54 protein-coding genes and 1 tRNA gene (2 of these 55 cut by a window edge) are annotated in these 57,671 nt (G+C 62.1%); 29 read left to right on the top strand and 26 right to left on the bottom strand.

Annotation, left to right across the window (positions count from 1 at the left end; genetic code table 11):
* The 3 genes from gltB to pyk all read left to right on the top strand — a co-directional run.
* A protein-coding gene (gene gltB, locus QF047_RS12035) for a glutamate synthase large subunit (RefSeq protein WP_307277290.1) crosses the window boundary here: on the top strand, window positions 1–1,546 show its end. It extends 3,068 nt beyond the left edge of the window; only the last 1,546 of its 4,614 coding nucleotides appear in the window; its start codon lies off the left edge, out of view; the stop codon is at window positions 1,544–1,546.
* Window positions 1,539–2,996, top strand: coding sequence for a glutamate synthase subunit beta (locus QF047_RS12030; protein ID WP_307277288.1), 1,458 nt, complete (start codon window positions 1,539–1,541; stop codon window positions 2,994–2,996). The genes gltB and QF047_RS12030 overlap by 8 nt, the downstream gene beginning before the upstream one ends.
* 64 nt (window positions 2,997–3,060) lie before the next feature.
* Window positions 3,061–4,551 carry a pyruvate kinase gene (gene pyk / locus QF047_RS12025; protein WP_306633155.1) on the top strand — a complete coding sequence of 497 codons (1,491 nt, stop codon included), beginning with the start codon at window positions 3,061–3,063 and terminating at the stop codon, window positions 4,549–4,551.
* A 192-nt stretch (window positions 4,552–4,743) separates the two neighbouring features.
* Here the strand turns inward: pyk and QF047_RS12020 are convergent, their stop codons facing one another.
* Window positions 4,744–5,349 (bottom strand): ANTAR domain-containing response regulator, encoded by a 606-nt coding sequence (locus QF047_RS12020; protein ID WP_120691251.1) that lies wholly within the window; start codon window positions 5,347–5,349, stop codon window positions 4,744–4,746.
* 203 nt (window positions 5,350–5,552) lie between these two features.
* Here QF047_RS12020 and QF047_RS12015 point away from each other — a divergent pair.
* From QF047_RS12015 to QF047_RS11970, 10 genes are all read left to right on the top strand, one after another.
* Window positions 5,553–5,634 (top strand) — tRNA-Leu (locus tag QF047_RS12015).
* A gap of 87 nt (window positions 5,635–5,721) precedes the next feature.
* Window positions 5,722–6,852, top strand: coding sequence for a site-specific integrase (locus QF047_RS12010; protein ID WP_307277283.1), 1,131 nt, complete (start codon window positions 5,722–5,724; stop codon window positions 6,850–6,852).
* 130 nt (window positions 6,853–6,982) lie between these two features.
* The gene (locus QF047_RS12005) at window positions 6,983–7,255 is read left to right on the top strand and encodes a hypothetical protein (protein WP_307277281.1); all 273 of its coding nucleotides are present in this window, start codon (window positions 6,983–6,985) and stop codon (window positions 7,253–7,255) included.
* 180 nt (window positions 7,256–7,435) lie between these two features.
* A complete protein-coding gene (locus QF047_RS12000) occupies window positions 7,436–8,149 on the top strand; it encodes an HNH endonuclease family protein (protein WP_307277279.1) in 714 nt (237 codons plus the stop codon).
* 295 nt (window positions 8,150–8,444) lie between these two features.
* Complete coding sequence (locus tag QF047_RS11995; RefSeq protein WP_307277276.1) at window positions 8,445–8,669, top strand: hypothetical protein; 225 nt, start codon at window positions 8,445–8,447, stop codon at window positions 8,667–8,669.
* 958 nt (window positions 8,670–9,627) lie between these two features.
* Window positions 9,628–10,248, top strand: coding sequence for a hypothetical protein (locus tag QF047_RS11990; RefSeq protein WP_307277274.1), 621 nt, complete (start codon window positions 9,628–9,630; stop codon window positions 10,246–10,248).
* A gap of 589 nt (window positions 10,249–10,837) precedes the next feature.
* Window positions 10,838–11,326: a hypothetical protein gene (locus tag QF047_RS11985; protein ID WP_307277271.1), complete on the top strand. Its 489-nt coding sequence runs from the start codon at window positions 10,838–10,840 to the stop codon at window positions 11,324–11,326.
* Entirely contained in the window at window positions 11,323–12,360 is a 1,038-nt protein-coding gene (locus QF047_RS11980) for a hypothetical protein (RefSeq protein WP_307277268.1), read from the top strand. The genes QF047_RS11985 and QF047_RS11980 overlap by 4 nt, the downstream gene beginning before the upstream one ends.
* A gap of 163 nt (window positions 12,361–12,523) precedes the next feature.
* The gene (locus QF047_RS11975) at window positions 12,524–12,793 is read left to right on the top strand and encodes a hypothetical protein (protein WP_307277265.1); all 270 of its coding nucleotides are present in this window, start codon (window positions 12,524–12,526) and stop codon (window positions 12,791–12,793) included.
* Window positions 12,780–13,955: a S9 family peptidase gene (locus QF047_RS11970; protein WP_307277263.1), complete on the top strand. Its 1,176-nt coding sequence runs from the start codon at window positions 12,780–12,782 to the stop codon at window positions 13,953–13,955. The genes QF047_RS11975 and QF047_RS11970 overlap by 14 nt, the downstream gene beginning before the upstream one ends.
* Here the strand turns inward: QF047_RS11970 and QF047_RS22370 are convergent.
* Window positions 13,847–14,170: a helix-turn-helix domain-containing protein gene (locus QF047_RS22370; protein WP_373427810.1), complete on the bottom strand. Its 324-nt coding sequence runs from the start codon at window positions 14,168–14,170 to the stop codon at window positions 13,847–13,849. The two genes, QF047_RS11970 and QF047_RS22370, sit on opposite strands and share 109 nt — an antisense overlap.
* 205 nt (window positions 14,171–14,375) lie before the next feature.
* Between QF047_RS22370 and QF047_RS11965 the strand changes: the two genes are divergently transcribed.
* Window positions 14,376–14,885, top strand: a complete 510-nt coding sequence (locus QF047_RS11965) for a hypothetical protein (protein ID WP_307277259.1) — start codon at window positions 14,376–14,378, stop codon at window positions 14,883–14,885.
* A gap of 31 nt (window positions 14,886–14,916) precedes the next feature.
* Here the strand turns inward: QF047_RS11965 and QF047_RS11960 are convergent, their stop codons facing one another.
* On the bottom strand, window positions 14,917–15,240 hold the full coding sequence (locus tag QF047_RS11960; protein ID WP_307277257.1) for a helix-turn-helix transcriptional regulator: 324 nt from the start codon (window positions 15,238–15,240) through the stop codon (window positions 14,917–14,919).
* Between the two features lie 186 nt (window positions 15,241–15,426).
* On the opposite strand from QF047_RS11960, the gene QF047_RS11955 reads away from it, so the two are divergent.
* Window positions 15,427–16,326 (top strand): hypothetical protein, encoded by a 900-nt coding sequence (locus tag QF047_RS11955; protein WP_307277255.1) that lies wholly within the window; start codon window positions 15,427–15,429, stop codon window positions 16,324–16,326.
* 976 nt (window positions 16,327–17,302) lie between these two features.
* A complete protein-coding gene (locus QF047_RS11950) occupies window positions 17,303–18,202 on the top strand; it encodes a C40 family peptidase (RefSeq protein ID WP_307277252.1) in 900 nt (299 codons plus the stop codon).
* Window positions 18,203–18,503: 301 nt separating this feature from the next.
* Here QF047_RS11950 and QF047_RS11945 read toward each other — a convergent pair whose 3' ends face one another.
* Complete coding sequence (locus tag QF047_RS11945) at window positions 18,504–20,003, bottom strand: ATP-dependent endonuclease (RefSeq protein WP_307277250.1); 1,500 nt, start codon at window positions 20,001–20,003, stop codon at window positions 18,504–18,506.
* A gap of 138 nt (window positions 20,004–20,141) precedes the next feature.
* Complete coding sequence (locus QF047_RS11940) at window positions 20,142–20,534, bottom strand: hypothetical protein (RefSeq protein WP_307277247.1); 393 nt, start codon at window positions 20,532–20,534, stop codon at window positions 20,142–20,144.
* 126 nt (window positions 20,535–20,660) lie between these two features.
* Here QF047_RS11940 and QF047_RS11935 point away from each other — a divergent pair, with 126 nt between their 5' ends.
* From QF047_RS11935 to QF047_RS11885, 11 genes are all read left to right on the top strand, one after another.
* Entirely contained in the window at window positions 20,661–21,128 is a 468-nt protein-coding gene (locus tag QF047_RS11935; RefSeq protein ID WP_307277245.1) for a hypothetical protein, read from the top strand.
* The gene (locus tag QF047_RS11930) at window positions 21,100–21,723 is read left to right on the top strand and encodes a hypothetical protein (protein WP_307277243.1); all 624 of its coding nucleotides are present in this window, start codon (window positions 21,100–21,102) and stop codon (window positions 21,721–21,723) included. Before QF047_RS11935 ends, QF047_RS11930 begins: the two co-directional genes overlap by 29 nt.
* Window positions 21,724–21,940: 217 nt before the next feature.
* Complete coding sequence (locus tag QF047_RS11925; protein WP_307277240.1) at window positions 21,941–22,525, top strand: hypothetical protein; 585 nt, start codon at window positions 21,941–21,943, stop codon at window positions 22,523–22,525.
* Window positions 22,526–22,875: 350 nt separating this feature from the next.
* A complete protein-coding gene (locus QF047_RS11920) occupies window positions 22,876–23,163 on the top strand; it encodes a hypothetical protein (protein WP_056084497.1) in 288 nt (95 codons plus the stop codon).
* A 120-nt stretch (window positions 23,164–23,283) separates the two neighbouring features.
* Complete coding sequence (locus tag QF047_RS11915) at window positions 23,284–24,534, top strand: type IV secretion system protein (protein WP_307277237.1); 1,251 nt, start codon at window positions 23,284–23,286, stop codon at window positions 24,532–24,534.
* On the top strand, window positions 24,527–26,026 hold the full coding sequence (locus tag QF047_RS11910; RefSeq protein WP_307277233.1) for an SCO6880 family protein: 1,500 nt from the start codon (window positions 24,527–24,529) through the stop codon (window positions 26,024–26,026). Before QF047_RS11915 ends, QF047_RS11910 begins: the two co-directional genes overlap by 8 nt.
* A complete protein-coding gene (locus QF047_RS11905; protein ID WP_307277230.1) occupies window positions 26,023–27,468 on the top strand; it encodes an ATP-binding protein in 1,446 nt (481 codons plus the stop codon). Before QF047_RS11910 ends, QF047_RS11905 begins: the two co-directional genes overlap by 4 nt.
* Window positions 27,469–27,659: 191 nt before the next feature.
* Window positions 27,660–29,288 carry a type IV secretory system conjugative DNA transfer family protein gene (locus QF047_RS11900; RefSeq protein WP_307277228.1) on the top strand — a complete coding sequence of 543 codons (1,629 nt, stop codon included), beginning with the start codon at window positions 27,660–27,662 and terminating at the stop codon, window positions 29,286–29,288.
* A complete protein-coding gene (locus tag QF047_RS11895; protein ID WP_307277225.1) occupies window positions 29,275–29,787 on the top strand; it encodes a hypothetical protein in 513 nt (170 codons plus the stop codon). Before QF047_RS11900 ends, QF047_RS11895 begins: the two co-directional genes overlap by 14 nt.
* 84 nt (window positions 29,788–29,871) lie before the next feature.
* The gene (locus QF047_RS11890; RefSeq protein ID WP_307277223.1) at window positions 29,872–31,032 is read left to right on the top strand and encodes an ArdC-like ssDNA-binding domain-containing protein; all 1,161 of its coding nucleotides are present in this window, start codon (window positions 29,872–29,874) and stop codon (window positions 31,030–31,032) included.
* A gap of 56 nt (window positions 31,033–31,088) precedes the next feature.
* Window positions 31,089–31,580 (top strand): single-stranded DNA-binding protein, encoded by a 492-nt coding sequence (locus tag QF047_RS11885; RefSeq protein ID WP_307277220.1) that lies wholly within the window; start codon window positions 31,089–31,091, stop codon window positions 31,578–31,580.
* 122 nt (window positions 31,581–31,702) lie between these two features.
* Here the strand turns inward: QF047_RS11885 and QF047_RS11880 are convergent, their stop codons facing one another.
* The 11 genes from QF047_RS11880 to QF047_RS11830 all read right to left on the bottom strand — a co-directional run bounded on the left by QF047_RS11880 (window position 31,703) and on the right by QF047_RS11830 (window position 44,451).
* Window positions 31,703–31,846: a hypothetical protein gene (locus QF047_RS11880; protein ID WP_307277218.1), complete on the bottom strand. Its 144-nt coding sequence runs from the start codon at window positions 31,844–31,846 to the stop codon at window positions 31,703–31,705.
* A 95-nt stretch (window positions 31,847–31,941) separates the two neighbouring features.
* A complete protein-coding gene (locus tag QF047_RS11875; RefSeq protein WP_307277214.1) occupies window positions 31,942–32,226 on the bottom strand; it encodes a hypothetical protein in 285 nt (94 codons plus the stop codon).
* Window positions 32,227–32,294: 68 nt separating this feature from the next.
* Entirely contained in the window at window positions 32,295–32,825 is a 531-nt protein-coding gene (locus QF047_RS11870) for a hypothetical protein (RefSeq protein ID WP_307277213.1), read from the bottom strand.
* 20 nt (window positions 32,826–32,845) lie between these two features.
* Complete coding sequence (gene mobF, locus QF047_RS11865) at window positions 32,846–36,451, bottom strand: MobF family relaxase (protein WP_307277210.1); 3,606 nt, start codon at window positions 36,449–36,451, stop codon at window positions 32,846–32,848.
* Window positions 36,409–36,918: a hypothetical protein gene (locus tag QF047_RS11860; RefSeq protein ID WP_307277208.1), complete on the bottom strand. Its 510-nt coding sequence runs from the start codon at window positions 36,916–36,918 to the stop codon at window positions 36,409–36,411. Before QF047_RS11860 ends, mobF begins: the two co-directional genes overlap by 43 nt.
* A 787-nt stretch (window positions 36,919–37,705) precedes the next feature.
* A complete protein-coding gene (locus tag QF047_RS11855; RefSeq protein ID WP_307277207.1) occupies window positions 37,706–39,271 on the bottom strand; it encodes an AMP-binding protein in 1,566 nt (521 codons plus the stop codon).
* 64 nt (window positions 39,272–39,335) lie between these two features.
* A complete protein-coding gene (locus tag QF047_RS11850) occupies window positions 39,336–40,139 on the bottom strand; it encodes an ATP-binding cassette domain-containing protein (protein WP_307277204.1) in 804 nt (267 codons plus the stop codon).
* Window positions 40,136–41,182 (bottom strand): ABC transporter ATP-binding protein, encoded by a 1,047-nt coding sequence (locus QF047_RS11845; RefSeq protein WP_307277201.1) that lies wholly within the window; start codon window positions 41,180–41,182, stop codon window positions 40,136–40,138. Before QF047_RS11845 ends, QF047_RS11850 begins: the two co-directional genes overlap by 4 nt.
* Window positions 41,179–42,057: an ABC transporter permease gene (locus QF047_RS11840; protein ID WP_307277199.1), complete on the bottom strand. Its 879-nt coding sequence runs from the start codon at window positions 42,055–42,057 to the stop codon at window positions 41,179–41,181. The genes QF047_RS11845 and QF047_RS11840 overlap by 4 nt, the downstream gene beginning before the upstream one ends.
* Window positions 42,054–42,995, bottom strand: a complete 942-nt coding sequence (locus tag QF047_RS11835) for an ABC transporter permease (protein ID WP_307277197.1) — start codon at window positions 42,993–42,995, stop codon at window positions 42,054–42,056. Before QF047_RS11835 ends, QF047_RS11840 begins: the two co-directional genes overlap by 4 nt.
* Before the next feature lie 43 nt (window positions 42,996–43,038).
* Window positions 43,039–44,451, bottom strand: a complete 1,413-nt coding sequence (locus QF047_RS11830; RefSeq protein ID WP_307277194.1) for an ABC transporter substrate-binding protein — start codon at window positions 44,449–44,451, stop codon at window positions 43,039–43,041.
* 701 nt (window positions 44,452–45,152) lie between these two features.
* On the opposite strand from QF047_RS11830, the gene QF047_RS11825 reads away from it, so the two are divergent.
* A complete protein-coding gene (locus QF047_RS11825; RefSeq protein WP_307277191.1) occupies window positions 45,153–46,595 on the top strand; it encodes a class I adenylate-forming enzyme family protein in 1,443 nt (480 codons plus the stop codon).
* 532 nt (window positions 46,596–47,127) lie between these two features.
* Here QF047_RS11825 and QF047_RS11820 read toward each other — a convergent pair.
* Entirely contained in the window at window positions 47,128–47,946 is an 819-nt protein-coding gene (locus QF047_RS11820; RefSeq protein WP_307277190.1) for an SDR family oxidoreductase, read from the bottom strand.
* A gap of 100 nt (window positions 47,947–48,046) precedes the next feature.
* On the opposite strand from QF047_RS11820, the gene QF047_RS11815 reads away from it, so the two are divergent.
* Window positions 48,047–48,658, top strand: coding sequence for a TetR family transcriptional regulator (locus tag QF047_RS11815; RefSeq protein ID WP_307277187.1), 612 nt, complete (start codon window positions 48,047–48,049; stop codon window positions 48,656–48,658).
* A gap of 26 nt (window positions 48,659–48,684) precedes the next feature.
* Here the strand turns inward: QF047_RS11815 and QF047_RS11810 are convergent, their stop codons facing one another.
* From QF047_RS11810 to QF047_RS11770, 9 genes are all read right to left on the bottom strand, one after another.
* Window positions 48,685–49,062 carry a hypothetical protein gene (locus QF047_RS11810; RefSeq protein ID WP_307277184.1) on the bottom strand — a complete coding sequence of 126 codons (378 nt, stop codon included), beginning with the start codon at window positions 49,060–49,062 and terminating at the stop codon, window positions 48,685–48,687.
* Window positions 49,063–49,116: 54 nt separating this feature from the next.
* Window positions 49,117–50,595 carry an aldehyde dehydrogenase family protein gene (locus QF047_RS11805; protein ID WP_307277180.1) on the bottom strand — a complete coding sequence of 493 codons (1,479 nt, stop codon included), beginning with the start codon at window positions 50,593–50,595 and terminating at the stop codon, window positions 49,117–49,119.
* Between the two features lie 159 nt (window positions 50,596–50,754).
* Window positions 50,755–52,293: an NAD-dependent succinate-semialdehyde dehydrogenase gene (locus tag QF047_RS11800; protein ID WP_307277177.1), complete on the bottom strand. Its 1,539-nt coding sequence runs from the start codon at window positions 52,291–52,293 to the stop codon at window positions 50,755–50,757.
* A gap of 16 nt (window positions 52,294–52,309) precedes the next feature.
* A complete protein-coding gene (locus tag QF047_RS11795) occupies window positions 52,310–53,365 on the bottom strand; it encodes a hypothetical protein (protein WP_307277175.1) in 1,056 nt (351 codons plus the stop codon).
* The gene (locus QF047_RS11790) at window positions 53,362–53,877 is read right to left on the bottom strand and encodes an HtaA domain-containing protein (protein WP_307277173.1); all 516 of its coding nucleotides are present in this window, start codon (window positions 53,875–53,877) and stop codon (window positions 53,362–53,364) included. The genes QF047_RS11795 and QF047_RS11790 overlap by 4 nt, the downstream gene beginning before the upstream one ends.
* Before the next feature lie 13 nt (window positions 53,878–53,890).
* Entirely contained in the window at window positions 53,891–55,162 is a 1,272-nt protein-coding gene (locus QF047_RS11785) for an NAD(P)/FAD-dependent oxidoreductase (RefSeq protein ID WP_307277171.1), read from the bottom strand.
* A gap of 13 nt (window positions 55,163–55,175) precedes the next feature.
* Entirely contained in the window at window positions 55,176–55,499 is a 324-nt protein-coding gene (locus tag QF047_RS11780; RefSeq protein ID WP_307277169.1) for a 2Fe-2S iron-sulfur cluster-binding protein, read from the bottom strand.
* A 15-nt stretch (window positions 55,500–55,514) separates the two neighbouring features.
* Window positions 55,515–56,774: a cytochrome P450 gene (locus QF047_RS11775; RefSeq protein ID WP_307277167.1), complete on the bottom strand. Its 1,260-nt coding sequence runs from the start codon at window positions 56,772–56,774 to the stop codon at window positions 55,515–55,517.
* A protein-coding gene (locus tag QF047_RS11770) for an alpha/beta fold hydrolase (protein WP_307277164.1) crosses the window boundary here: on the bottom strand, window positions 56,771–57,671 show its 3' portion. 407 nt of this gene lie beyond the right edge of the window; the window shows 901 of its 1,308 coding nt (coding positions 408–1,308); its start codon lies off the right edge, out of view; the stop codon is at window positions 56,771–56,773. Before QF047_RS11770 ends, QF047_RS11775 begins: the two co-directional genes overlap by 4 nt.

Raw genomic sequence — 57,671 nt, 5'->3', positions numbered from 1 at the left:
GATCTACGATGCCAAGCGCGCCAACCCCTCCGCCCGCGTACACGTCAAGCTCGTCTCCGAAGTGGGGATCGGCACCGTGGCGTCGGGTGTGACCAAGGCGAAGGCCGACGTCGTGCTGGTTTCCGGCCACGACGGCGGAACCGGCGCCTCGCCGCTGAACTCGCTCAAACACGCCGGTGTTCCCTGGGAACTCGGCCTGGCCGAGACCCAGCAGACGCTGATGCTCAACGGCCTGCGCGACCGTGTGGTGGTGCAGGTGGACGGCCAGCTCAAGACCGGCCGCGACGTGGTGATCGCCGCGCTGCTCGGCGGCGAGGAATTCGGCTTCGCCACCGCACCGCTGGTGGTGGAAGGCTGCATCATGATGCGCGTCTGCCACCTGGACACCTGCCCCGTGGGCGTTGCCACCCAGAACCCGGAACTCCGGGCACGCTTCAGCGGCAAGCCCGAGTTCGTGGTCAACTTCTTCGAGTTCCTCGCTGAGGAAGTCCGCGAGATCCTGGCCGAGCTGGGCTTCCGCAGCCTGGAAGAGGCCATCGGCCATGCTGAGGTCCTTGACGCCCGGGAGGCTGTCAACCACTGGAAGGCCGACGGGCTGGACCTGGATCCGATCCTGCACGGGCTGGAGTTCGACGACGACGCCCCGCTGCGGAACATGACCGGCCAGAACCACGAGCTGGACAAGCACTTCGACCAGCGGCTCATCACCATGGCAACCGAGGCCCTGACGGACCGCAGCCCGGTGAAGATCTCCGTTGACGTGATCAATACGGACCGTTCCGTGGGCACCATGCTGGGCCATGTGGTCACCAAGACGTTCAGCACGGACGTCCTGGCCACCGACACGATCGATATCACCCTGAACGGCACCGCCGGCCAGTCCCTGGGCGCCTTCCTGCCCGCAGGCATCACCCTGCGGCTGTTCGGCGACTCGAACGACTACGTGGGCAAGGGCCTCTCGGGCGGACGCATCATCGTCCGGCCGGACCGCACCAACGTGTTCAAGGCAGAGACGAACGTCATCGCCGGCAACGTCATCGGCTACGGCGCCACGAGCGGTGAAATGTTCCTGCGCGGCCAGGTGGGCGAACGCTTCCTGGTCCGCAACTCGGGTGCCACCGCCGTCGCCGAAGGTATCGGTGACCATGGCTGCGAGTACATGACCGGTGGCCAGACGCTGATCATCGGTCGTACCGGGCGCAACTTCGGCGCCGGCATGTCCGGCGGCACCGCCTATGTCCTGGACCTGGACACTGCGAAGGTCAACAAGGACGCACTGCAGTCCGGTGAACTCCAGCTCCGCGAGCTGGACGCCGAAGACCGCGACATCGTGCATGGCCTCCTGGTCAAGCATGTTGAAGAAACTGACTCCCAGCTGGCCGCGCGCCTCCTCGAGAACTTCGATGACACCGCTGCCCGCATTACCAAGGTGCTGCCGCGCGATTACGCGGCCGTGCTGCAAACCCGTCTCGACGCCATCGAAGAGGGCCTGGACCCCGACGGCGAAGAAGTGTGGTCTCGAATCCTGGAGGTAACCGGTGGCTGATCCACGCGGATTTTTGAAAGTACGTCAGCGTGAAACCCAGCCGCGCCGTCCCGTTCCCGTCCGCATCATGGACTGGAAGGAAGTGTACGAGGCGCAGGAAAAGGGCACGCTGAAGGCCCAGGCGGGCCGCTGCATGGACTGCGGCGTGCCGTTCTGCCACCAGGGCTGCCCGCTGGGCAACCTCATTCCTGAGTGGAACGACCTCATGTGGCGGGACAAGGGCGAGGAAGCCATCGAGCGCCTTCATGCCACGAACAACTTCCCGGAGTTCACCGGCCGCCTGTGCCCCGCCCCGTGCGAGGCCTCCTGCGTGCTGGGAATCAACCAGCCTGCCGTGACCATCAAGCAGGTCGAAGTCTCCATCATCGACGAAGCCTGGGACAACGGCTGGGTCAGCCCGCTGCCGCCCGCACGCCTGACCGGTAAGACCGTTGCCGTCGTCGGCTCCGGCCCTGCCGGCCTGGCCGTCGCGCAGCAGCTGACCCGCGTGGGCCACACCGTGGCCGTGTACGAGCGTGACGACAAGATCGGCGGCCTGCTGCGGTACGGCATCCCCGACTTCAAGATGGAAAAAGAGCAGGTCGACCGCCGCGTCGAGCAGATGAAGTCGGAAGGCACCCGCTTCCGCACCGGTGTAGCGGTTGGCACGGACGTGACCTGGGAGCAGCTGCGCAGGCGCTACGACGCCATCGTGGTCTGCACGGGTGCCACCGTTCCGCGTGACCTGCCCATCCCGGGGCGCGACCTCCACGGCGTCCACTTCGCCATGGACTACCTCGTTCCGGCCAACCGCGTAGTTGCGGGGGAGACGGTGGAGAACCAGATCAACGCCCAGGGCAAGCACGTGGTGATCCTTGGCGGCGGCGATACCGGAGCCGATTGCCTGGGCACCGCCCACCGCCACGGTGCTGCCTCGGTGACCACCCTGGCCATCGGCAAGCAGCCGCCGGCAGAGCGTGCCAGCCATCAACCCTGGCCGACGTTCCCCACACTGTTCGAAATGGCCAGCGCACACGAGGAAGGCGGCGAGCGGACCTACCTTGCCTCCACCGTTGAATTCGTTGGCGAAAACGGACAGCTCACCGGCGTCAAGGTTGCCGAGACGGAATTCGTTGACGGCAAGCGCCTGCCCAAGGCCGGCACCGAGCGGATCATCCCCGCAGACCTGGTGTTCCTGTCCCTGGGGTTCACCGGTGCAGAACCTGCAGGCATCACAGAGCAGGTCCACGCTGAGTTCGACGGCCGCGGCAACGTGTCCCGCGACGGCTATTACATGACCAACACTGAGGGCGTTTTTGTGGCCGGCGACGCCGGCCGCGGGCAGTCCCTCATTGTGTGGGCCATCGCCGAAGGACGCGCCGCTGCGGCAGCTGTGGACAAGTACCTGATGGGCAGCACCATCCTGCCCGCACCCGTGGCGCCTACCGACCGGGCCATCGCCGTCCTCTAGAGCTGCACCGAGGGTTCACCTCTTCGACAACTTAACCAATGCAAGAGACCAATAGGGTAGGTATATGAGACGCGCAAAAATTGTGGCTACGTTCGGCCCGGCAATTGCCAGCTATGAAAACACCCTCGCGGTGCTGGAAGCCGGTGTTGACGTCGCCCGCATGAACATGAGCCACGGCGACTACACCGTGCATGACAACACCTATGAGAACGTCCGCAAGGCAGCCGCTGATCTTGGCAAGGCCGTGGCGATCATGGCCGACCTGCAGGGACCCAAGATCCGCCTGGGCCGGTTCGTTGACGGCCCGCACGCCCTCGCGGTCGGCGACATCTTCACCATCACCACCGAGGATGTTCCCGGCACCAAGGACATCTGCTCCACCACGCTGAAGAGCCTCACCGAGGACGTCAACGTGGGAGATGCACTGCTGATCGACGACGGCAAGGTGGCCCTGCGAGCCGTCGAGGTCGACGACGTGAAGGTTGTTGCCGAAGTGACTGTCGGCGGCATGGTGTCCAATAACAAGGGCATCAACCTTCCCGGTGTTGCAGTCAACGTCCCCGCGCTGAGCGAAAAGGATGAGGACGACCTCCGCTGGGCCATGCGCCGCGGTGTTGACCTGGTGGCACTGTCCTTCGTTCGCGACGCCTCGGACATCAGGCGCGTCCACGAGATCATGGACGAGGAAGGCCGCCGCGTGCCGGTGATCGCCAAGATCGAAAAGCCGCAGGCCGTGGAGCAGCTGCCCGAGATCATCGACGCATTCGACGCCATCATGGTGGCCCGTGGCGACCTCGGTGTGGAGCTTCCGCTGGAGGAAGTGCCGATCGTGCAGAAGCGCGCCATCGAACTGGCCCGCCGCTGGGCCAAGCCGGTCATCGTGGCAACCCAGGTCCTGGAATCCATGATCGACAACCCGCGCCCCACCCGCGCCGAGGCGTCGGACTGCGCCAACGCAGTGCTTGATGGTGCCGACGCAGTGATGCTCTCCGGTGAGACCAGCGTGGGCAAGTACCCGATCGAGACGGTCAAGGTCATGGCCCGAATCATCGAGTCCACCGAGGTCCACGGCCTGGAGCGCGTTCCTCCGCTGGGCACCAAGCCCAAGACCCGTGGCGGCGCCATCACGCGTGCCGCCGTCGAAATCGCCGACCAGCTGGACGCCAAGTACATTTGTGCGTTCACTCAGTCCGGCGACTCGGCACGCCGCCTGTCCCGCCTGCGCCCCATTAAGCCGGTCTTCGCCTTCACTCCGGTGGAGCAGGTCTGGAACCAGCTGGCGCTGACCTGGGGTATCCAGCCGGTGCTGGTCCAGATGGTGGATCACACGGATGCGATGACCGCGCAGGTGGACCGCAGCCTCATGGAGATGGGACTCGTCCAGGACGGTGACCTGGTGGTTATCGCGGCCGGGTCCCCTCCCGGAAAGGCTGGCTCCACGAACTCCCTGAAGGTGCACAAGGTGGGCGACCTCGCGGACTCCACTTACGCGGGTGAAGTCACCAGCAACAAGGAAAAGCTCGGCCCCTGGCCGGAACGGAAGAAGAAGGCCTAGGCTTTCCGACAACGAATAGGACCCCCGCCGATTGGCGGGGGTCCTATTCGTTGGGGCCGGTGGTTGGCGCCGGTCGGCGGGTGATTGAGCCTGTCGAATCCCGAACCTGTGCCCGACCCGGTGATTGAGGCTTTTAGCCGGTGATTGAGCCTGTCGAAATCCAGGACGGAAATCGACAGACTCAACCAGCCGTTAGTTGACCTGGTTGATGATGGTTTCGGCGACTTCCCGCATGCTCAGCCGGCGGTCCATCGAGGTCTTCTGGATCCAGCGGAAGGCCTCGGGCTCGGTGAGGCCCATCTTGGTGGTGAGCAGGCTCTTGGCGCGCTCCACGAGCTTGCGGGTGGCGAACTGCTCCTGGAGGTCGGAGACTTCGCTTTCGAGTGCCTTGATCTCCTCGTGGCGGGAGAGGGCGATCTCCAGGGCCGGGATGAGGTCCGCGGGGGTGAAGGGCTTCACCACGTAGGCCATGGCGCCGGCGTCGCGGGCCCGCTCCACGAGTTCTTTCTGGCTGAACGCGGTCAGCAGGACCACGGGGGCGATGCGGGCCTTGACGATCTTTTCGGCGGCAGAAATGCCGTCCATGACGGGCATCTTGACGTCCATCAGGACCAGGTCCGGCTTCAGTTCCTCGGCCAGCTGTACGGCCTTTTCACCGTTGTCTGCTTCGCCGATGACGTCATAGCCTTCGCCGCGCAGGATTTCGATGATGTCGAGGCGGATGAGGGTTTCATCTTCGGCCACAACGACGCGGCGCGCCGGCTGGGACGATGGTTTTGACTCCGTCTGTTCAGTCACGGGATCTCCTTGGAAAGGTACGGCGGGGACATCACTATCTTAGGTGCGCCCGGTCCTGTACTTGATCTGCATGGTCGGTTGCGGCGTCAGCGGCGCGATTCTGGAATTCAGCCTATCTGCATGTAGAGTAATTCCGCGTACGTGAAGCGATCGCGTTGCTCACAATCAGCTGTGGGCGTAGCCTTTTGCTTCATGTAATCCGCGCCCGAGTGGCGGAATTGGCAGACGCGCCGCACTCAAAATGCGGTATCGAAAGGTGTGTGGGTTCGAGTCCCACCTCGGGCACAGTATTTCCGCAGGTCAGCGGCCTGTTTCTTCTTTGAGTGTTGACAAAACCGCCCAAAGTGTTGACAGCGGCGTACCGTTTTTCATGTGGCCAGCATTCGCAAACGCATCAAAAAGGACGGTACGGCGTCCTACATGGTGTTGTGGCGGGACCCGAAGAGCCGCGAGCAGCAGGGCATCACTGTTCCTACCCTCGTCGAAGCCGAGACCCTAAAGAGGCTCTTGGACGCCAATGGCCAGTCCTTCGAGATCGCGCAGCATGCCATCCTGTCGAACGAGAAGCGCACACCCAATGTGGCGGAAGTCATCCAGGAACACATTGACCTGTTGATCCGCCCATCGAGCGGAACTACAAAGACGTACCAAACCATGCTGGACCTGCACATCCGGAGCGTCATCGGCCATGTACCGGTGGACAAGCTGGACTACCGTTTGATCGCCCACTGGGTGAAGTCGATGATGGCAAAGGGCAAGGCGCCCAAGACCATCCACAACGTGCACGGGCTGATTTCGGCCGCCATGAATACTGCCGAGATGCTCGGCTACATCGCGCGGAACCCTTGCCGCGGCGTGCAGCTTCCCGGGATTGAAAAGGCCGAGGATGAGGCTATGTTCCTCACCCACGCGGAGTTCAGCCTCATCATGGAGGGGATGGGGGAGCGGTACAAGGCCTTCACCAACTTCCTGGTCATGACCGGTACCCGTTTCGGGGAGGCCACCGCCCTTACTGTCGCTGACGTCGACCTGCTTTCGAAACCGCCCACGGCCCGCATCAACAAGGCCTGGAAACGGGACGGCCAGAACCAGTTCTATATTGGGGCGACGAAAACAGGTGCCGGCAAGCGAACCATAGGGTTGAACCCTGCGCTCGTGGAATTGCTGATCCCGCTGGTGGCGAGCAGGCCAGGGAAGGAACTCGTGTTCACGACGCCAAAGGGCGAGCGCATCATCCACAAGCTCTACTGGCACCACTACTGGGTGCCTGCCGTTCACACCGCCCAGGCAATTGGCCTGACCAAAAACCCCCGCATCCACGACCTCCGCCACACCCACGCGTCCTGGCTGATCCAGGACGGAGTGCCCTTGTTCACCATCTCGCGCCGGCTCGGGCACGCCTCTACACGGACCACAGAGCAGGTGTACGGGCACTTGATGCCGGAGGCGCTCCAGGCCGGTGCTGACGCGACTGAGCGTTCCGTAACGGCTTTCCTGCGGTGACGGTCATGCTACTCAGCATGGCGGAATGTCTGTCCCCGGGTTCGCTTGCCTTACGCGCAGTGCCGGTCATGTCGGTCGGTCTCCCTGCGGCCATGAAAGTGGAAAGTAACGCCTTCCTTTTGGAGATCCAGTGGAGATCGAATTCTTTGAACCCGCCGAAGCTGCCGCGCTCATGCGCTGCACAGAGTCATGGCTCCGCGACGGCGCCACAAGTGGACGCTTCCCCCATGCATGCTGGGGAAAGGGGAAGATCATTTTCACTTCCGAACACATCCTGGAAATCGCAAAGTTGAGTGAGATCCTCCCCGGCAGCACTGTTTCCTCCCTCTCCAGCAGTGGTCCAGTAGTGAAGGAAAGGCTCATCGGTACTCGGTCCAAAGTCAGACTGGCTGCGGCGCATTGAGTAAGCCTGACGTTTCCGTAAGGGCCATGGTTTGAACAGTTGAGGCAACCAGTGGCACCCGAAGCGGAGTTCCGAAGAGTCCTATGGGCGCTGACGTGTGGCAGGCACCACGGACTGGTTACCTGCGGCAGATGGTGGTCGAAGCTAGCGTGGAACAACGTCTCTACAACCAGAAGGACCATGAAGACCACCTGTTCTCGCGCCGAAGTCCTGACCGCCGTCACCGCGATGATGCTGGCCGGGTTATTAGCAGGTTGTGACGCTGTAGCCAACGCCCTTGAAGTCATCGAGGCTGCTCCAGGCGTCGCTGCCGATGCGCCGGCCCCTGCCGGTGACGCCGCCCACGCCCTTGTACAACTGGAGAGCATTCCGGTGAAGGGCCGCGCCCCAAAGACTGGCTACACCCGGGATGAATTTGGACCGGCTTGGGCTGACGTTGACCGCAACGGCTGCGACACCCGCAACGACATTCTCGCCCGCGACATGACCACCGAGACGTTCAAGCCCGGCACCAACAACTGTGTGGTCACCGCCGGCATCCTGGCCGATAAGTACACCGGCACTACGATTACCTTCACGCGCGGCCAGGACACGAGCTCGGACGTGCAGATCGACCACATCGTCGCGCTTAGCGACGCCTGGCAGAAGGGCGCACAGCAGCTCAACGACGACCAGCGCAAGGAACTCGCCAACGACCCCCTGAACCTCATGGCTGCCGATGGCCCCACCAATAGTGCCAAGGGCGATAAGGATGCAGCTACTTGGCTTCCACCGAACAAGGCTTTCCGATGCGAGTACGTCGCCCGCCAAGTTGCCGTCAAAGCTCAGTACGCCCTTTGGGTCACCCAAGCCGAGCATGATGCCATGACAGGGATACTTTCGAGCTGCAAATAGATCACGGTGTCCGTACGTCGTTGACGGGTGGACCGGCCGAATTGTTGTACCTACGTTGGATGAAACGGTTCCGGCAGAAGCAGCTTGTCCTTTCTGTACGCCTCAAAGACCTACTGGCAGTTCCAGGCCGTGGTCTTCCTATCCATCTGTTCTCAGGCTTGGGCGCCCCACCGGCACGCAATCTCAGGCAGCCGAAGAGTGCCTGGCCGCGAAATCCACCGCTTCCCTACCTAATAGGGCTATAGGCCAGACAGGCGCGCCCGAATATGCTTCCCCCAGGGGGTTCATAATCTTCATGGTCATCGTCTTCATTCTCATGTTCTGCGCGGCCGGCTGGATGGGGTTCGCGCTTTTCTTGTCCGGTGATAAAAGTAAGAAGAAAGCCGAGGCAAACGCGCCTGAGATCTTAGACAAAGCATTCGTCGGGGAGGACGTTGTATTCAAGATCAACGATGCCTCGCCTAAGTACGAGACAGTGGTTCTCGGCGCCAAGGCCCCCGGGTACAGGTTGGCCCAATGAAACGAGAGACCCCGCCAGCGGTTCCTCCAAGACGCTGATCTTCGAGAAGATCTGACCGTACGCAGGAGTCTGCTTATCAGTTTTTCCATGCTGCCCGACATACAAGTAAACGATTCAGTTCCTAGGTGGCAGTAGGAGAGCGCGGCGGCACCCTTGACAAGCTAACCCCTTCGAAGACAGGCGCTGCTGGTACCGCGACACGCCGACACAAAAAATTGTTTTGAGCTGATTTTCTGGACACCCTCTGGGGACATACAGGGAAAGCTGCTCGGCCCTCTCAATGTCCGTTTGGCGCACAGAATGTTCCATATGGAGTCCGGCGAGTCCATATAGAACATTTGGACCTATACAGGGCACCTCTTTCCCAGCCAGGCTTTCCCTAATGTTGACGAGATCGCCCAGGGATTGGGGCCGCTTGGCCCCGTTTTCCGGAATGACAAGACGGGTCTCGCCTTACTGGACCGTTGGCCTTTAAACGTAAGCGGCAGGGCCCCCCGAGTCGGCAAACTTTCAGGGGCCCTGCCATTAGGAAACGATCAGCGCGTGCTGGTGCGTTCCGTGCCTAATGCTACCCATCCCTGGCACGGAACGCACTCAGCCGTGCGGGAAGTCTGTGCAAATGGCGAAGCGAAACAGCCCACACCGGCCCTGTCAATGTCGTCACTGCAGGTCCGCCCTGCCAAGGATTCTTCATCCCTGGGCGGCGCTGGCCGCGGCCGTCATCATCGAGCTTGTAAAGGCACTGATGAGGGCCTAGACAAAAGGTGCCCCTCCGGGCCTCCCTGCTGCGGAGGGGCCCCTTCCGGGCTCGCCTGCTTCCCGCTAACAGCCCGTTCTCAGTCCACCTCTCGGTGGCACCAGGACGGCAAGGGCCCCGCGCTTGGGCATCTCTTTCGAACTCCAGTGCCTCCACCGCTTACCCACCGAAATCCGGCGCAACCACTGTCATGATGGACCAATGAGTGCATCCATCAAGGTTCCCTACACAGAATCCCGGACCGGGGAGTGGGAGGGAGTTCGGAACGTATACAAGCCGTCGGTGCCCGGGCCTGACGTTCTCCGGGCCTTGCATTGGTCCCGTCATGCTCTTGGTGAGGCGTATGGCCGCTGCGCCAGCAACCAAAATGATGCACAAAAAACTTGGACGGCAGCCGTTGAAGGTGTCTGGTGGGCACTCGCCTTGGACGAAGAGCTCAAGGAGCAGATGCCAGTGATTTACCCGGAGGCGCGAGCTCAGGACCCGTACGGCCAGACTGTGAGTGGGTTTCGGTGGCTGCGTAACCGGCACGCCCACGAGATTCTCGTGACTGGGCAGGGAGGCCCGAAGAAGGAGTTTTTCGCTAAACCCGGCGATGACTACATGTTCTACATCAGTCCTTCGGACCGCTGGAAGAGACGCGATGATATAGCACCTCGCCGGGAGAAGATCGACGAAACAGCCCAGGAGCGTTACGACAGCTACGTAGCTGGTTGGCCCTTGGATATGACACTATCCAGGGCTTGTACCTGGTTCGACAGGGTTTTCAGTGCGTGTGGTTATCCGCCCGTTGACGAGATGGTCGACAAGACGGTCCTCTAAGCGATGGCATAGGTGAGGCCCCGTGACATTGGGGGTAGCCACGGAGCCTCTTGACGGCTCGCCCAGATGGGGGAAAATGGGCAGCCGCCTCAACAAAGCTACTGGCCGGTCAAGTTCCGTGCAAACCAAACGTTCCCGGAGCTCAGCCGACAGGGATGCCAGCGTGCAGGTGGCGTTCGAGAGAGCGTTCTAACCCATGCAACTCGTCGAAGAAGACAACCTCCCCGACAGTTGATATCGCCTCCACCATAACCTTGTCCCAGGATTGTTCGACTCCGACCGCAACTGCGATTCGAGATTCCTGCGGTGCCTCGGCAAAGCTGAGCAAGTGGAAGCAGCGTGCGATTTGGTCCTCACTCTGCTGCTTATTGGTGCCACGAATCGCTGGACGATTGTCGCACCAGAACCTGGCCAATCAATTGCTGCGGTGACCTGTCTTATTCGTGCAGACTTGAGGCTGACTGCTGGTGCCTATGCTCTGGACATGTCCAGAGCAGAGGCGTTCAATTGAAGCTGTGGCGCCTAACGCGCCGCGGTGGTTGCCGTCTTAGGCAGTCACTCTTGCTGTCCGCTGCGAGGAGGGGGCGGTATGGACCAGCAAAAATCGGAAGAACAGGGGCCAGCTCAGGTTGCGGCCGAGGCATTCGTATCACTGCGGCTACCGAGCCACCTGACGCTGGAGAGGCTCATCGCAATCGTCGCCGCCCGACGACGGCGTCGGATCGAGATTGAAGCAACGACAATCCTTAACGGCACGTCCGTCTGCGGTCTCTGGCTGTCGACGGATACTCGGGAAATCATTCTGCACGCCGTGACTGACTCAGCACTCCATAGGCAGCAGTTCATCCTGCACGAGCTTGGGCACATGATCCTGCGCCACGATGAATTGGGCGTTTCCTCGGACTATGCCGGCAGCCTCTTTCCGAATCTTAACGGAGAGATGGTGTCACGGGCTCTGGCCCGGAGCAGCTTCGTCGACGACCTGGAGGCCGCAGCTGAGACTCTCGCAGATCTTCTTGCCGGCGCTATCCGCGACAGCACCATGGAGCCAAGGTCGTTTGAGCAGGTTTTCGGGTGATTCAAGCAGTCACGGCTGCGGTCATCTGGGGCCTTGTTTTGTGCTTGCTGCCAGGCACGCGCACCAGGAAAGACCACAGCATCTTCGTTGCCGCGGTTGCAATTGCAACCGCGCTCTCCTTGAATGTCGATCCAATTTATCTCGCGGGTGATCGAGCCCTCGGCGGCCACAACCTCCTGGATCTTCTCGCGAATATTTTGATGGTCGTGGGAATCTACTTCCTTTCCCAGGCGATCCTCCGGGCCGCAGAGCTTAACGATGCACCTGTGCGCAGAGACCGTCGCGGCCTCCTAATTTTGGGTCTGGTCTCCGTGGGGCTGGTCCTTGCATTCCTCCGCATCGAAGCACCCGCGTCCTCAACGAGATTCATGCTGGATTACGGCGACCAGCAGGCTGCCGCACTCTATTCCGCCATCCAGTTTGTCTATATCGGGGTGGTAGTCGGCGTCACCGGATACGTGTGCTTTAGATTCCGACGGCGGATGGCCACTTCCTACTTTCGCGTCGCCTTCACCCTTATCGGCATTGGCTGCTTCCTGGCTCTCGTCGTAGTGTTCTCAGTCTTGGGAATGGACCTAGCCCATCTTCTCGGAGACCAGTCGACCATGCAGCAGTTGGCGGCTATCTACGACACCAGTTTTGTCCTGGCGATGTTGTTTCTGTGTGCCGGACTGGCCCTGCCACCAGTAGCGCGCCGGATCGTTCAACGAACGCAACAGAGGACTCAAGCTGGCTTACTCAAAGACCTCTCATCGACTTGGGAGAAAGCGACAGCTACCCGCAAGGATGGACGCCTGGCGACGCCAGCTGGTGTCATCGAGGGCGGAGACCCAGAGACGCGGAGGCTTCATCGGATGCTCGTCGAGATCGAGGATGCTCTCCTGATGGATCCCGCTGCTGCTATGTTGCTGGATGAAGCTGATTTTCGAACATTGACTCGAACCGAGACCTATCTCGCTTCCCATAGGGACACGCAGGGTGCTCGATTGGGCATGGCGCGATGGGGGAGGGGGAAGAACCCAAGTGGCAGATGATGCCGTAGAACCCCCGGAGTCGCCGCAGGCCAGACTCGCTCGCAAGATCAATCTCTTGCTGGATTTGTATGAGTCCCGAGGAACAGGGCCCTTGTCCTACAGGGAAGTCAGTGAAGCGATGTCTCAACATGGCACGCCGTTGTCGCGGTCAAGGTGGGCCTACATGCGCAGCGGTGATAGCTCCCTGGCTATGGACAAGGATCTGCTGCAGAACCTCGCGGCATTCTTCGGCGTGGATCGCCGGTACCTTCTGGACGACTCAACAGAGATACCCGAACTAGTGGAAGCCCAACTCAATCTCCTCAGGTCGATGCGAGAGGCGCGCGTGAAAAATTTCGCAGCAAGGCAATTGCAGGAGTTGCTCCCTGAGACGCTGGTGCGGCTCAGGGAGGTCATTGACGAGCATGTCAGGAGCGAAGATGAAGGCTCCTAAAGTGCTGGGCCCACTAGCCCTTATAGCTGCATGTGCATCTTCAATAGCATTCCTCGGTGCCGCTTACTTTGCGCGCCGGGTGGTGGTGCCGAGCACTACTCGACGGGAGGATCTTTCCATCAGGCAAGTCTTCTCCGGCGAGGATGGATCCCTGAGGATTGAACTACCAGCGACCCCATTAACGAGAGCGCCGGGCCGCTACAGCTTGTGGTTCGGCAACGGCAAGGGCCACGCCTGCATAGGGGCTGTAATTGCCGAGGACACCAGGGCGGAAGCGGTGACTCGTCTCGTGGAGCGAGTCGACTCCGGTGACCTACACGCTGCTACCGCCGGTATCTGGAGCGGGTACACGTACTCCAAACCAGAGCAACTGGGCCTGCCTTTTGAGGACGTGGAGATTCAGGTCGACGGCGGCATGGCGCCTGCATGGAAATTCGCGCCCACGGCTGCCGGTCCGGTGTCTTCGACATGGGCCATCCACGCGCATGGAATGGGTGGAAAACGGGCCGGCGCCCTTCGCGGTGTTCCTGTTGCGAGCAGACTCGGCATCACATCGCTGGTCGTGTCGTTCCGGAACGACGGCGAAGCGCCGCCGTCGAACGATTCCCGGTACTTATTGAGCCAGAATGAATGGTTGGATGTCGAAGCAGCCATTAGGTATGCCGTGGACCATGGCGCCGAGCGGCTCGTATTGTTTGGATGGTCTCTGGGCGGTTCCATGGCTCTGCGTGCAGCAAATCTCTCAGCACACTCTAATCGGATCATCGGCCTGGTGATCGTGGCTCCCGTCCTGGATTGGGCCGAGACGCTGACGTCTAATGGGAGTGCCAGCGGATTGCCTGAAGTTGTCGCCAGGGTTGGGCTGAGATTGTTAGGCTCGGATGCAGGCCGCTGGGTCACAGGCCTCAGCCAATCCATTGACCTCTCCGCGCTGGACTGGGTAACACGCGCTGGTGACCTCAGCACGCCGACCCTCATATTGCATGGGATCAACGACAGATCGACGCCGGTGGCAGTCTCTGAACGATTCGCCGAGCTACGACCCGACCTCGTTCAGTTGGTTCCCTTCGATGTTCCGGGGCATTCTCTCGAGTGGAATGCCGATACCGAGAAGTGGGAGTCGTCCGTTAGGCGCTTCCTGAGGTCGCTGCCCGCCGACTGAAACGTGGCCGCAAGATCCGCAAGTTTCCCCTCGACCTCATCCGGCCGCGCCTCATATGTTCCCGACCCGAGGATGACTACGCCTGCCTCGCATAGAAGGTTGAGGTGTTTGCGAACAGAGGAAGCGGACAGGGCGAGGGCTGCAGCGACCTCACGGCAGGTCGCCGGGCCATGGATGATCAAATAGCGAATAAGGCGGCTTCGCGTCCGGTTCATCAAGATGTTCGCCATGGAGACCACCAGGTGACGAGGGAATCTCTTGTGGCCCGCTGTAGACGGGTCTACAGCAGAACGATACGCTCATTCACATACGGATGGAAGGACGAAGCTCCGCTTATTGCATGTGGACTTGGCCAAGGCAATACTGGGCAACAGTTAGTGACTTGCTGACAATAGTCATGTCTGGCCTGGGAGGTGAATCGTGTCTGGAGACGAGGAAGGTCTCGTAGGCGCGGAACTGTCCCCCCAAGCCGAACTTGCACGCCGCCTCAACCTGCTGCTCGACGTCGTCGTTGCAGAGCGAGGACAACCTGTCACGTTCCGCGAAGTCCAGCAGAAGCTGGCGGAGAAGGGCATTAAGCTTTCCAGAGCCCGCTGGTTCTACATGAAAGACGGCACAGGCAGGCTGGTGAGCGACCCCGCGCTACTAGGCGCCCTGTGCGACATCTTCAATGTGGATCCGGATTATCTGATGGGCAGCGACGCTTCAGATTTGCCCGAGCGCATTGATTCCCAGCTTGAGTTCGTGAAATCTCTCCGCGCTGCGAGGGTGAAGACGTTCGCGGCGCGGACCCTTGGTGACGTGTCGCCCGAGACACTTCGGGCGATCACAGAGTACTTGAATAGGGACATCAGCCGTCGGCCAGAAGGGGAGGGGGCCGAGGCCAGTCCGCAGTTGCGCGCGGATGAGGCGCCGGAGCGTCCCGACTAATCGTCGGGCTCATCTTTCCAACCCGCTGCGGTTACTGTTCCAGCAAGTACTTAAGGTGAGCGTCTAGCAGTTCCTTAATCCGGACAGGGTTCGCCGAATACCGCGGTGACCGTCCGTGTCTACGTCCAGGCTCGACGTCGACCATCACCACACCTGCCTCTTCGAGCGCGGCCAGATGCTTGGCCACACTGGGATCACCAGCGCTGACAGCAGCGACGATATCTCCGCGCGTCGCAGGCCCACTGGCCGTGAGGAATCGAAGAATTTCGTTTCGCGCCCGGTTGCCGAATGTTGCGACGGCAGCCTCGACGTCGGCCGACCAGGCGGCGTCGTGAGGCTGCGTAATTCTCGGCATACCGCCATTCTTCCCGAAGGTAGCGCAAAAAGTAAGAACAGCACTCTTGACGATACTTTAGTTATCTTCGACAATAATTCCTATACCTTCTTTTGACCGTTGTTGGATCTCCTGATCCACTAACTGGGGTGGCCGATTGCGCGACTCTGAGAACTACTCGATCTGAACAGTCAAAGCGGTGAAGCCATGGAAATCGAAGCCAAGGCGTATCAATCTACAAAGGGATCAGAGACGGTCGCTGATGTTGACGTCTCATTGCGATGCGCACCGCCGCCGGGAGAACCCGTCATCCAGATCGACCGCATCATGGTCGCGGTTGATGGGGTGCACCGCTACGTCGTTTCTCGGCTCGCGCGGATTGGGCGATCCTGCGATGTCGACGACGTCCTGCAGGACATCCGGGTGGCCGTTTGGGACGGAGTTGCGCGGGGACGCTACCGAGAACTGCCCGGCATCCCGTTTGAAGCGTGGGTCCAGGGTGTCTGCAACAAGATCTGCGCTGCCCATATCCGGCGGGAGCTTAGCCATCAAACGTTGCCCTTGCTTGTCGACTTCACGACGACGGAAAGCTCACCGGAGCTTCTTGCTGTCGTCCATGCTGGGCCGGCAGGAAACGACGTCGACAACTATGTTGATCAAGCCTGGGCACACGCCATGCTGGGCCTGGTCCAGCGCAGCGTCAGTGAGGACACCTGGAGGCTAGCCGTATCCAGCCTCACAGGGCCGAGGCATTACGGACCTCCGTCTCCTGAGGACCGGCGTCGATGGCATGCCGTAACCGTCGTTCGGCAGACGGCTAAAACAATCTACACGGCATTGAACTGCCGCCCCGAACCCGGATTGGGCGTCGACGATCTCTGCCGGTGCGCCGCCAACTGCCTTCCCACAAACGTCCTTCGTAGCGTCGCCGAGACCATAGTTCGTCCGGGCCTGCGAGGAGTGGATAGGTCCGTTCAGATGGCTGCTCTAGCCTGTGAGCTCGGCGTCACCGAGAGGTACATCGCGGTGAATATCGGGTTTGCCCGGCAGTTGTACCAGGCAGCCTGGCGCGTGCTTCAGCACGAAGTGAACAGACCGGCTCTTTAGGTCATGGTTGTCGTTCAACGGAGTTGGCTATGAATTGGTCCCGTAGAGTTGGCCGCCGCGAGTGGCTGGCAGCAGGGGTGATTGCCCTACTCATGATTAGTGGAGTCTTCCTGCTTTGGCCTGCCGATGGCACCAGGGGACCGGTCCCGCCGACCACGTCCGGAACGGCGCCTTCAACGGCGAAGCCATCAGGCACATCCACTGCACCAGGCAGTAGGTCCGGTGTTCCTGACGAGGCGATCGTTACGGCGGAGGCAACGCCTGATGTTCTGTCACGTACCCGTGATTACCGGGCCCTCGCTGTTGCGGCGGCGCAGGGAATCTATAGCTGGGACAGCCGTTCGTCGTCGTACTCGGATGTATATTCCAAGGTGCGATCGTGGTGGGAGTTGCTGCCTGATGGATCGAATCCCTTATCCGTGCTGGTTCGAGAGTTTGAAGGGACAGGCGTGACAGCGGGGACGTTCGCCACCCTGGCAGACCAGTCCGCTCGCCGAAGCGGCACCGCTGAGTCCCTGCGCTGCGATCTCGAGTTAGCCAAAGTGCAGGAGTATCCGGCCCCTTGGAAGGGCCTTCACGTGTGCACGGTGAAGGTGCAAGTTGTGGACGAGTCCAGCAGCGGCAGAAGTGCCTATGCCGCACCCGTCACGGTGATGGTCAACTGTCCTCCTGCCACCACCGCTCCATCTGGGCGCTGCGCCATAGTTGCCTTCTATGCGACCGCAGAGAGAATCGTCTACTAGTGACTGGACTGGTGGCCGTCGCAGGCCTCCTGCGGCGCCGGGCATTGGTGAAGGTCGTAGCGGCGGCCGCTTCCCTGGCTCTGCTTGTTGGTGCGATGGCATTTGCCGGAGGCGTGGCGGCGCTAACTGGTACGGCGCGCCAATCCGCAATTTCTTGTGCACACGCGGGCACTGAGGTGGCCACTGACCCTACCGTCACTGGTGCCGGCTTGGAAGTTCGGAACGCTGGGGGCTTGCTCTACGAGCTGACGCCTCGGCAGGAGAGCGTTGCACGGACATACATCGCGGTCGGCAAGCAGCTTGGAATATCGCGCTCCGGGCAGGTCATCGCCATCATGATGGCGCTGCAGGAGTCGAGTCTGCGCATGCTCGCGAACCCCAGCGAGCCGGCGTCCATGCATTTCCCCAATGACGGCGTTGGACGTGACCACGACTCGATCGGTTCGGCCCAACAGCGTCCGGCGGCGGGCTGGGGGACAGTTGAGCAGCTTATGAATGCCTCCTATAACGCGCGTGCCTTCTACGGCGGGCCGTCTGGACCGAATCAGGGGAGTCCTCGAGGACTGCTGGACATTCCCGGTTGGCAGACAATGGACAAAGGTCTGGCGGCTCAAGCAGTCCAGGTATCTGCTTTTCCTGAACTGTATGCGCGTTGGGAGCCGGCGGCCACGGCAATCGTTGCTGCACTTGAGGGTGGCACTGCTCCCGCTTCCTGTGCGGATTCGGCGCCGACGACCTGGCCCCTGGCATCTTCGCGCAACTTGAGCCAGCTGCGTCAGAACATTCTGAGGTTCACGCAGGAAGGTTTGGGCGGAAGATATGTGTGGGGCGGCACTGCCTTCAAAGCCTGGGACTGTTCCGGCTATGTGCAGTGGATCTACAGGCAAGCCGGAATCGAGCTGCCGCGAGTAGAACAGTGGCGAGTTGGTGTCCGAACAGAGGATCCCCAACCAGGCGATCTCGTGGTTCAAAATCCTCAGGGGCCTGATAACTGGGGACACGTCGGCATCTACGCGGGCGACGGCATGATGTGGAGCGCTCTGAACCCGGCGGTAGGGACATTGCTGCATCCCGTGAGCTGGAACCCTGGTGCTGCCTATTTCGATCTGTTGGAGCCTGAAGAACTCTTCTAGTGCCATTAGTACGCCGCTCACCTGCGGCGTGCCGCCTATCGCTGAGACTTGTTATTGAATGCCTGAACCGAACACATACCGACGGGCAACTTAACCCAGCTCGATTTCAGGGCAGAACAACTTCCATGGCAGCTGTTTCGATTGCCTTTGTCGTCCTCGGTGCAGCCCGGACTTCCGGGAGGTGCAACCCTTGCTGGCGGCAGCGGTAGTTTTCGACAGTGCGATGCGCCGCATAACGGTGGAGGTTGCGGCGGACATCGGCCAGCCAATGTCACATAAAAGACACATGGGGCTTTCTTCGTTACTCGTTGCGACTAACTGGAGGCAGAGCCGCCAGGAGTTCCTCCACGAAGGCCTTTCGAGTTTGTTCGTCGAGCATGTCTTCGATCCAGACGTCGCAAGCGGATTCCCAGATCCGTGACTTTCGGATGTGAGCAGGTAGTTTGTCCGCTATCCGTTCTGTCCAAACATGGTGTTTTTCTGGAATTCGCTGGGCGTGGTCCCAGCCGTCCGCGAGGTCTCCTTCCCTTACCCCGAGTCGTTCGGCCACGATCCGCCAGCCGTCGACGGTCAATCCTTCGTATACTGCCCTCTCCGGTGCCGCCCCGCCAGGGATCAGAACGCAGCCATCACTCGTAGCCTGATCGCCGTCGAGGACGCCGATGACCAGCCCCGGAAGGCGCCCCTGTTCAGCCATTCGGCCAAGGGTTTTCACTGAACTGGCTGGGCCTGCGATTATCACCATGATTCGCTTGAGGGAGTCCACGTCCGTGAAAGCAATGAAACGCTGGATAAGGTATTCGGCTTTTTCATCTTCGCAATAGACGATCAGTTCGGGATGTGCTTCGTCGTCCATGAGGGATAGTGCCAGTTCCGTGGTCGCGCCGTAGATCACTTCTTTGACGCCTTGTTCATCAGTCGTTAAAACTAGCCTTGCTTCAGGCGGCAGTTGTTCAAGGACGTACTGAGAATGAGTGGAAACGATGATCTGGAGACGATTCTTTTGTGCCAACTCGATTAGCTCGGTCATGAGTCGGCGCTGTGCGCGGGGATGAAGCGAGGCTTCTACCTCGTCGATGATAACGAGTGAGTGGCGGGGGGCGTTCTGGAGCAATGCTACGAGGTCAGCAGTTGCATCTTCGCCAGCGCCCTGATGGAAGTTGGAGTACTTGCGGCCGTCCCTGCTGAGCACTCCCACCTGCTTGTTATTGTTTTGGACGATCTCGCCACTGTCGTAGGTCCGGTCTAGGACTCTCGAAAGGACGCCAAGGTACTCTTTATCGATAGACGCCGAGAAGTTTTTATCGGCCATTTTGGTCATCGCAATTCGGCCGTACCCGATCAGTGTGTCGATGGGCTGGGTCCGAGAGATGTCCAAGAAGAAAACCGGGCGTTTTGGGCGTTCTGGCATTCCGCGCCACCTACTTGTGACCTTGCCGACAGAATATATATCGGTATTCGTGCCTTGCCTCGCCTGGTACATCAATTTGGCATTGCTGACGACCTCCCACGGCGTGGTCGGGAAAAAATCGTCCGGAGAAAAGGTCTGTGCAAGCGTCTTCGCCGCCGATGGATCTGCGGAGTAAGCAGCGGCGGCCGCTTTCAGGATAGTGCTCTTACCTGCTCCGTTCTCTCCTGCTATTGCGACAACCGGGAAGCGAAATTCAACCTTCTGTCCGGACCATCCCCTGATACCGCTCACGCTGACGGAATCAAGGAACTTTGGCCACCCCTTGGCGCTATTCCGCTCAGTAGCCCAATCGGATGTTAGTTTCGGAAGCGTTTTAGCCAAGCGAGCCATGAAATTCCTAAGTTCGGATCTTATTCGTTATCTTGATTCTTGTCGGCGTTAGGGTTGTGACGCCGTAGGGACACGCTCCTGGCATATAGCAAATGCAGAAGAGGCGCCTTTGCTCTTGGTGCTTTGAACGACGGCAGGTCACGGCCGGTATTTTTTGCCGTCCATGTAGACGGCGTAGGTTGCGTCCGTCAGCGTCATGCTGGGAATGGTGCAGTACTCAGTGGTTGCCGTTTGAAAGTCCTTAACAAGTGAATCTGAAGGCATCCCGGTGCCCTTGTCGATTTTGTTCCGGCCGCTGGCGAGTATGTCGGCGGCGGCCGCGAATTGCTGCGCAGGAGTCATCGTTTTGAGCCAGTCTGTGCATGTCGTCTTCGAGTAGCTCTTACTCCAGGTCTGCGCGTACTTATCGGCGGACGGCGCTGGTGTCGGGCTCTTGGTCGCCGGAGCGGCAGACGTGCCGCTGCCACAAGCAGTGAGGAGAAGAGCAGACAGGGCCAATGGTGCGATTAGCTTCTTGATGATTTCCCCCAAACAATGAATCAGTTGTCAGGGGGACTCTACCTCTCTGGTTAGCTGATTGTACGGACCTTGGAACGCAACAGAAGGTCCAGTTCGGCGAGCCCGGGTGTTGTCGGTCCCGGCCAGTAAGTTGGACTAATGACGAAAGAAGAAATCGCCCTTTGGGTGCAGGTAGCCGCCGTAGTCGCCGCAGTAGCGGCTGCGATAGTCGCCTTGGTCGTCTCCGCGCTGGACCGTAAGAACGCTCGGCGGATCGCCGACGAGGACCGTCGGAGCGCCCTGAAGCAGGCACATCTCATGTTCGAGTTGGAAGCGTTGTTGCGGCTAACCCAGAACCTCACGCGGGGCGGTCATACCGACCCGCAAATCAGCAGCGACATGGGCGCCGAGGCGACGGCTTTGATCGGGGCAATTGGGGCGGAGAGGATTCCGAAGAGCTGGGCCAGGATTGTTGATATATCTCCGGAAGAGATACAGGCGACACTGGCGGACGAGAAGACGCCTGACTACCTGAAGCACTCGATCGAGGCGCATTTGGCGTTGCGCGCAGTCGCGGAAGAGATCGAAAAGGAGAAGCGTGACAATGAATCTAAACGGGGTCGGTAGGGACGTTAGCGCCCTTTTCACGTCGCCGGACTGGGGCACTATTCCGGACTGGCTCGCGGCAATTGGCACTATCTCTGCGGTGGTCGTGGCGCTTCGCTTGGCGCACCGGGACGCCGAGCGTCTCAAGGAGGAGCGCTGTGAGGCGAAGGAAGACCGCGATGAGGCCGCAAAGGAGCGGGCCTTGTTCCGTGAACAGCAGGAGGCGGAGGCCGAGGAGCGAAAGAGGCGCCTCGCGGCGAAGGTCACGCTAGTGGTCAAGCCGTTTCACGAGGGGGCAGAGAAGTTCATCAGGTGGACCGTCCACAACGGCGGGGACGAACCTATCTCGATGGTATCCGTCGTCCGCCGTCCTCCACCGCGCAACGGGAGCCAGGAAAAACCCGATGTGGAGTTGAGCCACACATGGCCCAGTATCGAGGCTCATGGCGAGCGAACCAAAGTGACTCAGGTATACGGCGCCTTGAAAATGCGCGAGGGTGAAGTGCAGTTTATCGACGGGGCTGGGCAACGCTGGCAGCGTATGGAGTTCGGCTCCTTGCGGATGGTCGGCCCCGACGATCCGGACCGGATAGGGATGGTCATGCTAGAGCGCTAGGCTCCATCTGGGGAAACGCAAAAAAGCCCCTCCGGGGAGCCATTGGGGGGTGGCTCGCCGCCGGAGGGGCTTTTATGTGCGCCGGTGGTCTCGCTCTCCGGCACTGGGATCGTGTCTAGGCGGCTGGGGGAACCGCTTTTCACCCATCAAGATTAGATACTTTGCTATCGGTACGGCAAATCGGCGCGGGGGAGGCAAGAATGGTTATTCTCTTGGCATGGAGATACAAGCTTGGGCCACTCAGCAGGACTGGGGATCGTGGGCGGACTGGTTTGCGGCCCTGGGGACAATTGCTGCCGTCGGAGTAGCTCTGGGTTTCGGACTGCGCGACGGCAAAAGGCTCAAGGTGGAGCGCCTGGAGGCCTCCCAGGATCGCGCACGCTTCCGGGAGCAACAAGATGCCGAGGCTGAGGCACAGAAGCGCAGGCTTGCAGCCCGGGTTTCAGTGAGCAGTCAGAGGTTCATCGACGAAACGGGCGACCGCAAATGCCGCTGGACCGTCCACAACGGCGGGGACGAGTCAATATCTAGAGTTGCGGTCGTGGGCCGAACAATCGCGGTGAAAGGCAAGGAGACGCCACCTCCATTTATCTTTGGCATCTGGACGACCATTGAAGCTCACGGCAAACGCGAAGAGGAAACTGTCCCTTTCGGGGACGGCATGGTGCGCGAAGCAGAGCTTCAGTTCACGGATGGCGCCGGGCAGTTCTGGCAGCGAAAAGAGTACGGGACCTTGAAAGCCCTCGACCTTGATGATCCGGAGTCGATCGCGGGTAAGCAGACGCATCCGTACCACGCCTAAGCGGAGTAGTGCGTACCTCCTGACAAATACAAAAAGGCCCCTCTCGCCGCCTGGGAAATGATCCTGGGCGAGCAGGAGGGGTCTTTCTGTCATGGCCTACAGGCCGGGTACCGGTCCTCACTAGCCGCCAGGGGGACCTAGAATCGCGCGCTGTCGCTGAGGTGGACTAGAGCCAATCCTTGCGGTCTCAGAAAGGATGGGTTGTGAGACGTTCTTACTGCTCCGTCGTGATGTCGTGACCAAGGCTCTGCCGATGGTTATGGAAAGAGGTCATGTCGCTTTCTCCCGCTGGTTCCATGAACCCGTGAGCTCATCTGCTCACTCCATGGAATACGACGGACGGAGCACCCATGTTTTTCGCAGCGGTGGACCCGGGGATCACCCCGAACGCGAGCTTTCCCTTCCTGGAATCGCTCAAACAGATCGGCGGCGGCATTCTCGTCGGCGCTTTCATCATCATTGCCATCGTGGCCATCATCGGTGCCGCGATGCTCTTGGCCGGCAAGCTTAGCCAGTCATCCCGCCTTGCCTCCGGCGGAGGCGTGATCCTCCTTTGGACCGGTCCGGTGGCTGCCATCCTCGGCGGCATCAACGGCTACATCCTCTGGTCGCAGACGGCGTTCCCTCTCGGGTTCTAACTCATGCCTGTTGAGTGCGACCTCAATGGATGGTGGCCACCCGGCTGCGGCCTGGTCTCACAGGCAAACGACAACGCACTTGGTGCCGTCACGTCGCTCTTCGCCAACATCCTCCAAAACATGGCCTCCTGGCTCTGGGCCTTCATCACGGGTGCCTTCACGGTGTCGGATATCGATGACTCCCAGTGGCTCTCTATCCAAGGGCTGACGAACTGGTGGGTGGTTGTCATGCTGACGCCGCTGGTCGTCGTGATGATCCTTCAGATCCTGTCGGGCCTCGTGAGCCAGCAGCCCAGACGGATCGGTCGCGCGATGCTTGGCGGAGCCGCCGCCATTCCATTGGTCGGGGCTGCTGTCTACCTTGTCCGGCAACTGACTAGGGCGAGTGACTTAGCCTCAGCCGCCGTCCTGGAATCGCTTGGTTCGGATCCATACCTGGTGTTCATGAGGCTTTTCGGCTTTGAACGCGCACCAGAAGGAAGTGGTCGGGAATGGAACTTGGTCTCACTTGCGCCTGGGACGACAGGTGGCGCGCCTGGTGCCGTCGTGGTTACCGTGATGGCCGTCATTGTCGTCTGGATCCTTGCCTTCATCCTGATGTGCTCCATGATCTTCCGCTCCTTCGCGCTCGTCGTCTTGGCCGCCGTAGCCCCGGTTGCCCTTATGCTGCTGCCTTGGGACAAGACAAAGTCCTGGGCTCGACGCTGGTGTGAGGTGGTCATTGCCTTGGTTCTGGCTAAGCCTCTGGCAGGAACGGTCCTGGCGGTCGCGGTGAAGCTCTTTGCTGAGTCCAAGTCCTTTGCCGGTTTGGCAGCCGGCGCGGTGGGCATGGTCCTCGCCTGCGGCGCGCCCTTGATGGCTTTGCGCTTGGTGAGCTTTGCGGGAGGGGAGCTGGCAGCAGCGGCTCAAACTGCAGGAGGCGGGCACATCCTGTCCCGCAGCAGCAGTGTGGCGGCTCGCCAGCTCAGCAGGCAGACCGGGGGAAAACTCACGCTCGCGAACATGGTCAGTCGCTCGGCAATGACAAGACCTATTAGCTCAAGCCGCAACCTCTTCCCGACACAAGTGTTGGCGCCGGCCCGATCCGGAGCATCTTCGGGCGATGCCGGTGGACGACAGCTGGCACTGAACAGAGGATCCTCCACTGCCACACCCAATGCCCTGCATTCACCAGAGTCACACGGCTTCGCGCGTGTGAACCCTCACGAACAAAGCGACTCTGCCCCAGCATCTGCACGGCAGGTCCCACTCAGGGAGACCGAACCGCGAGCGCATCCCAACGCCAGCGCACCCGGCCCTTCAAGGGTCCGGTCCCCGAAACCTCACCCACCAAGAATCGACCCTCCGAATGGAGGTAATTCCCATGTCTGAAGACGCACGCGCCCTCGAGGCCGTCAAGTTCCCCAGGTACGAGCGCCGGGGATTTTTCCTCGGGCTCAAGTGGTACCAATTGCTGATGGTCGCCGGGGGAGGGGCCGTTGCCATCGTGGCATCTGCAAGTGGTGGGCCAGCCGGGCTGTTCACCTCCGGGCCCATGTGGCTCGGGCTGATGCTGCTCGGACTCCTCCAGTATTCCCGCATCCCTTATCCTGTGTGGGCGAAACAAATAGTCCTGTTCTTCTATCGGGCAGCGGCAGGGCAGACGCGTTTCCTCGCAAAACCTGCCGCTCCGCAACTTGCCGGCCGCCTCGCTCTCCCTGGCGGTCTAGGCAATCTGGAGATCCGTACAACGGCGGGCGGTGAATGCTTTATCGTTGACCGCCACGGTCGGGAAGCAATCGCGCTGCTGCGCTGCAGCACGCGATCCTTTGCGCTCTTGGATGCGGATGACAAAGCGTGGGCTGTTCAAGCGTGGTCGCGTGTTCAAGCCGGCATGGCTCAACGACCAGGCGTGGCCAGAATCGCGGTCCAGGATTACACCGTGCCGTATCCGTCGTCGGCGCTCTGGGAATTCTATAGAGGCAACGCCATACCTGCCCAGGGTGGCGGAGAGAAGTCGACGTGGGGACAACGCGCGTATGAGGACTTGCTGGGCGCAGCCGGGTCAACCATGAGCCACGAACTCCTAGTGGCGGTTGTCCTGGATACGAGCAGGGCTCGACGGCGGATCAAAGAGTGCGGCGGTGGACTGACTGGCCTGGAGCGCGTCCTGCGGCTGGAAGTCGAGGCCATGACAACGTCATTGGGCACTCACAGTGTGAACGTGGAGGAATGGGTCGGCGAAACCGGACTGCTCGGCACCATTCGAGGTGCTTTCGATCCCGCAACTTTGCCCGCTGCCAAGACCGCGGTGGCGGCAGCACCGCCGTCGGACCTCGCGGCAAACAAGGAGACAGACAACCTCCACGGTCATGGCCCCATGGCCGTGGAGGAACACTGGACCTACCTGCGCACCGACAGCGGGTTCCACCAGACCTTCTGGGTCGCCGAATGGCCGCGGCAGAAAGTCTTTCCCGGATTCCTGCATCCCCTGATCTACGTCGGCGAGTTCCGCCACACCTTCACGGAAGTCATCCGAGCGGTGCCCACAGCGGAGGCTCTGCGCGACATCCGTTCGGCCCAGGAAGCGCATGAGACCCGCCGGCGCATCAACGCCCGCTTCGACAGACCCCTCACCCGCGAGCAAAAGGCCGAGGAAGAGGAAGTGATCCAGCGGGAGGAAGAGATCGTCGCCGGTCACGGCGACGTCCGGCCGGCGGCTTACATTACCGTTACCGCGACCTCGTTGGAGGACCTCGCTCGGCATCGGCAGGAACTGGAGTCCGCTGCCGCGGGGGCGTTCGTTGAACTGCGCCTTCTCTACGGACAGCAGTGGGCCGCGTTTGTCGCCGGCGGCCTGCCTCTCGGAAGGGGGCTGCGGTGACTAAGGGAACGAAAAGCTTCGAGTATCTTCCGTCCGGCAAGGGCTGGTGGGAGCGGAAAGTACGACGGCGGACCGCGCCACCCGAGGGCACAAGGACTAATACAGCGCTCGCCGACAAAAGGATTGACCTTGCGGCTCTTCGACTCCCGGGCGACTGGGGCAGCAGGGAGCCGAACTCCCTGCGGGGACCACACCGACTGCGTCCAGCCCCGCACCGCGCCTCCACCATGACGTTCGCCGCCGCCTACCCCTTCCTCACCGAGTCCGGCCTGGGCCACGAAGGAACCTACATCGGCACCGATGTTTTCGGGTCCGGGGCCTTCTCCTACGACCCTTGGATCCTCTACGACAAAGGGATCATCAGCGGCCCGTCCATTGTCGTGATCGGGACCGTTGGCACCGGTAAGTCGATGTGCGGCAAGTCCCTGGTGGCACGGTCAATCACCTTGGGGCGGAAGGCAGCCGTTGCGTCCGATCCCAAAGGTGAGTGGGTCGCCGTCGCCAAAGCCGTGGGCGGAAAGGTCATCTCCGTTGGCCCCGGCCGTCCCGCACGGGTTAATCCTCTCGACGCCGGTCCCCGCCCCAGCGCCCTCACCGAGGCGCAGTGGCAAGCAGTGGTGAGGCAACGCCGTCGTTATCTCCTGGTGGCACTGGTCTCCCTCATGCGGCAGGGCACGCCCCTGCGCCCGGTGGAGCACACAGCCTTGGACATCGCCCTCATGGAGACCATGTCGGAGAACTCGAACCCCACGCTGCCCATGGTGCTGGACCACTTGCTCAAACCGTCAAAGGAGATGACCGCTCTGGTCGGCGTAGAGGGCGGGACTGCCGTCAGCCACTCCCTGCGGCGGACCGTGTCCGGCGACCTTGAAGGAATGTTCGATGCGCCGTCTACCGTCGCCTTCGACGCCGACGCGCCCATGATGGTGATGGACACGTCGGCTCTGATCGGGGCATCGGAGCAGGCACTCTCGCTGGCCGCCGCCTGCGGTGCCACCTGGCTGGAAGCGGCCATCACGAACCCCGACGGCGGGAAGCGGCTTGTGGTGTACGACGAGGGGTGGCGGATGCTCGCCGATCCCTACATGTTGGCGAAGATGAGCGAACAGTGGCGGCTCGCCAGAACGTATGGGATCGCGAACCTGCTCATCATGCACAAGGTGGCGGACCTCAACGAGATCGGCGACAGCACCAGCGGACACAGGCAGAAGGCACTGGGTCTGCTGACTGAGGCTGACACCAGGATCATCTACCGCCAGAAACACGACGCAATGCGCCTGACCAAAGAGGCTCTCGGCCTGACCGAAGCTGAGTGCGAGCACGTCGAGAATCTCCCGAAGGGCGTCGGGCTCTGGAAAGTAGGAAACCGCTCCTTCATCGTCGCGAACCGCGTGACCACGGACGAGCTTGCCGTATTCGGCACTGACGACAGGATGCTGTGAGGCGGCCGGGCAGCGCGCGGGCTGCAAGCGACAACCCGCTGGTCACAGCTGGGCTCATTGGCGCGGCGGCCTACGTGTGCCTTTGCGCGGCCGTCCAAGCTGCCGGTCACGTGGTCGTGTCGTGGCGATGCGGCGCTACACCGCCGTCGCCTTTCAACCCGTCGGCCGCCGTCGGACTCTTCGCTAATCGGATGGACTGGATAGTGGCGCCGCGCTCCGGCTGTGTAGTCCGCACAGGCGCTGTTTGGTGGGTCTTGGCCCCGACGCTGCTTCTGCTGGGTGCGCTCACCGTTGGTGCCATTGTTGCCTGGCGGCGGTGGAAGCAGTCCGGAGGGTGGCTGCGACAGGACATCCTGAACCGCGACGGCGTGGCCCGCCGCGCCGAGATCCTCCACGATTTCGGGGCGAGGGCTGTGCGGAAACGGGGGAAGTTCACCCGGCCCGGACTTGTGAACCCTACTGTGCAGGACGTGTCGTGGACGCTGGGCCGCTCCCGCGGCGTCACCGTTCATGTCTCCACGGAGGAGTCGATGGTGATCCAGGGTGCCCCGCGATCCGGCAAGGGCTTGTACGTCGTCATCAACGCCATTCTTGATGCGCCCGGTGCGGTCGTCACGACATCCACGCGTGCCGACAACCTGGTGGTGACGATGAAGGCGCGGGCCTCCGGTGGGCGACCCGTGACAGTCTTTGACCCGCAGGGTATGTCGGGGATTCCGACGTCGCTTCGTTGGTCGCCTGTGCGCGGCTGCGAAGACCCGGACATTGCGACCCGGCGGGCATTGGTCATTACCGCGGACACCGAGATGAAGGGCGAGAACGCAGCGTGGCAGAAGCGCTCGCTGATCGTCCTTCAATGTCTTCTTCACGCTGCGGCGCTGTGCGGCGAGGGAGTGGCGGCATTCCGGCGCTGGTCATCCAGTCCGGTCCTGGCGCGGGAGGCGCTCGAGGTGCTGGGCAGGCCCGGTGCCGCGCTGGGCTGGCAGGCCGACCTGATGGGGATCCTGGAGGACGATCCGCGGAATACGTCGAACTCGTGGATTGGGGTTTCGGCGGCGGTGGCACCTCTGTCCTCACCGAAGGTGCTGGGCGCGCTTAATCCGCAGGATGCCTCTGAGGAGTTCGATCCGAAAGCCTTCATCAGGGAGCGGGGAACCCTGTACCTGATCGGCACTAGGGCCGGAGCCGCTGCGGCGGGGCCGTACTTGTCCGCGCTGATCGACGACATCGACAATGCAGCCCGTGAGATGGCCTTCGTGTCACCAGGCGGGCGGCTTGAGCCACCGCTTTCCTTGATCCTGGACGAGATCGCCAATCTCGCCCCTTGGCCCGGGCTGCCTGTGGCGCTGTCCGACGGCGGCGGCATCGGGATCTCGACCCTCGTCGTTTTGCAGTCGTTGTCCCAGGCCCGCTCGGGGTGGTCGATCGATGAGGCATCAACAATTTGGGACTCCGCGATCATCAAGGTCATTTTTGGCGGCGGGTCTGACGAACGCGACCTGCGCTCCCTTGCCGGTCTGCTGGGGGAGCGGAGCCTTACCCTCACCACGCGGTCCTGGTCTTCTGCAGGCAGGCAGGACGGCGAACAGATACGCGAAAGTCCCGTGATCGCTTTGGACGAGATCCGGCGTCTGCCTGCTGGCACGGCGCTGATGCTCGGGCGGCGGACTCGACCCATCCTGCTGGACCTGCTTGAGTGGCACAAGCGTAAGGACGCAGGGGAGCTGCGCCGCTTGAAGGCCGAGATGGAGCGAATTTTGGCCGATGGGCACAGGGAGCGTCAGCAGAAGGTGGAAGGGGCGCCGGATGCGCAGCCATGACGAGACGGAGGAGTTCGATGTCCCATCCGCGGGCTCCTTCGGGGACGACGAGATCACCGCGCAGCTGTTTCGATCTGCTTTTGGTGCTTCAGCGGCTTCCAAGAGCGTGTCCCGCCGTTGGCGGGACATGACACCGGAGCAGTCCCAGGAGGTCTGGGGTGCCCTCTTCTCTTGGGTGCGGTGGCTCGTCGCGACATATCAGCTGACGACGTCGGTCGTTCCCGATTGCTGGTGGCGTCACTCTGAGATTGTGGCTGAGTTGTACGCGCTGCACCGTGCGGAGCTCGCCTCCTACACGCAGGACGACCCGGGCTTCGGCCCGCTCGCCTTCCACGAACGGCTCCCGCACGCCGTCGAACGCCTGAGGATACATACGAGGACGGCCGGTTGTGTGGGGCTGCAGGCACATAAGGAGCCTGCGCCTCGAATCCTGTCTGGTGATGACCCTGACTTTGTTGAGTGGCGCAAGGGTGCTCATCAACACGCTGCTGATTTCTGAGTCATGTTGCTCTTGCGGTGCCTAACCATGAACGGATGTCTGCGCAACGATGCTGCGGTCCAAGAAGCATGAAGGGTGGCTGTCGTGGCCGCTACACCTGAAGTTCCATCAAGCTTTTTGCCTAACCAGAGCTCTCCGGCAGCCGACGTCGGCGTTCGCCGCCTGGCCCCCGAGGAGCGAATCACCTCATTGATGGGTGGCCTGCACTCGATCCTGGAAGAGGCGGTCGAGTCACCTTCACATTGGCAGGTTCTGCTCGATGCCTCAGCCAATTTGTGGCGGTACTCAGGCGGTAACGTTGCCCTGCTGATGATGCAGATGGCGCAGCGGGGTACGGACGAGCCGACGCTCGTCGCAGGGTACAAGGAATGGGAACGACACGGCCGTACTATCCTCCGAGGCGAGCATGCCCTGTGGGTCATTGCACCTCGAACTGCCCGTGTGCAGCAGATGCTGCTGCCCGACGGTACCCGCCAGAGCATTTCTGTTGGTGACAAACTTCCCAAGGGTGCTATCGACGAGGGGAAGAAGACCCTCATCACGGGTTGGCGCGGCCAGGCAGTCTTTGACGTTTCGCAGACTCAGGGGGCTCCGCTGTTGGTCCCCAGGCCGAGCGATGCCCCGGCCTTCGACGCGCCGCATCTATGGGAGTCGTTGGCTCGTGTTGCCCGCACGCACGGCTTCTCGATCCAGGTCACCGATGCGCAGTTCGGGCTGACGAGCGGTTTCAGCGACTTCGCGCAGCGCCAGGTTCAAGTGGGGGGCTGGCTGAACGCGGAGGAGCGCGTCGCCGTCCTGGCACACGAGCTCGGCCATGTTCTGCTGCACGGGCCCGACGACAGACTGGGAAAGCTGTATGGAAGCAGTGTGGACCACCGCGGTCTTGCCGAAGTCGAGGCCGAGTCTGTGGCGTACACGATCCTCAAAGCTCATGGCATCGACCGGGGTCCACAGTCTGCAAGCTACCTGTCCGGCTGGGCTGATGCAGTGATTGAAGCGGAGCATTCAGCCGCGGCGCGCGACTCTTCTCCGAAGCAACCAGCCTCGCGGGTGGATATTGCGAAGTCAGTCTTGGGCCGCGTCACGGCGGCAAGCAAAGACATCCTCGAAGTCACTAATCCTCCGGGTTTTGGCGGGAAGGTTCCTGTTGCTGATGCATCGACGCGAGTCGACAGCCGGGAATCCTATGTGGGCTTGAAGCAACCGGGCGGCCCGTCGCGTGGCCTGGAGATCTCGGGGCCATAGGGCACCCACAAAGTGTTGGACGGGAAAGCCCCGTCCGCAAAGGGAAGGGCAAAGATATGAGCACCAAAATTCCGGTCACCATCGCCGGCAACCTCGTTGCGGACCCCGAGCTCACCTACGGTGAGTCCGGTGTTGCGCACGCCAAGCTTCGAGTGGCCGTGAACCAGCGGATTCAGGGAGCAGACGGAGCCTGGCACGACGGAGACCCTGTTTTTCACAACGTCTCCGCGTTCCGGGCGCTCGCTGAGAATGCCTCGAATTCCCTCAAGAAGGGCGACCCGGTCACTGTGTCCGGTGAACTCGAGTTCCGCGCGTTCGAAAAGGACGGGGAGAAGCGTGAAGCGCGCCGCATTGTGGCTGATATCATCGGCCCCGATCTTCGCTTCGGCACAGCTGCCTATCAGCGTTCTGCGCGGGCGGCAGCCGGCCCGGAAGCTGGCGTTAATGCCGGGCTGGAAGCGGCGCCGGAAGCGGCCCAACCCGCTTACAGCATCGCTACGAAAGGGCCCGTGGCAGTGCCCCCTTTAGGCGGGCCGGCGCGGGGCTGACATAAGTATGTAGCCGACTGCTGCTCGACATGTGATGGCCTGATCCTCATTTGGACCAGGCCATCACCTTGTGAACGAAGGATCCGCCTGCAGCCGTCATTGAGAAACTTTGGACCGGCGCTCTATGACAGCCGGCGGAATTGTCCAGGTTTGACCTGCACCATGATCGGCAGAGCGAGTTGGACGGGTGCGGCACCGACAAGTTCGTCGAGCAGGTCGTTGATCGACGTCTGCCCTTTCAGCTCCCCGGAGCGGTCCCTATCCATGCCCACGACCCTAGGCACGTCCGGGTGCCGTGGGTTTCTTAGACACGCGCGGCGCTGCCAGATGATTACCTGAGGGTCGCCGAGATGGTTGCCAACTACAGCGCACTACTGCCCTTCCACTCTTCAGGCTTTACACGCCTGATGCCAGAGGAATGAGCCCACCCCATGTGGTACTTGCCTGAAGAATCCAGCCATTCGACGAGGCCGTACTTGTGAGTCCACCCGACGGCTTTGCCGTAGATTCCACTGACATAAACAAGCGGCCTACCGTATTTCGGGAATTCTCTGATGGGCGCCGGATCGTCTATGGGCCGGCTTGCTTCGGCGTCCATGCGAATCATCATTCGTTCGACATCTTCAGGGGAGCCGGACTTGATCATGAAGCTATTTTAGAACATATATTCGAAGGAGGCGCTCGTCGAAAGGCAGCATGTGCAATGGCTGCAGCTTAGGCTGGCCGTCCCTCGGCGGGTGCCCAAGCCAAGCAGTCGGCGGCGCGGATGAAGTAGGCATCTGGCCATGGGGCCCCTGGTTTCACTTGTGCTGGGTCGGGGGTGATGAGCAGGATGGATCCTGGCCAGACGGGCTCCGGCAGCGCTTCTATCCAGGCGGGCTGCACATGGTCGAAGCGGTTCCACAAGATGGTCACCCATGACCCGGTCGGTTGAGTCGCATCAACATTCAGCAGCGTCAGCTCCGTGGTCGTGCCGCTTGCCAGCTTGACACTGTTGAAGGTTCTCCAGCGGTCGGCGGCATGGGCCTGCCACTGACGGGATCGGGTGACGCGTTTCCACCAGAGCCAGCCCAGGAGGAGTGCAGCTGTCAGCCAGATGCCGCCGACAATCGCAGTCACCGAAAGAGGGAAGCTGACGGCCGGGAAAAGTGCCAGGAAGAAAACGAGGAGTATCAGGACGCCGGCACTGGTCGATACCAGCGCGACTGTCGCAACTCTAGGTTTCGTCACCGGATTTTCGACCATCGTCTTGCCCCTCTATCAGCTTAGAGCTGCCACCCGGCGCTGGTAAGGACGACCTGCTGTGGAAGCTGCAATTCCCTCGAAATGGTGCCGGGCCGAGGCGGTGTCCTACGGGAACGGGCGTTATCGATTGCCTGGTTGAGTTGTTCACGCTGAGCCAGTTGTTCCCACTCGTAGTCCGCCGGAGACGGGCCCAGGGGGAGGGGAGAGTCCGGCAACGCCCACCTGTCGCGAAAGACGGCAACGTCATGGACCAGCTGCCAGGTTTCGCCGCTGGTGCTATCTCCGACGGCTCCGAGCAAAGCACGTTTCCACTCAGGATCGGCTGTTAGCGCTGCCATGCTCACGATATCCGTCCTTAGGGAGATACGTTCCCTGACCTGCTGAATCATCACGGCTAAGTCAGGGCGCGGAATGGTTAGCTTTTCAACCAGAGGTTCCTCAACCGCCGTCGTCCGTCCTTTCACGAAGCGGCGTAAGCGCATGCTGAGGGCAGCGCAGCGATCATTGGCACTGCTAGTTTTCTCGCAGAACTGGCTCAATATGCGCTCGGTCCCCTGACGGCTGATGGCCGTGGCTTTCCGCCATGCCGCGACAGCTGCGCCCCACGAAGGAGATTGTTCAAATTCCTGTGCGGCGCCAGGGGCATGTTCGTCCAACTGCTGCCGAAGGCCCAGTCCTGCCGCGATCTGCGCGAGATAGTCGTACTCCGCGTAGAGCCGCTCGAGGCTGTCCGACTTCCTCCGCTCTGCGTCGCGTACCTCATGGGCGGTCCGTTCGGCGCCTTCGGCCGCCAGCACCTCGCCAAGGATGCCCTGCCATAAGAGTTGCAGGGATGGATCGACAGCAGCATGGTCGGCGTCGTCACCTTCGCTGACATAGGCGAAGTTGCCAGAGCGGCCACGGGTCATGCTCACATACAGCAGCTCGCGGGTGAGCCTGCCCTGAGTGACTACCGTGTGGCCGGTGTCCACCGTAATGCCTTGGGAACGGTGTGCCGTTGTTGCATAGCCCAGCTCGACGGATGACTCCAGATACGCCCGGGGGAGTAGGACGCTGGCGCCTGTGTCCCGCCGCCGCGCGAGCAGGGAGCCGTCACGCCGATTGGTGCCTTCGACGTCGAACAGCGTTCCATTCCGCACGAAAGCACCGCCGCTGTCGACTAGCTTCCGGTCATTTCCTCGGGCGATGATGGCGTCACCGCAACCGGCACGTAAGCCGTCGCTGAGCAACACCGTCTGCTCGGGATCCACCTCACCCTGCGCCACGCGGTCTGCCTGGGCGCGCTCGTTGAGGAGGCCGACCGTTTCATTGTCGGCGGCAATGAGGATGGACGACTTGCCTGCCCGCGTATCTGCCTGCCAGGCGAGGTAGGCCTGGTCAGCCATATTGAGATAGGTGCCGTGCCGGATCCGTCCATGGTGCTCGTAATCGGCGATGGCTGAATAGTCACCCTTCCGCAGATCTAGTGACGCTGTGCGCTCCCACTCCTCATGGAACCTCCAGACGGTGCTCAGCCGTGTTGCCTTCCCCTGCCGGTCCAGCCAGCCAAGTACGCCGCCGGCGTCAATGGCGTCCAGCTGTCCCGGGTCCCCCACAAGGAGGATCTTCGCGCCGGCTTCCTGCGCCTGCTGCACGAGCGCAGCGAGCTGGAAAGTTGAGACCATGGAGGCCTCATCGATGATGACCAGTTGATTCATATGGAAGCACCAACGTTCCTGGGTGGCGGCGAGACGCGCAGCCTCCTGGGTTAGAGCGATGCTGCGGCGCTCGCCGACAGGAGTCGTGGTCAGTTGCGCCTGCACGTTGAAGAAGCGCCCGGCCCTTGAACTAGCCCCCTGGCCGGCCGACTCGTGCAGCCACTTTGTGACGTTCTCCGTCGCCATAGCGAGTTCGCGGCCGAGCACTTCGGCGCTGGCAGCTGCCGGGGCGAGCCCAACAACGCTGCCGGCGCCGTATTCGGCTTCCCATACCTTTTTCACTGCACCCAAGGTTGTCGTCTTTCCTGTGCCCGCTGGCCCCACGATGGCGTCGAGCCGGTTGCCGCTCAGGACCACCCCGGCGACGGCGGCACGCTGGTCGGAGTGAAGCATGCGCTTCTCGGGCTGTTGGACTTGGTCAAGGAGATCCATGATGACGTCGGCGCGGACTGCCGGTCCGCCGTCGTCGTTCCTTGCTGCCATGACCGCATCCTCACAGGCGAGCGTGGATGTATCGGTGTAGAGGCGCGATCCGTGAAAATCGAAGACGCTTCGTGTTCCATGCCGGATGTCTGCCTCGGCAGGGGCGGGGACGGTGTACCGGTAATCATTCAAAGGCACGGACTGCTGCTCGGCCGCGGTGGCGACGGCGTCCATAAGCGCGCTCCTGTCCGCCGCCGTACGGCAACGCACCTGGGCGCAGACGCGTTCGGCTTCTGCAAGGAGATTCCAGCGGTTCCAGGTTGAGCGTTTGTGAGCGACCCGCTCACGTGTCAGGGTTGCGACGGCGCAGATCCAGTCAGAGGTGAAGTCAGTGAAGCCGACTGGGGCACTTCTGGAGCGGTCGATCGTTGCCGCGATAACGTCGTCCGGCGGGAATCCTTTGGCGGTGGCGCGCGCCTTCCATTCTCTTGAGAGCTGGTGCAGGGGCGTGGGGAGCTCGGACTTGGGGACGCGTGTGGCCAGGGTCGCTTGCTGCCGCAGCTTGATGACCGTTGCTGTGCTTGGCGGATAGCCGTGTTCCTTTGTCCACTCCGCGACGAGGCGGTCTGTTTCCACATTGATCAGCCGGGACCGGTTCGAGAACTCGCGGATGAGGTCCTCATCGATCCCGGTGAGCTGCTGGCTGGGATTGTGGGTGCTGATGACCGGAATGCGGATGTCAGTGTCTGTTCCCAGTTGCTTGTGGAGGGCGTCGAATAAGAGTCCGTTGTAGTGTTCGCTGGCAGCGACGGCGGCCTTGTAGAGCGTACGGGAGTCGAGGGTCACCCAGGCGCCGTCGGTGATGCGCTTGATCCGGTTGGCGATGACAAGGTGTGTGTGAAGTTGCGGGTCGCCGGTACGCGATTCCCAGTGGTCGAAGGCGGCGGCGATGACGCCCCTTGAACCCACGTGGGCGACGCCGTTTCGGCCGGCGCGGGTGTGGATGACCTGCTCTTCCAACCAGGCGAGCGTTGCTTGGACTGCCTCATGGTGGGTGCGGAGAATTTGGTCTTGCGTGCTGCGAGGGCTGAGTGCCCAGAGGACTGACACTGACTTCGGCACGCTAAAGGTCAGATCGAAACCTACGACAGCGTGCCTTACAGTGGGCGGGCCGGTTTTGTTTTCGACGGCGGTGGGTCGGCTGTGCGGGCGGCCCAGCGGCGCGTAGGTGTCCGGATGTGCGGCCAAATCGAACACTGCTTTGGCGTCTGATTCGGTGACGACGTCACCGGCACCTCTGTTGATCCCTTGTAGTCCGCTGCCGATCCATCGGCCTTCGGGCGTCCCGGCTTTCATGTAGTAAGTGGTGGCGTTCGGGGGAGCGGTAGTGAGGTCGTCCATCATCGTGGTTTTGAACAGGTAGCGCAGACCCGATTGTGCCGAGAGGCGTGCGATGGACATGGTCATAGCGGTGATGGCCCGGACCGGCGCTTGCTGGGGTTCCATCCACGGCGCTCGAGGATTCTCAGGGTCGCGGAGTCGAGAGCGACGCCCTTGGCGTTGGCCAGCGAGACCAGCCAGGCAGCGATGTGCGCGAGGTCCTGCACGTTGGTTCGTTGTGCACGCTTGAGGCGGATGACTTCTGCCTGAAGGACATTATTGCTCTGACGCAGCTCTGAGTTTTCCGCCTCGAGCCGATCAATCTCACAGGATTGAGAGCGCAGCTTGGACTGAAGAGTCTCGAGGCGCCGTTGGCAGATCTTTGTCTTGTTCTCCAGCTGACGCTGCACCGCTCGGAGCTCATCGTGGCGAAATGCACCTACGGTGTCGGCTTCTGCCGCTTTGGCAGAGCTCTCGCCATGCCGCCGCCGACGGTCTCGTCGTCTGTTCGCGCAACGGACGGAACAAAAGCGCTGGCTCTTGCGTGAAGGTTCGAAGCTTGTAGAGCACTCTTCGCAGTTCTTGCCGGTCACGAAGGTTCATTAGTGCGAGGCTCGGATTCGACATGATCAGTCGTCTGTTGTCCTCACGCTGGTGACCTTGGATGCCAGAGGTGTGAAAGACAGGATACGAGCATGTGGGTGCTCTTAGGCTCGACTCGGGACGCACAATCTGGGCAAGCAGAATCATTTGCCTTGCCCAGATTGCGTCCGGTTGAAATTTAGGACTCTAACGTTACTTGTCAGGAGATACTTGAATTAAGGCCTAACCTGACGCTTGGGAGCCGAACATCCGGCGTCAGGTTGAGGTGTACCTAATTCTGATCCGCCGCTCGTTATGTTGCGCCCTCTTGGTGATGGGTGTTGGTGATTCTAAGCGAAGGACGGCGAGGGTGTTGTTTGCCGCGAGGCTTGCCATGGCGGTGGGTTGGTCCACCTGGGCGTTCACCGACCTAGACCTGCATTCCTACCAGCGGTTCAGCGGGAGGCCGCGCTGGTGCAGTCGGACACGGTGGTCAACAAAATCCAGGCTATGGGCCTCCGTTGCCGTGGATCAAGCCGGCGCAACTGGCCTCGACACGGCTGCCGCAGGACGAGTCAGGACTCAAGGACTTCATAGGCGGGGTTCAACACCGCGGCCCGGTCATTGTCGTCGTGGATCAGCTGGCGGGCAGTTTTCCGGCCAAGGCAAGGTACGAGACCGACCGGCCACCGCGCTCGAGCGCCGTCCTGTCGGCGGGCGTCTGCGACCCCAAGCCACCAACGAAGCGGCCCGTCTCTTGCCTGTCCCGGCATGCAACCACGTCCGCCCAGACAGCGCTCAACTGCTTGTCACATCGGCCCAGTACCGATCGCGCAGCTTGCGCCGCAGCAGCTTGCCGGCGGGCGAGTACGGTAATTCGGTCCGGAACACGAAGTACTTCGGGATCTTGTACCGTGCGATCAACGGTTGGCAGTGTGCCCGCAGGTCTGCCTCCAAAGAGCCGGCCGCGACGCCGTCCGCCGGCACGACGAATGCGAGCACACTCTGGCCCCACTCCTCGTCGGGGACGCCTATGACGCCAACGTCCTCGACCGATGGGTGTGCCAGTAGCGCCGCCTCGACCTCGGCGGGGTAGATGTTCACGGCGCCGGAGAGGATCATGTCGCTGCGGCGGTCCACGATGTACAGCCAGCCCTCGGGAGTGAGGTAACCCAGGTCCCCATAGCTGCGGAAACCGTCACCGTAGTAGCTTTCGGCCGTCTTCTGCGGGTCGCCCAGGTACTCGCTGATCGGCTGTCCCTCGGCACGCACATGGATCACTCCCACCTCGCCGCGCGGAAGGACCTTACCGTCCTCGCCGACGATCATGATTTCGATCAGACCGCCCTCGGACTTTATGTGGCCAACGCTGCCGGGGTGCTCGAGCCATTGCTGCGGCGAGATCACAGTGCCCCAGCCTTCGCTCGACGCGTAGTACTCGTACAGGACTGGCCCGAACCACTCCATCATGGCCCTCTTTTCCGGCACTGGGCAGCCGGATCCGGCGTGGATCACCGCTCGTACCGACGACACGTCGTAGCGGTCGCGAACCTCGCGAGGAAGCCTGAGTAGCCGGTGGAAGTGAATTGGAGCAAGCTGTACGTGCGTCACGCCGTACTCATGAATCGCCCGGAGGGTACCCTCCGAGTCCCAGCTCTCGAGCAGAATCACCTTGTGGCCCCAGTTCAGCGACTTGACGCCATGGAAGCCAGGCGCGCCGTGGTACATCGGACCGCATACGAGGGAAACTCCTCCGGTTGACATGCCACGCTTGGCATCGGACTGCATCGTCGCTGCGAAGGCGTCCTCAGGCGTAACGCCCGGCGTGGCCCGGAACAACACCCCTTTGGGACGGCCGGTCGTGCCCGAGGTGTATTGCATGATGTTGGCGTATGTCCGCACGGGCGGTGGCGTCTGCGGATGTCCAGCGATGAAGTCGGCCCGACTCGTAAACCCTGGGACCTCGGGGTCGGCGACCCGCACTCCCCGATAGCTGGCCAGATCAAGCGCCTCCTGGCACAGGGGCGCAAGCGAGGTCGATGTCACGACGACCTTGGCCGAGGAGTTCTCGACAACGTAGGCCAGCTCAGAGGCTGTGGAGTGGAAATTCAGCGGTACGAGGTGAAGACCCGACTGCATGCAGGCGAACGCCCACTCCAAGTAGCGTACCGAGTTCTCCGTCAGAAGCGCGACGCGGTCGTCGAGCTTCAAGTCACACGCGAGCAGCGCGTTCGACAACTGATTAATGCGACGGATCAGTTCGCCGCGCGTCACGACCGTGTCGTCGACGTCGATGACAGCGACGGCGTTGGGGTTGGCGGCTGCGTGCTCGGCGAATCCGATCGGCCCAATTGCGTTGTTCATGAGGATGTCCTCCTGGTAACGGTGCCTGAGTGGCGGCGGTGTTGGGGCAAGACAGTGGCGATAGTCACCGACCTCGCGCCGGCGGCATGGGGACGGGGATCGCATCAAGCAGCACCCGGGTGTACTCCTCGCGGGGCGAGTCGAAGATCTCCTCAACGGATCCCGACTCGACGACCTCGCCGGCAGCCATCACAACCACTTGGTCGGCGATCGATTCCACCAGAGACAGGTCATGGGTGATGAAGAGGTAGGCCAGGCCGAGGTCGGACTGCAGCTCTTCCATCAGCGACAGGACTTGCGCCCGGACTGAGACGTCGAGAGCGGCGACCGGCTCGTCGCACACGACGAGACGCGGTTCCAGCGCAAGCGCGCGAGCGATGACGACTCTCTGCAGCTGGCCGCCAGAGAGCTCCCCGGGGTACCGGTCGAGCAACTGGGCACCGAGCCCGACCCGGGCCAGCAGTTCGGTCGCGCGGATCCGCTGCTCGTCACGTCCGAGGCCGAAGTGCACCTTCAGAGGCTCGCTAACAGCTTGGAGGATCGAGCACCGTGGATCGAGTGCGCTGAACGGGTCCTGGAACACGATCTGCGCATTACGCCTATGGGCACGCAATTGGGTCGGTGACAGCGCGAGTACGTCGGTGTCATCCATGCGGACCGACCCGGCGTCGGGTTCGATGAGTCGCAACACCATTCGCCCGAGGGTCGACTTTCCGGCGCCGGACTCGCCGACGACCGCGACGGTCTGGCCGGCCTCAACGTCGAAGCTAACGCCCTTCACCGCGTGGAACCGGGTCTTCGGACTCCCATACCACGTGCGGGACGTGACGAAGCTCTTCGTTAGGTCCCGAACCTGCAGCAGCGTCATGGCGCCACCACCTGGACGCCGGGGAGGACGAGATCGGCAGCGCGCCGGCACCGCACCTGCCCTAGTGCGCGGTTGCGTGCCTCCGCGATCTCCTGAGGGTGCTTCCGGCACTCATCCTCTACGAACCCGCACCGGTCGGCGAAGCGACAGCCACTCGGGAAGTCGGTTGCCGCGGGAACGACGCCCGGGATGCTCACCGGCCGGATGCCCCGCCCCTGCGGGATCGCCCCGAGCAGAGCCGAGGTGTATGGGTGTTGTGGGCTGGAAAACAGTTCGGAGACCGGGCCATTTTCGACAATTTGTCCCGCGTACATCACTGCCACGTCGTCACACATCTGGGCGATCACTCCGAGGTCGTGCGAGATGAACAAGATGGCGATGTCGGTCTCATCCTGGATCCGTCGAAGCAGGTCCAAGATCGTGCGCTGCACCGTCACGTCGAGGGCAGTGGTCGGCTCATCTGCGATCAGCAGCCGCGGCTCGCACACCAGGGCGGTTGCGATCATGACGCGCTGACACATGCCGCCGCTGAACTCGTGCGGGTAGGCTTTCGCGCGCCGTCGAGCGTCGGCGATACCGACGCGCTCGAGCATCGCCACCGCGCGTGCCCATGCCATCTTCCTCGAAAGGCCCAAGTGACGGCGGGCGGTCTCAGCAATCTGGTCGCCCACCGAGAACGCAGGGTTTAGACTTCGGTTGGCCTGCTGAAAGATCATGCCGACGTCACGGCCCCGCAGCTCACGCAGCTCACGCTCGGGCATGACGACGAGATTGCGCCCCTCCAGCAGCACTTGACCCTCGACGATCCGACCGCCCAGGAACCGGGTCAGGCCGATCATCGCCTGAGAGGTAACGGTCTTGCCCGACCCCGACTCGCCGACTAGCCCGAGGGTGCGCCCGGCCTCGATCGTGAAGCTGACACGGCTCGCGATGGTGATCGGGTTAGCCGGGGTGCCGAACTCGACCGTTAGGTCGTTGACCTCGATCAGCGGGATCGACGTGCGCGCGGGCGATGCGGTCGCCTGCTGGTTGTGCCTAGTCACAGGGCCTCCCCCACTACGTTAGACCGTCGTCCTGAGGCCCTGCGCAGACCGTCCCCGAGCAGGGTGCACGCGAGCACCGTCGCGGCGATCATGATGCCCGGCGGGTATACCAAGTGCTGCGCAGACCCAATGTTGTTCAGTGCGGTGGACAACATTCCACCCCAGCTCGCCGTCGGTGGCGACACGCCGAGGCCCAGGAAGCTGAGGCTGGCCTCGGCTGTGATGGCGGTGCCCGCCAGAATAGACAGCTCGATAATAATCGGCGACATGGTGTTGGGCAGCACATGTCCCAGCACGGTCCTCATCCGGGTGTTGCCCAGCGCCACTGACGCCTCGACGAAAGTCTCGTTGCGGATGTCACGCGTAACTGCACGCGTGACCCGGAAGAAGCGCGGCACGAACACCACGCCGACTGCCAGCATTGCGTTGGTCAGGCCCGGACCCAGCACGGCGACGATGGTCAACGCCATGATGAGGGCGGGCACGCTCATCAGGCCGTCGTTGATGCGGCTGAGGATAGCGTCGACCCAGCGCCCGCTGAACCCTGCCACGAGCCCCAGCGGGACTCCAATGCCACAGCTGACGACGGCCACCTCAAGCGCGGCGAGCAGCGAGATCCGGCTGCCGTAGATCAGGCGCGACAGCTGGTCGCGACCGTAATCGTCCGTGCCGAGAAGGTTGCGGCCGCTCGGCCCCTCGAGGCGCCGCGGGAGGTCCTGCGCGTCGGGGTCGAACGGCGCCAGGATCGGTGCCAGCAACGCGACAAGTGCAACCAGGGCCAGGAAGACCAGCGCTGCGAGGGCCACGCGGTTCTCTGACAGTCGCCACAGCAGTCGCCGGGCGTCGGAGGACGATGGGGTGTCGAGTTTATTCACGCGCGGACCTTCGGATTGAGGTAGGTGGAGAACAGATCGATCGCTAGGTTGACGAGCACGACGATGGCGGTAGTGACGACGACAATGCCGAGCAGGACTGGCACGTCCCGGCCGAGCACGCTGCGCACCGACAGGCTGCCGACGCCGGAGAACACGAATACGGTCTCGATCGTCACCGCGCCGCCTATCAGCTGGGCGAGGCGGGTGCCGAACACCGTGACCACCGGCACTGCGGCGTTCTTCAGGGTGTGCTTGAAAAGTATTGACGAGGGCGTGAGCCCCTTGGCGCGTGCCGAAACGATGTAGTCGCGCCGCAGCACGTCGACCATCGAGTTGCGCAATTGCAAGGCGATCTCGGCGGTCGGCAGCGCGGCAAGTGCGACGGCCGGCAATACGAGGCTCTGCAGCCACGGCCCCAGACCCAGCGCCGGCGGCACGTAGCCGATGGCCGGGAACAAGCCCCATCCGAGCGCAACGATCATCACTAGGAGCATTCCGAACCAGAAGGGTGGCAGAGACATGGCTAACGAGGCCACAACGGTACTGACGCGATCCACCAGTTTTCCCTCACGGGCCGCGGATACGAAACCAAGCGCTACCCCGGCAACGACGGCGATCACCAAGGTCACCAGCAGCAGACTGGCGGTGGGACCGGCCGCGTCGACTAGCATTGCTGTCACAGGCTCTTTGGTGACGAACGAGTGCCCGAGATCGCCCGTCACCGCGTCGCCGACCCACGTCCCGTATCGCGCGAGCAGCGGGTCGTCGAGCCGCAGCTCGGCGCGGATCTGGTCGACCTGCTGCACCGTAGGATTCTCACCCGCGAGGCGCTCGGCGGGGTCTCCGGGCGTAAGGCTCACCATCATGAAGACAGCGAAGGAGACGACAAACAGCAGCGGGAGTGCCGTGAGGAGGCGCGAGGCGACCATCCTCAGCATCGCAACGCACCTCCCGCCGACGAGTCACAAGTCGTCGGACCGATCATGACGCCCCGATGGTCGCCAGCTCCGGGACACCTTGCCACAGGCCACCCATCTCGTCCACGCCCAGCACCCGCTTGCCATAAACCCACAGGTGGGTCGAGGCACCGACCGGTGCATAGACGGCCTGGTCGGCCAGCAGCGTGAACATCTGGTCGTAGGCCTTGGCACGGTCCTTCTCGGCCAGCCCCGACGTTGCACCCTCCCTCGCGAGCTTCTCCACGGACGAGCGGATGTCCGGCGTGCGGGCCAGATTGCGCCCGCCGAGTAGGAACTGATTCACCAGGACGTCGGGGTCCGAGCCGCCCATAATGGAGTCGACCGTCGCGGCCGATGAGCCGGAGATAAAGTTGGGACCGACCTCGGCTTGCTGCACGGGCTGCAGATTGACCGTGATGCCCGCATCTTTCAGCTGGCTTTGGACAGCTTCTGCGATCGGCTGGTACGCCGTCCCGCTCGCAAACTGCAGGGAGAATGTGGGGTTGTCTACGCCCGACTCCTCGACCAGCTTCTTGGCCTGGGCCGGGTCGTGCGGATACATCTTCTCGATATCACCAAAGTGCGCCCAGAAACCATTCTCGTCAGGCTGGCGGATTGGCACGTATGCGCCGGAGAACAAGTTGGTGGTGATCGTGTCGCGATCGATCGCATAGTTGATCGCCTGGCGGATCTTGGAGTTGTTCAGCGGAGCCTTCTCAGTGTTGAAGATCAGGCCGTTGACGACGCGTGTCTGCACCTCTCGTCCCTCGATCTGCCCCTGCTCGACCAGTTTTCGGGCGTCCGCAACGTTGAGACCGCTCACCTGGGCCAGGTCCAGCTGGCCCGACCGCACGCCATTCAGACGAGCCGCGGTATCCGCAATGAACTTCAAAGTGATGTTCTTCGCGAGTCCGGCGCCCTTGTCCCAGTATCCGACGGCACGCTCAAAGACGGTGCGGTCGCCCGGCTTGAACTGCGTGACCTTGTAGGGGCCGGATCCCGCGTCCCCCGGGTTCAGGCCCAAGTCGTCTGAGCGCTCGGCCAGCGCCTTAGGGCTGATCATCATGCCCGCGCCAGTGGCCAGCGTGGCCGGCAGCGCCGCGGCACTCGCTGTGGTGGTGAGCTCGACCGTGTCCGCGTCGACCGCCTTGACGGACTTCACGACCGACAGCGCGAACGCGGACGAACTCCCGTCGAGGGTCTTGGCGCGCTCAATGTTGACCTTGACAGCCTCAGCGTCGAACGGTGTGCCATCGTGGAAGGTTACGTCCGAGCGCAAGTCCATCGTCAGGACGGTGCCGGAGTCGGCAAAGCTCCACGACGTGGCCAGCATCGGCTCGACTTTTCTGCCGTCCGGCGAGATCTTCGTCAGACGGTCGTAGACCAGCGAGTTGTAAGCAAATTCCGCCCCGATCGTCTGCCGGGCGGGATCCATACTTGTTGATGAGCCTGCGTACCCGACAGTGATGGAGGCCCCGGGATCGAGTTCACCGGCCTTCTCCGACGGGCTCCCTCCGTCGCCGCACGCGGCAAGCCCTATAAGCAGTATGCCGACCGCCACAGCCGGTAGTCCACGACGCTTGCGTCCCACAGTTCCTCCTGGTCCGGCCGCTCTCGCGGCTTGATGTAGATCACCCTGAATAGTGTCCTGAATAAGAGCCGATAGCAATACCTCGAGGAGTGTATACCGCACTCGACCAGCCACAGCACCCGCTACTCGGGGTAAGCACTCTTGACCAGAATCGCCGTACCTGGCCGCCCGTAGTACTTCTCGTTCGCTGGCGTGTTGGCGATGTTCAGACACGTCCCATCACGGGTGGCTAGCGGCGAGACCTGCGAATCCGCTGCTTTCGGGCGCTGTGAGGGGCTTGGCCGCCTCCGTGAAAAGTTCAGCCATCCCCGTCGAGCCAAGCCGGGGGCATTATTCGAAATCGCCTTCATTGGCATCTGCCAAGCATCTATTCGAGTGGCGCTGCAGCCGACCTTTGAGCTTCGTAAGTAATTGCTCCGGAGCAGGTTACAGGGTACTGTTTGAACATTCGGGTTTATGTGGATTTGGAACGCAGACCTCGTACTGCTTCGGTATGTGGTCCCGGGCGGGGCGTGAAGGACCGAATCTAAAGGGTAGAAGTCTAGATGGTGAGTCGTGCGAATCAACGGTCGGCAGCAGATGCGCAAGACATCGCTTCGTGGATCATGTTGTGGGGTGCCGGATCGAACGCCCAGCGTCCTGCGCTGGAATTTGGGGCGCGTTCGGTGTCGTACGGCGACCTAGCGGAGCAGATGCTCGCCCGGGCGTCGGCATTCGTACATGATGATGACCGACCGGTCGCCGTAACAGATCCCGATCCGATTGAATTCACGCTCACTACGCTCGGAGTAATCGCCGCCGGTCGGTCCCCGCTGCTAGTGAATCCGTCCTACCCGGAGGCGATGGTTTCCGGACTAATCTCCCGGTGCGGTGCAGTTCCGGCGGCGCTGTTCGAACGTACGGACCCGCTGACGCGTCCCGTGCCGAGTCGGCCTTGGGCCGACGGGATGCTGCTGACGACCTCCGGTACTACGGGTATGCCGAAGATTGTACGCCGAAGCCGGCAGGCCGATGCCGCCTCGGCGCTGACAAATCCATTACGGGGATGGCCGATGCGGGTCGGTTCGCGGCTGTGGGTTCCGGTACCCGTCGCTTCCGCGGCCATGCCGAGCCTGGTCCTGGGCGCGCTGGTCTCGGGGGCGACGGCCGTGCTTGATCGATTTGATGCCGTAGGTGCGGGGGAGTTCGTGCGTGGGCGCGGCATTGACGGCATCTACATGGTGCCCACGATGCTCAGACTTCTGCTGCGGTCCTCGCATTTCAGGCAGGAGAACTGGTCCGGGCTATCCATGCTGTTCTGGGGTGGTGAACCGATGGACGAGGCGACAGAAGCTGACGTTATCTCCGCCATGGGCGATATCGTACACACCTCGTATGGCTCAACCGAGGTGATGGTAGCGACCGCCTCGAACCCTCTGGACCGGGCTCGGTTCGGGAGGTCCGCGGGCCGACCCACGGCCCTGCATTCCGTGCGGATCATCGGTGATGATGGGCAAGTTCTCGGTGTCGGCCAAGAAGGGGAGATCGAAACGACCGGTGTCAGCTCCTACCGCGGATACTTCGGCGAGGAGCCCCCGGCGTCACCGTGGTACCGCACCGGAGACGTCGGGGTCATCGATGACTCCGGCAGCTTGCATGTCAACGGTCGGCGGTCACTGGTGGTCAACGTGGGTGGCAACCGCCTCTCTCCGGAAGGGGCAGCTACGGCGCTCAGGGAAATGCCGCTGATCGAGCAGGCCGCCGTCGTTGCCATCGAGGATGAGGTATGGGGCAGCCGCCTGCATGCCTTCGTCACCCTTGTGCCCGGTGCTGCGATCGACGTCGAAGAGACTTTGATGCAGCTCCGCAAGGTGCTGCCGGCAAGCCACGTTCCGCGTGGAATTTCTGTTATCAATATGCTTCCCATTGATCCTTCCGGCAAACTCTCATCGAGGACTCTGCAAGCCTGGGCTAGGGAGTCCACTATGGCGCACGATGAACGGGCATGAGCCGAAATCGCGCCGCCGCCGGCCCAAAGGACCCTCACCAGACGTTGAATTGGGCCCCCAATTCCTGGCCTCTCAACTGGCAGGAACGGGGATCCATGGGCTGGGAGTTGCCACCTCCGTCATTCGCGCGACGCGGAAGGGACTCATACTGATCCGTGGTGGGGCCGGTGTGAACTCAAGACAGAAAGCTCCTCCGGTTGTAGGCTCCGAATATGTCTGAGGGGCAAAGCGCCTTGAGTCGCCTATGACGCGGGGCGGATTTCGCTGGCAGCTGGTCATGGTGTCCTTTCATGGCCCCAAAGGCAATCGCGCAAATTGCATTCCGGTGGAATTGAGCTTGGGGTGCTCTAAGTGCGCCACTACGACGGCCATTTCTGGGACTAGGAAGCCCGTCGCCAGGACTGTCGCGGATGGCGAGAGAGGACGAAACCTGCAGGAGTTTCCCGCCGCCGGTGCCCACGAGCATGAGTATGAGTAGGCCGTCGAGGATGAGCTGCGTGATCAGTAGGGTCGTGTCCACTCTCGCCGCGCCCTATTTGCCTTCGGCTTCACGGGACACCGGCGCCCACTCGTTCCACTGGTCGAGTCGCTGCTGGTACAGGTAGGACGCGATCTGAAGAGGCTGGTCGCCGAAGAATACGCGAAGAGGAGCCTTCTCGGCGTCGACGACCTTCAGGATTGCGGAACCGAACCCAACAGGCTTGGGGCTGATATTGCCGGCCATCTGAGCTGCCATACCTTCATGCAGGGGTGCGTACTGGGGCTGGGATTCAGCGAAGACGGCAGAGGCGCCGCTCCAGTCCGTATCGAAGCCTCCGGGCTCGACGAGCGTGACCTTGATGTTGAAGCCCGCAACCTCCCCGGCGAGGGACTCAGTCAGGCCCTCAAGCGCCCACTTGGAGGCGTGGTACCCACCGAGGCCCGGGAAGGCAGCGACGCCGCCGATAGTGGAGATTTGGATGATGTGCCCCGAGCCTTGCTCCCGGAGGATCGGCAGGACGGCCTGCGTGACATGGAAAACGCCAAACACGTTCGTCTCGAGTTGGTCGCGCAGCTGCTGCTCTGAAACTTCTTCAACGGTGCCGAACAGGCCGTAGCCAGCGTTGTTGATGACCACATCGAGGCATCCGAAAGCCTCGTGAGTGGTCTTCACCGCCGCGAACGCCTGGTCGCGGTCGGCAACGTCCAGCTTCAAGGGCAGCACGGCGTCCCCGTACTTCTCGACGAGATCGTCCAGGGTGTCGGTATTACGGGCGGTCGCTGCAACCTTGTCGCCGCGCTCAAGGGCGGCGAGGACGAACTCCCGGCCAAAGCCCTTGGATGCTCCGGTAACGAACCAAACCTTGCTCATGATGCTCCTTCACATTTTACGCCTCCCTGAGGCGATAAAGCCACTGTACGCCCTTATCGGCACTTGGTGCCAAGTACGCATCTTGGAGTTATGATTGCTCATGGCTGAAAACTCTCCGATACCGATTCGGGAACGAACACGCAGGTTGGCGCAGGCGGAACTGACGACGGTGGCTCAGGATTTGTTCCTCGCGCAGGGGTATGAGGACACCACTGTTGAGCAGATAGCGGCGGCCGCCGGAATGTCGAAGCGGACGTTCTTCCGATACTTCCCGTCCAAGGATGACCTCGTCATCGGCAAGTACGACGTCTTCGCGGATCGCATGGCGGATGCACTGGACGCCCGTCCGGCAAACGAGCCGGTATGGGAATCGCTGCGCCGCGTCTTCGACATCACACTCGAATACGTTGAGGACGATCACCAACGTGCGCGGAACGAGGCGATGGACGAAATCGTGCGGAGTACCCCACAGCTGCATGCCCGCTATCTAGAGAAAATGCAGCGAGTTCAGGAACTGCTCATCGGCCGCGTCGCAACCCGTCTGACCAACCACGATCACGTCCCATCCGACCCAAAACCAGCCGCGATCGTCGGTGCCGCGTTCGCCTGCATGCAAGCCGCCCGCCAAGCCTGGTTCGCCTCCGACCGAAGTGAACCATTCAGCAGCTACGTCGACGATTCCATGGCAACGCTCCAACTCAGCAGTGTCTAATAGGCGACAGTCCGCGCCCGATCGACTCACCGACAGATAGTGAGCTCCACCCCGAAGAACATGCGAAGAGGAATCTCCTCGGCGTCGACGACCTTCAGGATTGCGGAACCGAACCCGAACGGCTCGGGGCGTGTATTGCCAGCTATCTGAGCTGCCATACCTGGGGTGCCGCCGATGTTGACGAGGAGATTGATTCCCAGTTTCTCTGAGAGCCGCCCGGTTAAGCTTCCTGCTATGGCGGTGCTGATGGTGAAGATTGAGTACCACAGCAGGAACTGGGCTGTGGTGACACCGAAGTGGGAGCTGCCTGGTCCGACGAGGAACCCGAACGCTACGGTGGTCCCTGCTGCCATCACCAGCATCGCGGCGCCCACTGTTGACCGGGGACGTTTAGCTTGATCCAAGCCTTGGGCCGCCTCGGCGGTCTCACTGGTGGCCGTCGCGATGCTGGTCAGAGGTCAGATCGCCCGTCGAAGTTGGATTTGCTTAATCTCAAGCAGCTCTTCGACGCCTTCGGGTCCGCCCTCGCGTCCCAGCCCGGATTTTTTGTACCCGCCGAACGGCATGAAGATGCATGATCCAAAAAGGCCGTTGAGAGAGACATTGCCGGCTTGCAGGCGAGCGGCTATTTCCAGGGCGCGCGTTTCATCGTGGCCGTACACGCCTGCAGCGAGTCCATACTCGCTGTCGTTGGCCATTTCGATGGCTTCATCGATGGTCTGGTAGGTCTGAAGAGTCAGGACCGGACCGAAGACTTCTTCCTGGACGATGGCCATCTCCTGGGTGACGTCCGTAATGATCGTGGGCTGAAGATAAAAGCCTTGCCCGAATCCCGTGGGGCGTGAGCCGCCGGTGAGGATCGTAGCGCCATCCTTGAGAGCCCGGTCGATGTGGGCCTCCACGGATTTGCGGTGCTTTTCGTTCAGCAGCGGACCCATTTGGGTTGCAGGATCGGCCGGGTCGCCGAGGACCACCGAGCCGAAAAGGCCGGCAAGGGCGGTACGCCACTCTTCCTCACGTGATGCAGGGACCAGCAGGCGTGAGTAGGTCGTGCATGTCTGGCCCGCCTGGCCCAACGTTGCGGGGAGCAGCACGGCGGCGTCGGCGGGGTCGAAGTCATCCAGGAAAATCGCGGGTGATTTTCCGCCCAGTTCCAGGGTTACTGCGGTGATGTTCGCTGCCGCTGTTGTCATGATCTGTGTACCGGCGGGAGTGCTTCCGGTGAAGGAGATGTGCCGGAACTCCGGCCTTGCGGCGATGTTGCCGAGTTCTTTTCGGTTCCCGGGAAGGAAACTGACCAGCCCCTCGGGAAGGTCCGCGGCGGCGATGGCGTCGGCGATCACGAAGCTATTGAGCGGGCTTTCGGGAGCGATCTTGATGACGATCGGGCAACCCGCGAGCAAAGCGGGTGCGAGCTTCAGGATCGTAATGACAAAGGTGGAGTTCCAGGGGACGATGCCCAGGACCGGTCCGACCGGTTCGCGGGCAATCAGCGCCTCGACGCCGCCGTCGACGCGGCGTTCTGGTTCCTGCCAGTGGGTTTCGGCCATGTCACGGTGCTGGCGGAGAATGCCGGCGCCCATGTGCGCAAAGGCCCGGCCGACTTCGATGAGGCCGCCGAAATCTTTGACGTAGGCCTCCGCGATCTGGTCGCTACGGCGTTCGAGTTCGTCGGCGATGCGGGCGAGGTAGGTTCCGCGTTCTTTGAAGGAGAGCTTTGGCCAGGGGCCGTGTGCAAAGGCAGCAACGGCGGCCTCTACAGCCGCGTCGGTGTCCGCTTCGGAAGCGGCGGGAACGGAGCCGATGACTTCCTCGGTGGCCGGGTTGATGATGTCGATCCGACGGGTCCCGGCAGGTTCACGCCACCGGCCGCCGATGAAGAGTTTGTCGCGGGTGAAGTTCGATGTTGTTGCTTGGTCTTCGACTGTCAGGGTCATGCTTCTTCTCCTTTGAATTCCGTTGCAGGGCAACGGGCGAATCATGTGAGGGATTTTGGTTCTTTGTCCTACCGGACTGGTGGACCCGTTAGTGTCGCGAGCAGGCTACTACCCGGAACCCTCAGAGTTCCGGGCAGTGTCCGGGGACAACGTTGGCCGTCAGGCGGACTCCTGATAAGGGTCGGCGATCCCGATGTATTGGGTGGTGGTGTACTCGGCGATGCCTTCGGAACCGCCTTCGCGTCCGAGGCCTGACTGTTTGACGCCGCCGAAGGGTGCTGCGGCGTTGGAGATGACGCCGGCGTTGAAGCCGACCATGCCGAACTCGATCTGCTCGGCGACGCGGAGGAGGCGGTTGAAATCCTTGCTGTAGAGATAGGACGCGAGCCCGTACTCGGAGGCGTTGGCCAGTTTGATGGCTTGTTCTTCGCTGGTGAAGGTGGTGACGGGTGCGACGGGCCCGAAGATTTCCTGACCCAGGATGGCAGCGTCGTTGGGGACGTTTGCGAGGACGGTGGGCTGGTAGAAGTAGCCGGGACCCTCTACCGGGGCGCCGCCGGTGACGGCGACGGCTCCGGCGTCGACAGCGGCCGTGACGAGGGCGTGGACGTCGTCGCGGGCGCCGTCGTCGATGAGGGGCCCGACCTGAGTGGTGGGTTCGGTGCCGCGGCCGGTGGTGAGTGTCCGCATGGCTGCCGCGAACTTGCGCGTGAACTCCTGAGCGATGGATTCGTGGACGAGGAACCGGTTCGCCGCGGTGCAGGCCTCGCCCATGTTCCGCATCTTCGCGGCCATGGCCCCTTCTACCGCTTGGTCGAGGTCGGCGTCCTCGAAGACGATGAAAGGCGCGTTCCCGCCCAGTTCCATCGAGGTGCGCAGCACGTTCTGCGCGGCGTCGGCGATGAGCCGTTTGCCGACCGGGGTGGAGCCGGTGAAGGAGACCTTCCGCAGCCGGGAATCCTTCAAGAGCGGGCCGGAGATCCCGGAGGCGCTGGCGGAGGAGACGACGTTCAGGACGCCGGCGGGCAGGCCCGCGTCGAGCATTGTTTGGGCGAAGTACTGTGCGGTGAGCGGGGTAAGTTTGGCGGGTTTGAGGACCATGGTGCAACCTGCTGCCACCGCCGGTGCCACTTTTCGGGTGGCCATGGCGAGCGGGAAGTTCCAAGGGGTGATGAGCAGGCAAGGTCCGACGGGTTTGTGCTGGACCAGGATCTTGTTCTTGCCCTCGGGGGTGGTGAGGTAGCGGCCGTAGTCGCGGACGGTTTCTTCGGAGAACCAGCGTAGGAACTCCGCCCCGTATGTGACTTCCCCGCGGGCTTCGGCCAGCGGTTTGCCCATCTCCAGCGTCATCAGCAGGGCGAAGTCCTCGACGCGTTCGGTGACCAGGTCAAAGGCGCGGCGCAGGATCTCGGCTCGGACCCTAGGGGCGGTCCGGGCCCAGGACGCCTGCGCGGCGTCGGCGGCGTCCAAAGCGGCAACGGCGTCATCACTGGTGGCCGAGGCGAGGGTGGCGAGCACGTCCCCGGTGGCGGGATCGTGCACGTCGAACGTGGCCCCGTCGGATGCGTCCCGCCATTCGCCGCCGATTAGCAGGCCCTTGGGCACCCTCGAGAGGAGTTCAGCTTCCTTCGCTGCAGAGGCGCTCCGGCTGCCGGGTTCCTGTGTGGTGGGTGGTTGTTGAATTGCGGTGGTGTTCATGTTTTCTTTCCTCGGGCTAGCTCGTGGCGGCCAGGGCCAGTTCGATGTAGGACAGTTCCATGAGGTGTTCGGCAGTTTTCCAGAAGTAATCGAGTTCGCCCGGTTGGGGGACGGCAAAGGAGGACGGGGCCCAGGCGCCGTTTTGTTCCTGCCGGTCGACGAACCATTCGCCCATTCGAACAACCCAGGCGAAGCTGTCCGGTCCCGGATCTGCGGTGTGCATGGCAGCGGCACCCCAGCCGAACTTGCAGATCTGGATGGATGACGGATCGTCGAATTGGGCCTCCGTGCCGTTCTGGTTAAGGCGGAGATAGTTCTTGCCCAGTTCCAAGGCACTCATGTTTTGGGTTTGCTGGTAGTAACCGGCCAGGAAGGCACCGGCGATCCCGGACTGGAAATAGGCCTGCCTGGGGGCTGTGTAATCCACGCGACGGATGAAGGACTGCTCCGCGGGGAAATCGGTGACGAGGTCTCCGCCCCTGCTGCTGGTGAACAGAGCCTCGGGCAGAGAAGGCTGCTGGGCGTAATTGTTGACAAGCCAGCCGTGGACACCGTCTGCGATTTCGCGGTGGCCGGTGACCAGTGCGGAAATGCCGAGCTGGCAGGTCTTTAGCATGTCTTGAAGCGGGTCTTGGGTGTGGTTGGCGTATTCGTACGCGCCACCGGTCCGAGGATCACGGTAGGTTTCCAGGGTGGCCATGACAGCCTCGGCGGTGTCGTAGCGGGCAAGGAGCCAAGAAGCGATGGCGAGAGGGGACAGCAGGTAGGTGGGGGTGCCGCTCGTACCGCCGGTGTAAGGGCCGCCGCCATAGGGGCCGGGGCGCAGGTCGCCGGTGTCGGTCAAAGCGTTCCGTTCGGCCCATCCCATCAGGGCGGCGGCCGCTGCCGGTTCCCCGGCCAGGCAGAGCGCCCAAGGAGCACGCCACCAGGAATTGGCGGTCTGTGCTCCTGCCGGGGTGCCGTCGTCGGCGATGCGGTCCGTGATCCAGGACGCGGCCTTGGTCCGGGCCTGCTGGACCCGTTGACGCAGTTCGAGGATCTCGATGGCGGGGGTTTGCTGGGTGGTTGTCACAGGGACAGTCCTTTCCGGGCGGGGATGTGTGCTTCGAAATCGTCGAATGGTTCGCCCTCGGGGTACACATTGTTGAATAGTTCTGTTCCGTCGGCGGTGAGCCGGACATCGGTTCCGTTGAGGATGCGGACACCGGTTGTGGGGTCCTCGCGGACGGCTATGCAGGCTGTTGCCAGGTCGAGTCTTTTGCCTTCCTGCTGGTCCAGGTAGTCCACGACGGACAGGACGGCAGTGTCACCCGTTATGGCAAGGGTCGGGTCGGCGATGCGGACGAAGAGCAGCCCGTGGTGGCCGCTGAATCTGACATCGCCGATGAAGGCAAACGACTGTGGCTCCGGCGGGTTCTCGCTTTGGGACGGCGTAACGGAAAAGAGGAACTTTTTCCCGCTGATATCTGCTCCATCGGTGGTAGAGCAGATACCATCGCCCATGCGGGCGATGTACCTTACGAACCCTTCCTTGATTCCCCAGTGAAATCCTGGCGGGGGAGTATCAGTTGTCTGCTGTTCCATGGTCTTCTCCGGCTCAGCTGGCGAGGACGGGTTTATGGATGTCGGTGGTGAGGCGCTTCAGAGGGACGCTGGTGTCTGCGGCCAACGGGGCTGGGATTGAACGTCCGGCCAGGAGCGCCGAACGGATGGCCATAAAATCCACAGGGGTGTTGACACAGTCTGCCGCGATCAGTTGCCCGCCCAGATAATAAAGCACGCTGAACTTTTCGGCGTCGACAGATCCGCGCAGGACGTGCCGGTCGTGTCCGGCGGAAAGGCCCACCGACTGCAGTTTGAGGTCGAATTGGTCCGACCAGCACCATGGTGCCGCCTGATACTCTGCACGCTGGCCTGCAAGGGTCGCTGCAGCGATTTTTGCTTGTTCGATCGCGTTGTTGACGGATTCGAAGCGGAGCCGCTCCGGCCCGTGTCCGGTAGCGAGTGGGTTGATGACGCTGGTGCAGTCGCCTGCGGCGACGGTCCACCCGTCGGAGGCGAGGCAGGCCCTGTCGACGAGGATGCCATTGTCAACGGCGAGCCCCATCTCCCGGGCAAGTTCGACGCGCGGTTCGGCGCCGATCCCGACAATAACGATGTCGGCCGGGACGGTGTGCCCGGATGCGAGCTGGACTCCCTGGACTTTGCCTGCACCGTTGTCGAGGATCGTGGAAACCTGGGCCCTGGTGATGAAACGCACGCCGCGGCGGATGTGGGAGTCGCGAAAGAAGCTGCTGACCAGGGGGCCGACGCTGCGGCTCATCGGAGAGCTTCCGCGCAGGAGCACGGTGACTTCCTTGCCAAGTTTCTTCGCGCTGGCAGCGACTTCCAGTCCGATGAATCCTCCGCCGATAACTACCACGTTCCGGGCGTCACCGAGGCGGTTCTTGAGCTCCGTTGCATCGTTCGCATCGCGTACGTACATCACGCCCTCCAGGTGGCCGCCCTCCCCGGCGAACCGGGTGGGGGCGGCACCTGTTGTCAGGGCCAGACGGCTAAAGTGAAACTGCCGTCCCGAGGCTGCTACTGCGACCCCTGCCCCCGGGCTGATCGATGTGATCCGTTCGCCCATGACAAGGTTGATGGAACGATCCCGGTAGAACTCCCCGGCACGCAAGGCCAGGTCGGCGTGGCCCGCTTCCCCTTTGAGGAATGCCTTCGACAAAGGCGGACGCTGGTAGGGGGCGTGTTCCTCCGCTCCGACGAGCGTTATCGGTCGGTGATAGCCAAGGTCACGCAGACTGCTGGCGATCTGTACACCGGCCTGGCTTGCACCGATGATGAGCACTCCGTGGTCGTTCTCGCTCATGACAGCAGCCTTCCTAGGACTGGAATTCCGGGGTGGTGACGTGAAGTGTGTCCAGCTCACTGCTGAGCGTCACCTGGCAGGCGAGCCGGGAGCACTCCTGCCGGTCTTCGGCCGCACCGTCGAGCATTTCGTCCTCGAGCTCGGACATGGGCGGCAGTTTCGCGGAGTCCGCGGGGTCGAGGAAAACGTGGCAGGTTGCGCATGAAAGAACACCGCCGCATTCGCCTTCGATGCCGGGGATACCGTTTTTTACGGCGAGGCGCATGATGTTGTCGCCATCACCGCCTTCGAGGGTGTGTACCTCGCCGTCGTGGCTGGTGTAGATGACCTGTGTCATTGGAATCTTTCTTTCTTACTCGGAAGGGCTTTGGAACGCACCCAGTGGCGCGCGGGGGGTGAAACTGATGGGTGCACTGATGTATCCGTTGACAAAACCGATGCTGGGGTAGGGCTGTGCTTTGTCCTCGTCGAAGGTGAAGTCCGGGATGCGGCGCAGGATGGTCTCGAGCATGATTCCAATTTCCACTTTGGCCAGTGGCGAACCGAGGCAGCGGTGATTGCCGTTGCTGAAGGAGAGGTGCTCGGGGGCGTTGGCGCGTGCCAGATCAATCGTGTCCGGATCCGGGAACTGCTGGGGGTCACGGTTCGCGCCGGCGAGCCAGCACAGGATCCGCTCGCCTTTGGCGATCTTCTGGCCCATCACTTCGGTGTCCCGCACTGCTGTGCGGGCGACCGAGCTGGTGGGGGGGAAGTAGCGGAGCAACTCCTCGACGGCGTTCTTGCGGTACTTGGCGTCATCGCGGACCTTGGGGATTTCCTCACGGTGGGTACTGAGCCACCTGAGGGCGTGCGTCGTCGCGGACGTCGTGGTGTCAAACCCGCCCAGGACGAGGGCATTAATCATGCTTTCCCCTTCCTGGTCCGAGAGCGGCTTACCGTCGACGGTGCCGGCGGCCAGAGCGGAGATGAGGTCTCCGGTGGGGTCTGCGCGGCGGGAGAGGAACTCTTTTCGGAAGTCCCCACGCAGTGCTGTCGCTTCCGCGTAAAGCCGGGCGAAGTCCGGGGACGTCGGCATCGTAAACGACTGCCGGTGAGCAACGTCGGCTACATGATCCATATTGGGAACGGAGTAGCCCAACAGATGCAGGGTCGTCCGCGCCGCGGTGAGCAGGACGATGTCGTTGACGAGGTCGGCCGTGCCGTTCTGTATGACTGCATCCAGTGCGTCGTCTACGTTTCGCTGGGCCACGGGCCCCCATTCCCGCAGGGCGCGGGGCGTAAAGAACGGAACCTCGATGCGCCGCCGTTGGGTATGAAGGGGAGCGTCGGACTCGCCAAGTTCCAAACGGTAAGGCATCTGGGGAATCATCATCCCGCGGCCACCGTTCCCGGTTCCCTCCAGGTCGTTGTAGGAGGTGAAGGTTTCCCAGTCTTCAAGCACTGCAGCGCAGGCCGCGAACGACCCGACGAGCCAGAATCCGTCGTGGTTGCCGGACCACACCACTGGGCCGCCGGAGGCATGGTAATCACGGGCGATTTCGCCCCACCCGTCCCGGTACTCTGGACCATGGTGGTCGAAATCGAAGGTGGGCCTGGGCAGCGTTTCGGTCATTTTGCTGCTTCGCTTTCCAGTGGTGCCGCAGGGGTGTTGGCCTGCTCGATAACTTGGTCAAGGACGGGCAGCAGGCTTTCCCGGAAGGCGATGGGGTCGTCCTGCATCGCGAAGTGGCTGAGCCCAGGGGAGACCACAAACACCGAGCCCGGGATGTTTTCGGCGACGGCCGCACCACCGTGGACAGTGTCATGGGCTGCTGGATCGTACTCGCCGGCGATAACGTAGACCGGCTTGTTCACAGCATCGATTTTGTGGCCGTTGATCTTCAGGTCGTGTCCGTAAGCGAAGTAATCATTGTCGCCCGCGTAGATGCCGGGGAAGCTCGAACGGTAAACCCAGTAAACCTCCTGGGCGTTCGCTTCCGGCGCCAGAGGTCCTGCTGCACCGAAATTCAGCGAGGGAGCGTAATCGGAGGATAGGTTTGGTGTGCGGAACAGGTCATTGCTGAAACCTTCCGGCATGGCCGGGACGTCGTACCAGCCGTTCAGGGAAACAAACGCGCCGAACCTGTCACCGTGCTCGGCCGCCAGATCGAGTGCCAGCTGCCCGCCAACGGAGCAGCCCATAAAGAAGGGCTGATCAAGGCCGAGAGCATCAGCAATGCCAACGACCCAGTTCATGAGGTATTCGCCGGTGGGAAGGTAAGGCTTCTCCCACCAGCGTTCCCCAATCGGGGGCAGGGAGCGGCCGTGGTAGGGCAGGTCATAGGCGTACATGGTGAAACGCGCCTGCATGTCGGGGTCGGCCAGAAGGTGCCGGTACTGCCGGCTGTCAGCGCCTGCCGTGGCACCCAGCATCAGGGGGATTGGGCCATGCCCGGCTTCTTCGTAATACACCCGGGCCTCGACGCCGTTGGCCGTGACGTAAACGTACCGGCCCACCGCATTGTCGGTC

This window comes from Arthrobacter sp. W4I7, assembly GCF_030816215.1.
Classification (GTDB): domain Bacteria; phylum Actinomycetota; class Actinomycetes; order Actinomycetales; family Micrococcaceae; genus Arthrobacter; species Arthrobacter siccitolerans_A.
This window is presented reverse-complemented; position numbering and strand designations above follow the sequence as displayed.

Excerpts from the sequence above, each read along its gene's own strand:
- pyk (WP_306633155.1), top strand. The coding sequence starts at position 3,061 with ATGAGACGCGCAAAAATTGTGGCTACGTTCGGCCCGGCAATTGCCAGC.
- QF047_RS12000 (WP_307277279.1), top strand. The coding sequence starts at position 7,436 with ATGAAGACCACCTGTTCTCGCGCCGAAGTCCTGACCGCCGTCACCGCG.
- QF047_RS11995 (WP_307277276.1), top strand. The coding sequence starts at position 8,445 with ATGGTCATCGTCTTCATTCTCATGTTCTGCGCGGCCGGCTGGATGGGG.
- QF047_RS11990 (WP_307277274.1), top strand. The coding sequence starts at position 9,628 with ATGAGTGCATCCATCAAGGTTCCCTACACAGAATCCCGGACCGGGGAG.
- QF047_RS11985 (WP_307277271.1), top strand. The coding sequence starts at position 10,838 with ATGGACCAGCAAAAATCGGAAGAACAGGGGCCAGCTCAGGTTGCGGCC.
- QF047_RS11975 (WP_307277265.1), top strand. The coding sequence starts at position 12,524 with ATGCGCAGCGGTGATAGCTCCCTGGCTATGGACAAGGATCTGCTGCAG.
- QF047_RS11970 (WP_307277263.1), top strand. The coding sequence starts at position 12,780 with ATGAAGGCTCCTAAAGTGCTGGGCCCACTAGCCCTTATAGCTGCATGT.
- QF047_RS22370 (WP_373427810.1), bottom strand. The coding sequence starts at position 14,170 with ATGAACCGGACGCGAAGCCGCCTTATTCGCTATTTGATCATCCATGGC.
- QF047_RS11960 (WP_307277257.1), bottom strand. The coding sequence starts at position 15,240 with ATGCCGAGAATTACGCAGCCTCACGACGCCGCCTGGTCGGCCGACGTC.
- QF047_RS11955 (WP_307277255.1), top strand. The coding sequence starts at position 15,427 with ATGGAAATCGAAGCCAAGGCGTATCAATCTACAAAGGGATCAGAGACG.
- QF047_RS11945 (WP_307277250.1), bottom strand. The coding sequence starts at position 20,003 with ATGGCTCGCTTGGCTAAAACGCTTCCGAAACTAACATCCGATTGGGCT.
- QF047_RS11935 (WP_307277245.1), top strand. The coding sequence starts at position 20,661 with ATGACGAAAGAAGAAATCGCCCTTTGGGTGCAGGTAGCCGCCGTAGTC.
- QF047_RS11925 (WP_307277240.1), top strand. The coding sequence starts at position 21,941 with ATGGAGATACAAGCTTGGGCCACTCAGCAGGACTGGGGATCGTGGGCG.
- QF047_RS11920 (WP_056084497.1), top strand. The coding sequence starts at position 22,876 with ATGTTTTTCGCAGCGGTGGACCCGGGGATCACCCCGAACGCGAGCTTT.
- QF047_RS11915 (WP_307277237.1), top strand. The coding sequence starts at position 23,284 with ATGGCCTCCTGGCTCTGGGCCTTCATCACGGGTGCCTTCACGGTGTCG.
- QF047_RS11910 (WP_307277233.1), top strand. The coding sequence starts at position 24,527 with ATGTCTGAAGACGCACGCGCCCTCGAGGCCGTCAAGTTCCCCAGGTAC.
- QF047_RS11900 (WP_307277228.1), top strand. The coding sequence starts at position 27,660 with ATGGACTGGATAGTGGCGCCGCGCTCCGGCTGTGTAGTCCGCACAGGC.
- QF047_RS11895 (WP_307277225.1), top strand. The coding sequence starts at position 29,275 with ATGCGCAGCCATGACGAGACGGAGGAGTTCGATGTCCCATCCGCGGGC.
- QF047_RS11885 (WP_307277220.1), top strand. The coding sequence starts at position 31,089 with ATGAGCACCAAAATTCCGGTCACCATCGCCGGCAACCTCGTTGCGGAC.
- QF047_RS11880 (WP_307277218.1), bottom strand. The coding sequence starts at position 31,846 with ATGGATAGGGACCGCTCCGGGGAGCTGAAAGGGCAGACGTCGATCAAC.
- QF047_RS11875 (WP_307277214.1), bottom strand. The coding sequence starts at position 32,226 with ATGATCAAGTCCGGCTCCCCTGAAGATGTCGAACGAATGATGATTCGC.
- QF047_RS11870 (WP_307277213.1), bottom strand. The coding sequence starts at position 32,825 with ATGGTCGAAAATCCGGTGACGAAACCTAGAGTTGCGACAGTCGCGCTG.
- mobF (WP_307277210.1), bottom strand. The coding sequence starts at position 36,451 with ATGGAACCCCAGCAAGCGCCGGTCCGGGCCATCACCGCTATGACCATG.
- QF047_RS11855 (WP_307277207.1), bottom strand. The coding sequence starts at position 39,271 with ATGAACAACGCAATTGGGCCGATCGGATTCGCCGAGCACGCAGCCGCC.
- QF047_RS11850 (WP_307277204.1), bottom strand. The coding sequence starts at position 40,139 with ATGACGCTGCTGCAGGTTCGGGACCTAACGAAGAGCTTCGTCACGTCC.
- QF047_RS11835 (WP_307277197.1), bottom strand. The coding sequence starts at position 42,995 with ATGCTGAGGATGGTCGCCTCGCGCCTCCTCACGGCACTCCCGCTGCTG.
- QF047_RS11830 (WP_307277194.1), bottom strand. The coding sequence starts at position 44,451 with ATGGATCCCGCCCGGCAGACGATCGGGGCGGAATTTGCTTACAACTCG.
- QF047_RS11825 (WP_307277191.1), top strand. The coding sequence starts at position 45,153 with ATGGTGAGTCGTGCGAATCAACGGTCGGCAGCAGATGCGCAAGACATC.
- QF047_RS11820 (WP_307277190.1), bottom strand. The coding sequence starts at position 47,946 with ATGAGCAAGGTTTGGTTCGTTACCGGAGCATCCAAGGGCTTTGGCCGG.
- QF047_RS11815 (WP_307277187.1), top strand. The coding sequence starts at position 48,047 with ATGGCTGAAAACTCTCCGATACCGATTCGGGAACGAACACGCAGGTTG.
- QF047_RS11805 (WP_307277180.1), bottom strand. The coding sequence starts at position 50,595 with ATGACCCTGACAGTCGAAGACCAAGCAACAACATCGAACTTCACCCGC.
- QF047_RS11800 (WP_307277177.1), bottom strand. The coding sequence starts at position 52,293 with ATGAACACCACCGCAATTCAACAACCACCCACCACACAGGAACCCGGC.
- QF047_RS11790 (WP_307277173.1), bottom strand. The coding sequence starts at position 53,877 with ATGGAACAGCAGACAACTGATACTCCCCCGCCAGGATTTCACTGGGGA.
- QF047_RS11785 (WP_307277171.1), bottom strand. The coding sequence starts at position 55,162 with ATGAGCGAGAACGACCACGGAGTGCTCATCATCGGTGCAAGCCAGGCC.
- QF047_RS11780 (WP_307277169.1), bottom strand. The coding sequence starts at position 55,499 with ATGACACAGGTCATCTACACCAGCCACGACGGCGAGGTACACACCCTC.
- QF047_RS11775 (WP_307277167.1), bottom strand. The coding sequence starts at position 56,774 with ATGACCGAAACGCTGCCCAGGCCCACCTTCGATTTCGACCACCATGGT.